The organism is Reichenbachiella agariperforans (assembly GCF_900142205.1).
Taxonomy (GTDB): Bacteria; Bacteroidota; Bacteroidia; order Cytophagales; family Cyclobacteriaceae; genus Reichenbachiella; species Reichenbachiella agariperforans.
The window spans coordinates 57,672-115,342 of record NZ_FRAA01000003.1 but is presented as its reverse complement, the minus strand read 5'-3'; the positions used below and the strand labels follow the sequence as shown (position 1 = coordinate 115,342).

General features: G+C 43.0%; 38 protein-coding genes (2 of these 38 cut by a window edge). 23 read left to right on the top strand and 15 right to left on the bottom strand.

What is annotated here, in order from left to right; translation table 11 throughout:
- The 6 genes in view from BUB99_RS09755 to BUB99_RS09730 are tightly spaced (at most 6 nt apart) and all read left to right on the top strand, a layout consistent with a single transcriptional unit that may run on beyond the window.
- Window positions 1–54, top strand: the final stretch of a protein-coding gene (locus BUB99_RS09755; RefSeq protein WP_073121998.1) for a beta-ketoacyl-[acyl-carrier-protein] synthase family protein. 1,125 nt of this gene lie to the left of the window's left edge; 54 of the gene's 1,179 nt are visible here — the last part of the coding sequence; the start codon falls outside the window, past its left edge; the stop codon is at window positions 52–54.
- Entirely contained in the window at window positions 51–989 is a 939-nt protein-coding gene (locus BUB99_RS09750; RefSeq protein ID WP_073121996.1) for a beta-ketoacyl synthase chain length factor, read from the top strand. The genes BUB99_RS09755 and BUB99_RS09750 overlap by 4 nt, the downstream gene beginning before the upstream one ends.
- The gene (locus BUB99_RS09745) at window positions 982–1,728 is read left to right on the top strand and encodes a polysaccharide deacetylase family protein (protein WP_084190481.1); all 747 of its coding nucleotides are present in this window, start codon (window positions 982–984) and stop codon (window positions 1,726–1,728) included. Before BUB99_RS09750 ends, BUB99_RS09745 begins: the two co-directional genes overlap by 8 nt.
- Before the next feature lie 6 nt (window positions 1,729–1,734).
- Window positions 1,735–2,349, top strand: a complete 615-nt coding sequence (locus tag BUB99_RS09740; protein ID WP_073121994.1) for a LolA family protein — start codon at window positions 1,735–1,737, stop codon at window positions 2,347–2,349.
- A gap of 3 nt (window positions 2,350–2,352) precedes the next feature.
- Complete coding sequence (locus tag BUB99_RS09735) at window positions 2,353–2,733, top strand: hypothetical protein (RefSeq protein ID WP_073121992.1); 381 nt, start codon at window positions 2,353–2,355, stop codon at window positions 2,731–2,733.
- Window positions 2,723–3,886: a DUF2062 domain-containing protein gene (locus BUB99_RS09730; RefSeq protein WP_073121990.1), complete on the top strand. Its 1,164-nt coding sequence runs from the start codon at window positions 2,723–2,725 to the stop codon at window positions 3,884–3,886. The genes BUB99_RS09735 and BUB99_RS09730 overlap by 11 nt, the downstream gene beginning before the upstream one ends.
- Before the next feature lie 71 nt (window positions 3,887–3,957).
- Here BUB99_RS09730 and BUB99_RS09725 read toward each other — a convergent pair whose 3' ends face one another.
- On the bottom strand, window positions 3,958–4,854 hold the full coding sequence (locus BUB99_RS09725; RefSeq protein WP_073121987.1) for a helix-turn-helix domain-containing protein: 897 nt from the start codon (window positions 4,852–4,854) through the stop codon (window positions 3,958–3,960).
- A gap of 502 nt (window positions 4,855–5,356) precedes the next feature.
- On the opposite strand from BUB99_RS09725, the gene BUB99_RS09720 reads away from it, so the two are divergent.
- From BUB99_RS09720 to BUB99_RS09690, 7 genes are all read left to right on the top strand, one after another.
- A complete protein-coding gene (locus BUB99_RS09720) occupies window positions 5,357–5,812 on the top strand; it encodes a (2Fe-2S)-binding protein (RefSeq protein WP_073121985.1) in 456 nt (151 codons plus the stop codon).
- An 11-nt stretch (window positions 5,813–5,823) separates the two neighbouring features.
- A complete protein-coding gene (locus tag BUB99_RS09715) occupies window positions 5,824–8,088 on the top strand; it encodes a xanthine dehydrogenase family protein molybdopterin-binding subunit (RefSeq protein WP_073121983.1) in 2,265 nt (754 codons plus the stop codon).
- Window positions 8,089–8,133: 45 nt separating this feature from the next.
- Complete coding sequence (locus tag BUB99_RS09710) at window positions 8,134–9,147, top strand: XdhC family protein (RefSeq protein WP_073121981.1); 1,014 nt, start codon at window positions 8,134–8,136, stop codon at window positions 9,145–9,147.
- A complete protein-coding gene (locus BUB99_RS09705) occupies window positions 9,148–9,732 on the top strand; it encodes a nucleotidyltransferase family protein (RefSeq protein WP_073121979.1) in 585 nt (194 codons plus the stop codon). It abuts the gene before it with no gap.
- 807 nt (window positions 9,733–10,539) lie between these two features.
- On the top strand, window positions 10,540–11,415 hold the full coding sequence (locus BUB99_RS09700; RefSeq protein ID WP_073121977.1) for a UDP-2,3-diacylglucosamine diphosphatase: 876 nt from the start codon (window positions 10,540–10,542) through the stop codon (window positions 11,413–11,415).
- An 18-nt stretch (window positions 11,416–11,433) separates the two neighbouring features.
- Complete coding sequence (locus BUB99_RS09695; RefSeq protein WP_073121975.1) at window positions 11,434–12,492, top strand: glycosyltransferase family protein; 1,059 nt, start codon at window positions 11,434–11,436, stop codon at window positions 12,490–12,492.
- A 1-nt stretch (window position 12,493) separates the two neighbouring features.
- Complete coding sequence (locus BUB99_RS09690; RefSeq protein WP_073121973.1) at window positions 12,494–13,873, top strand: GH1 family beta-glucosidase; 1,380 nt, start codon at window positions 12,494–12,496, stop codon at window positions 13,871–13,873.
- Between the two features lie 27 nt (window positions 13,874–13,900).
- On the opposite strand, the gene BUB99_RS09685 is transcribed toward BUB99_RS09690, so the two are convergent.
- Entirely contained in the window at window positions 13,901–14,701 is an 801-nt protein-coding gene (locus BUB99_RS09685) for a DnaJ domain-containing protein (RefSeq protein ID WP_073121971.1), read from the bottom strand.
- Window positions 14,702–15,058: 357 nt separating this feature from the next.
- Between BUB99_RS09685 and BUB99_RS09680 the strand changes: the two genes are divergently transcribed.
- A complete protein-coding gene (locus tag BUB99_RS09680; RefSeq protein ID WP_073121969.1) occupies window positions 15,059–20,512 on the top strand; it encodes an MBG domain-containing protein in 5,454 nt (1,817 codons plus the stop codon).
- Window positions 20,513–20,741: 229 nt separating this feature from the next.
- Window positions 20,742–24,890 carry a two-component regulator propeller domain-containing protein gene (locus BUB99_RS09675; protein ID WP_073121967.1) on the top strand — a complete coding sequence of 1,383 codons (4,149 nt, stop codon included), beginning with the start codon at window positions 20,742–20,744 and terminating at the stop codon, window positions 24,888–24,890.
- Between the two features lie 119 nt (window positions 24,891–25,009).
- Here the strand turns inward: BUB99_RS09675 and BUB99_RS09670 are convergent, their stop codons facing one another.
- The 3 genes from BUB99_RS09670 to BUB99_RS09660 all read right to left on the bottom strand — a co-directional run bounded on the left by BUB99_RS09670 (window position 25,010) and on the right by BUB99_RS09660 (window position 28,031).
- Entirely contained in the window at window positions 25,010–25,681 is a 672-nt protein-coding gene (locus tag BUB99_RS09670) for a bifunctional 4-hydroxy-2-oxoglutarate aldolase/2-dehydro-3-deoxy-phosphogluconate aldolase (protein WP_073121966.1), read from the bottom strand.
- Between the two features lie 4 nt (window positions 25,682–25,685).
- Window positions 25,686–26,906 carry a 6-phosphofructokinase gene (locus tag BUB99_RS09665; protein ID WP_073121964.1) on the bottom strand — a complete coding sequence of 407 codons (1,221 nt, stop codon included), beginning with the start codon at window positions 26,904–26,906 and terminating at the stop codon, window positions 25,686–25,688.
- Between the two features lie 84 nt (window positions 26,907–26,990).
- A complete protein-coding gene (locus tag BUB99_RS09660) occupies window positions 26,991–28,031 on the bottom strand; it encodes a sugar kinase (RefSeq protein WP_073121962.1) in 1,041 nt (346 codons plus the stop codon).
- Window positions 28,032–28,196: 165 nt separating this feature from the next.
- Between BUB99_RS09660 and BUB99_RS09655 the strand changes: the two genes are divergently transcribed.
- Complete coding sequence (locus BUB99_RS09655) at window positions 28,197–29,258, top strand: LacI family DNA-binding transcriptional regulator (RefSeq protein ID WP_170863771.1); 1,062 nt, start codon at window positions 28,197–28,199, stop codon at window positions 29,256–29,258.
- 326 nt (window positions 29,259–29,584) lie between these two features.
- Complete coding sequence (locus BUB99_RS09650) at window positions 29,585–31,528, top strand: YgiQ family radical SAM protein (protein WP_073122523.1); 1,944 nt, start codon at window positions 29,585–29,587, stop codon at window positions 31,526–31,528.
- A 39-nt stretch (window positions 31,529–31,567) separates the two neighbouring features.
- Here the strand turns inward: BUB99_RS09650 and BUB99_RS09645 are convergent, their stop codons facing one another.
- Window positions 31,568–32,209 carry a response regulator transcription factor gene (locus BUB99_RS09645; protein ID WP_073121958.1) on the bottom strand — a complete coding sequence of 214 codons (642 nt, stop codon included), beginning with the start codon at window positions 32,207–32,209 and terminating at the stop codon, window positions 31,568–31,570.
- A complete protein-coding gene (locus tag BUB99_RS09640; protein ID WP_158584248.1) occupies window positions 32,206–32,832 on the bottom strand; it encodes a sensor histidine kinase in 627 nt (208 codons plus the stop codon). Before BUB99_RS09640 ends, BUB99_RS09645 begins: the two co-directional genes overlap by 4 nt.
- Window positions 32,833–33,321: 489 nt before the next feature.
- Here BUB99_RS09640 and BUB99_RS09635 point away from each other — a divergent pair, with 489 nt between their 5' ends.
- The 6 genes from BUB99_RS09635 (at window position 33,322) to BUB99_RS09610 (ending at window position 38,807) form a co-directional block, all read left to right on the top strand.
- The gene (locus BUB99_RS09635) at window positions 33,322–34,422 is read left to right on the top strand and encodes an NAD(P) transhydrogenase subunit alpha (protein ID WP_073121954.1); all 1,101 of its coding nucleotides are present in this window, start codon (window positions 33,322–33,324) and stop codon (window positions 34,420–34,422) included.
- Between the two features lie 25 nt (window positions 34,423–34,447).
- A complete protein-coding gene (locus BUB99_RS09630) occupies window positions 34,448–34,756 on the top strand; it encodes an NAD(P) transhydrogenase subunit alpha (protein ID WP_073121952.1) in 309 nt (102 codons plus the stop codon).
- Window positions 34,756–36,132, top strand: a complete 1,377-nt coding sequence (locus BUB99_RS09625) for an NAD(P)(+) transhydrogenase (Re/Si-specific) subunit beta (RefSeq protein ID WP_317041714.1) — start codon at window positions 34,756–34,758, stop codon at window positions 36,130–36,132. Before BUB99_RS09630 ends, BUB99_RS09625 begins: the two co-directional genes overlap by 1 nt.
- A gap of 257 nt (window positions 36,133–36,389) precedes the next feature.
- Window positions 36,390–36,554: a DUF1328 domain-containing protein gene (locus tag BUB99_RS09620; protein WP_073121948.1), complete on the top strand. Its 165-nt coding sequence runs from the start codon at window positions 36,390–36,392 to the stop codon at window positions 36,552–36,554.
- Window positions 36,555–36,638: 84 nt separating this feature from the next.
- Window positions 36,639–37,259 carry a porin family protein gene (locus tag BUB99_RS09615; protein ID WP_073121946.1) on the top strand — a complete coding sequence of 207 codons (621 nt, stop codon included), beginning with the start codon at window positions 36,639–36,641 and terminating at the stop codon, window positions 37,257–37,259.
- 36 nt (window positions 37,260–37,295) lie between these two features.
- Window positions 37,296–38,807: a DUF748 domain-containing protein gene (locus BUB99_RS09610; RefSeq protein ID WP_073121944.1), complete on the top strand. Its 1,512-nt coding sequence runs from the start codon at window positions 37,296–37,298 to the stop codon at window positions 38,805–38,807.
- A 24-nt stretch (window positions 38,808–38,831) separates the two neighbouring features.
- On the opposite strand, the gene BUB99_RS09605 is transcribed toward BUB99_RS09610, so the two are convergent.
- The 8 genes from BUB99_RS09605 to BUB99_RS09565 all read right to left on the bottom strand — a co-directional run.
- Window positions 38,832–40,295: a potassium/proton antiporter gene (locus BUB99_RS09605; RefSeq protein WP_073121942.1), complete on the bottom strand. Its 1,464-nt coding sequence runs from the start codon at window positions 40,293–40,295 to the stop codon at window positions 38,832–38,834.
- Window positions 40,296–40,607: 312 nt separating this feature from the next.
- Entirely contained in the window at window positions 40,608–41,753 is a 1,146-nt protein-coding gene (locus BUB99_RS09600) for an aldose epimerase family protein (protein ID WP_073121940.1), read from the bottom strand.
- 20 nt (window positions 41,754–41,773) lie between these two features.
- Complete coding sequence (locus tag BUB99_RS09595) at window positions 41,774–43,642, bottom strand: sodium:solute symporter family transporter (protein ID WP_073121938.1); 1,869 nt, start codon at window positions 43,640–43,642, stop codon at window positions 41,774–41,776.
- 199 nt (window positions 43,643–43,841) lie between these two features.
- Window positions 43,842–44,723: an alpha/beta hydrolase gene (locus BUB99_RS09590; RefSeq protein ID WP_073121936.1), complete on the bottom strand. Its 882-nt coding sequence runs from the start codon at window positions 44,721–44,723 to the stop codon at window positions 43,842–43,844.
- Between the two features lies 1 nt (window position 44,724).
- Window positions 44,725–48,909 (bottom strand): hybrid sensor histidine kinase/response regulator transcription factor, encoded by a 4,185-nt coding sequence (locus tag BUB99_RS09585; RefSeq protein ID WP_073121934.1) that lies wholly within the window; start codon window positions 48,907–48,909, stop codon window positions 44,725–44,727.
- A 192-nt stretch (window positions 48,910–49,101) separates the two neighbouring features.
- The gene (locus BUB99_RS09580; protein ID WP_073121932.1) at window positions 49,102–49,641 is read right to left on the bottom strand and encodes a leucine-rich repeat domain-containing protein; all 540 of its coding nucleotides are present in this window, start codon (window positions 49,639–49,641) and stop codon (window positions 49,102–49,104) included.
- 149 nt (window positions 49,642–49,790) lie between these two features.
- Window positions 49,791–50,141 carry a T9SS type A sorting domain-containing protein gene (locus BUB99_RS09575; protein ID WP_073121930.1) on the bottom strand — a complete coding sequence of 117 codons (351 nt, stop codon included), beginning with the start codon at window positions 50,139–50,141 and terminating at the stop codon, window positions 49,791–49,793.
- Between the two features lie 219 nt (window positions 50,142–50,360).
- Window positions 50,361–57,671, bottom strand: partial view of an FG-GAP-like repeat-containing protein gene (locus tag BUB99_RS09565; RefSeq protein ID WP_073121926.1) — the 3' portion only. The gene runs 1,068 nt beyond the window's last position; the window shows 7,311 of its 8,379 coding nt (coding positions 1,069–8,379); the start codon falls outside the window, past its right edge; the stop codon is at window positions 50,361–50,363.

Here is a 57,671-nt window from a genome sequence, read left to right as displayed (position 1 = left end):
AATTCATTTGGGTTTGGCGGCAACAGTACCTCTTTGATATTTACTAAGGCATGAGGAGAGTATTCATAAAGTCGGCCGTTTCTATTTCCGTATTGGATAGTTTTCTGCAGGAGGACTTGTCTCAGTTGTCAGAATCTCCAAATGGAGCGTGGACACTCAAGGAACCAAACTACAGAGACTATGTCGCACCAGCGATGCTTCGCCGTGCCTCCAAAATGATGAAAATGTCATTGGCATCTAGCCAAACCGCATTAGAGCAGTCAGGAATCCAATCACCAGACTCTATTATCGTCGGGACTGGTTTAGGAGGGATGACTGATACAGTCAAATTCCTAGAAGGATCGATACGCGCCGAAGAAGGAAGCTTGATCGCACCTGGAGCTTTTATCCAATCGGGACACAATAGCGTCTCTGGCCAGATTGCGCTACTCTTGAAAAACCAGCAATACAACATGACGCATGTCCAAAAAGGACTTTCTTTTGAGTATGCGCTGTTGGATGCGATGCTTCGTGTCAAGGAAGGAGATGATGCAGTATTGCTGGGAGCTGTGGACGAAAAAATAGGTGTCCTCGATCAATTGGCGGAGCGGATGACATGGCCAGAGGATATGCGGAGGCAACTTTCTGAAGGTTGTTCATTCTTCGTAGTGGAGGGAGAAGCCGCGACGGGTGTAGAGATCGTAGAGGTTAAGATCAGCAAGACAGAAGACTTGCTGTCCAATCTAGATAGGTTACTAGAGTCGCATAGCTTAAATCTAACGGATAGTGTTCAGAACTTTGTGGGGTATTCGGAGTTGCCCAAGGCTGATTTGCCTTTTGCACATCAGGTCTATACGGATCGTGTAGGACGCTACTTTAGCAGTTCGGCTTTTGGGTTTCATTTGGCCAGTGATACGCTCAAACATCAAGGTAAGCCGGGCGATTTTGCGACGGTGATTCACTTTAGTGATTTGCAGTTTAGTAGCATTATGCTCCTCAGACGTGTCTAAGTTTTACCTCACGATAATCATTTACTTTCTGGTGCAGTTGCCCTTCATGTTTTGGGTGGATGCGGACGATGCATTTGCGTATAGCATGCTGTCTCTGGCAGTATTGTTCGTTTTGGTGATGAGCATGTCTCTGATGATTCGTGCCAATTTCTTTCTGACAGCTCGGCATAGACTGGACTCAGACCATGTGATGCTGACTTTCGATGATGGGCCGCATCCTGCGCTTACACCGAGAACGTTAGATATATTGGAAGAAAAAGGAGTCAAGGCGATGTTTTTCCTCATTGGCAAAAATATAGAACAATACCCTGAGCTTGTAGAGCGGATCGTTAGAGAAGGACATCTGGTGGGTGGACATAGTTACCATCACGAGTGGTCTATAGGATTCAAGACCGGGCGGCAATTGACGCAGGAGTTGATGCAACCCCAGCGTCAGTTGTCGGAGATTACAGGACAAGATGAGCGGTATTTTAGACCGCCTTTTGGAGTGACCAATGCGCACATCGCCTATGCCGTGCAGCAAAATAAGCTAAAAACGATAGGCTGGTCATTGCGGACTTATGATACTGCTGCGGATTTTTCTACGGAGAAAGTGGCGAGAATTGTAAAGCGAGCTAAACCTCGTGACATTGTGCTGTTGCACGAGCGCATGGAGTCTACGGTAGAGGCCTTGCCAGCATTGATCGATGGCATCCGCCAAAAGGGTATGGAGTTTGGTGTACTAACCGCTAAAAGTTAAAATCAGATGAAGATAAAAATAATGACATTGGGTCTCTGCCTCTTTGCGAGTCAGTTTTTGGCTGCACAAGATGCGGCAGTGGAGGATTTTTTAAAGCGTTTAGAGGCTTTCAATGAAAAGACGACCTCTATCGTGAGTGATTTTGAGCAGGTGCAGGAGTTTTCTTTTTTGGAAGAGAAGATGAATTCTAGCGGCAAGTTTTATTTCATGAAGCCCGGGATTATGAAATGGGATCAAATCAAACCAGAGCCTTACTTTTTTGTCATCAAAGAAGATGAAGCCTATAAGTCTGATGGGAATGGGATCAAAAAGATTCCCGTGAACAGTCCACAGATCATTGGCTTTAAGAAATTTCTCATGCAGACGATGGATGGTTCTATCCTCAAGAGTGATGATTTTACCCATGAGATTACACTCACGGACCTATCTGCCAAGATTACTTTAGTACCGCAGCAGCGTGCACTGAAACGTATGTTTTCGCAAGTGCGTCTGGTGTTCGATAAAAAAACGTTGCTTCTCACAGAATTGACCTTTTATGAGTCTGCCGAAGACTTTCGTTCTGTTTATTTTAGCCAGCACGAACTAAATACACTCACTGACGCAGCGCAGTTTACCCGATAATCTATGAACGAGAACGCTTTCCTATCCTTAGTTACATTCGGTACGCTAACCACTGACGAGTCAGGGTTCACGCTACCACTCACTATCAATCCAGCACATGAGATATTTGAAGGGCATTTTCCAGAGCATCCGATCGTGCCAGGTGTTGTCACCATGGAGATACTCAGGAGAGGGTTGGCGTTAGCGACGAGTCAGAACATTCGCTTGCGTAAGGCTGCCAATATTAAGTTTCTCGGGATGATAGATCCCAATGCTACACCAGAACTGGTTTTGCAGTTTAGCACGACAGAAACGGACGAGGGACTCAAAGTTAAAGCCAGTATATCTGCCAAGGACACCGGTGCGGTACTGTTCAAACAGCAAGCCACCTATTATGCAAGTTGAGGCAGCGCATATCCATTATTGCGTACTGATCCCGACTTACAACAACGGGACGAAGATAGCACCTGTGCTAGATGCGGTCTCTGACTATACGTCTAACGTGATCGTGATCAATGATGGGGCGACAGACGATACTGCCGAGATATTGGCGCGTTTCCCACAGTTCGAGGTGATCACACACCCTGTCAATCAAGGAAAGGGCGTGGCACTCCGACATGGGTTCGAAAGGGCGATCGAGCTAGGCTATGACTATGCGATTACGATCGATTCGGATGGACAACATGATCCAGATGATATTCCGCTGTTTTTGCAGGCGGTAGCTGCCAATCCTGGAGCAGTAGTGATGGGTGCGCGCAATATGGAGCAGGAGGGCGTGCCAGGCAAGAGTAGCTTTGGCAACAAGTTTTCTAACTTTTGGTTTTGGGCGGAGACGGGGATTTCACTGCCTGATACGCAGACAGGATTTAGAGCCTACCCATTAGCGCCTATCAGTAAGAAGCGATGGATCACCTCTAAATTTGAGTTCGAGATAGAAGTGATTGTGCGGTTGGCCTGGTCTAATGTTCCTTTTGAGTCAGTGCCCATTAGTGTGACTTACGAAGAGGATAGGATTACGCATTTTAGGATGTTTCGTGATTTTGCACGTATCAGCGTGCTCAATACCTTTTTGGTGACCTTGGCTTTGTTGTTTTTCTTGCCTCGGCTATTGATCATGCGTTTTTCGCTTCAAAATTCAAGGAAGAAACTTCATGATGAATTTAAGAAGAACAAGGACAATCCAGGGCGAATGGCTTTCTCTGTCGGTTTAGGACTCTTTTTTGGGATATTTCCGGTTTGGGGCTTTCAGATGCTTGTAGCCTTCGGGATCGGTAGCATATTCAAGCTGAACCGTATGGTGGTGCTTTTCTTTTCGAATATTAGTGTCCCACCTATGATACCGCTCATTATTTTCTTGAGCTTTGTATGCGGAGCACCTTTTGTCGATGATCCCGTGTCTATCGAAGACTTTAGAGTCCTGACGATGGATTCCATTTATGATCAGTTGAGACAGTATGTGATAGGTTCGATTTTATTTTCCTTTCTAGCGGGTGGACTAGGGACACTGATTTCCTTTCTGATTTTGACTTTTGCACAGCGCAAACCACTGGAGGACTAATATAAACTGGGGTGTTGGTTGTACTCGTAGTGAATATTACTAGTTTTTGAGATTTTTGTTGATGAATTTGTTTATTGTTTATCCCGAAATTCCTTTGGAGTGACTCCAACTTTCTGTTTGAATATTCGGTTGAAATGCTGTGGGTATTTAAAACCCAGTTCGAAGGCTATTTCCTTTACCGATTTTTCTGAGTCGAAAATTTTGTCTTTAGCAATTTCAATCAGTTTCTTTTGAATGAATTCTTGAGCAGATTTACCAGTTTCCTTTTTTATCAAATCTCCAAAGTAGTTGGCAGAAAGATGTAGTTGGTCTGCAAAATATCCTACCGAAGGAAGTCCCTCAGAATAAGGTTTTTCAGATTTGAAGTAGCCATTTATCAACTCTTCGAATTTAGCTAATACGCCTGTATTGATATGCTGACGGGAGACGAATTGTCGATCATAAAAGCGCTCACAGTAATCTAAAAATAGACTAATATTCGCAGTGATGAGCTTTTTACTATGCTTGTCAATAGGGCGTTTGAGTTCATTTTCTACTATTGACAATAGTTCCAATACTGTTTGTTGCTCGTCGGTAGAGAGATGCAATGCTTCGGATAGATTGTACGAGAAGAAACCACAGTCATCGATTTGTTTGGCAAGGGGTGTGCCCAACAGGATGTCTGGATGAAAGGTCAACCCTCTACCCACAGGTTGGTAGATGTCCGTTTTGTTACTTACATCGACTACCTGCCCTGGACCTATGAAAACGAGTGTGCCTTCCTGATAGTCGTAGGTGTTTTTCCCATAAGCTAAATCTCCACATTTCACTTCTTTCAAGATAATTGTAAAGATGCCAAAGGACATGTTGTAACCATGCCGTGGCTCTGCGTCGGAGAAATCCAATACACTCACCGATGGATGCAAGGTGGGGTGATTATTAAAATCATTGTAAGACTTGACCGTATCGAATATTTTCTGATCACTCATATTGTTTCCCTTTTATAAGTCTAAACTAGAACAATTTTCAAATAGCGCTGACAACATCAGTAATAATGGTATGCTCAACCGTAATATGTGTATTAACTCACATAAAATCAATGCGTAAAATTGTATAGTTAGTATGGAAACGAAAGCCTAATAGAGGAGATCAATCCATGACATGCCTAAAGTCTAAATACGACAAAGAGAGGGGCAATGATAGATAGCTTTGATTAGCCCCAGCGCATGATCAAATAGGTGATATTGGTAGCTCTTTCAGTAATCTATATACTCATTCTGTGCAGCTTTGTTTGTAAGATTGTATAGGTCACAAATCACTTAAAAGATGATTAACTGCATGGTAATTAGTATATTTAGATTTATTGGTTGGATCAGTGATGAGTAGAAAGAGGTGAGAAATTCACTCGAAAATGAGTATGATTCTACTGGTGCTTTTGCAGTCAAGAAGGTGAAGTTAAGTCAATAATAGTCCCGAATAAATAAACAAGAAATGGCAAAGTTTAGTCTCAAAATAAACGGTAGTTCACGTGAAGTGGATGTAGAGCCCAGCACTCCTATGCTTTGGGTTTTAAGAGATCACCTTGATCTGACAGGTACGAAATATGGGTGTGGTGTAGCTCAGTGTGGCGCTTGTACTATACATTTCAATGGTACGGCTACACGGTCGTGCCAACTACCTGTTTCTGTAGTTGGTGATAGCGAGATTATAACCATTGAAGGACTTTCAGAACATGGAGACCATCCTGTACAGCGAGCGTGGCTTGAGCATGATGTGCCTCAATGTGGTTATTGTCAATCTGGTCAAATCATGAGCGCAGTTTCTTTGCTCAAATCTAACCCTAGTCCGACGGATGAGCAGATAGAAGGAGCAATGAGTGGCAATATATGTCGATGCGGCACCTATGTCAGAATCAAGTCGGCTATCAAAACAGCATCCAAACTTTAGACAGTACACCCATGGCAATATTAAAGACGAAGGTCGGTAGACGCTCATTTATAAAAACTTCAGCACTAGCAGGAGGAGGATTGATGATTAGTTTTAGTTGGTTGGCTTCATGTACGCCAGGTCAATCTGTAGAAGAAGTGCTCGCCATGCCGGATGAGTGGTTCGAGCTTAATTCCTATTTGAAAATAGGTGACAATGGAAGAGTAACTATCCGTGTGCCCAATCCTGAATTTGGGCAAAACGTAAAAACATCTATGCCAATGATTGTAGCAGAGGAGTTGGATACAAACTGGAAGTATGTTGTTTCAGAACAGGCACCTTATGACAAGACCAAGTACGACAGGCAGTTTACGGGCGGTAGTCAGGGAATTCGACGCGCTTGGGCTAGCCTACGGATGGCTGGTGGTACTGCTCGGCAGATGCTTAAACAGGCAGCAGCTAATGAATGGCATGTGGCTATAGATGAAATCAGAACCGAGGATGGTCAGCTTATACATGAGGCAAGTGGAAAAAAAGCGAGCTATGGAGCCTTTGCGTCTGCGGCGGCACTACTCCCTCAACCAGAGCAGGTGGAACTCAAGGATGTCAAGAACTTTTCGATCATTGGGCAGTCTAAAAAAAATGTGGATGGAAAAGCGATTGTCACTGGTCAGCAAAAATATGGCATTGATATCAAATCTGAGGATATGCTGTACGCGGCGATTGTACACCCGCCAGCTTTTGGCCAAAAGCTAAAAGGGTTTGATGCGGATTCTGTTAGATCCATGTCTGGTATAGTGGATGTGTTTGCATTTGAGACATACAGTGAGGGCTATGAACAAAACTTTTTTGACACCCACACACACAACAAGCTAATAGCGATAGTTGGAAAGAGTACTTGGGAGGTTTTTCAAGCTAAAAAAGAAATTAGAGTAGAATGGGAACCTTTCAACGAGTTTTCATTTGACATGGATATGTTCGGTAACAAAACCACTGTCAATGTCCCAAGTGGTTTGGAAAGCACCAGTGATCATCTCGCCAAATTTAAGTCTCATTTGGGTAGACCTGGTACTTTGCTTAGGAAAGATGGCGATCCAGACAAGGCATTTGCTGAGGCTGACAAGGTGATTGAGAAAACGTATACAGCTCCTTTTTTAGCGCACAATATGATGGAACCGATCAATTGTTTTGCGCATGTCACTCCCGAAAAAGCGCTAGTACGTGGGCCTATTCAAGCACCTGAGTTTATTGAGGGTACCATCGCCGCGCGCTTGGGGTTGCCACTAGAAAAGGTTGAAATTGAAATGTCTAGAATGGGAGGGGGCTTTGGCAGAAGAGCCTATGGTCACTACATGGTAGAAGCAGCGGTGATATCTAAGAGAGTGGGGAAGCCGATAAAGATGACCTACTCCAGAGAAGATGACATGACTTATGGGATTTATCGCCCTGCATACTGTGCTACATACAGAGCTGCTTTGGATGCCGACAACAATCTAATCGCTTTTCATGTCAAAGCTGGCGGTATCCCTGAAAGTCCGCTTGGGCGTGGTGCCGCTAATAGATTTCCCGCGGGTGCTGTAGATCATTATTTAGCAGAGGAGTGGTCTGAGCCATCTAATATTACTGTAGGAGCATTTAGAGCCCCTCGATCAAATTTTCACGCCAGTGCGGAGCAGTCATTTTTGGACGAGTTAGCAGAACTGGCAGGTAAAGACCCTATTGATTTCCGATTAGAACTCCTTCAGCGTGCCAAAATTAATCCAGTAGGAGAAAATAACGATTATGATGCAGACAGGTACGCAGGTGTCCTTGAGTTGGTTCGTGAAAAATCAAACTGGGATACTGCAAAGCCTGGCCTCAGCAGAGGCGTTTCAGCCTATTTTTGTCACAACAGCTACGCCGCACATGTACTGGATTTGAAAATGGAAAATGGAAAGCCTCGAGTAGAAAACGTAACCTGCGTCATGGACTGTGGTGTGGTAGTGAACCCAGATGCTGCAGCAAATATGGCTGAGGGTGCTATTGTGGATGGTATCGGCAATGCTTTTTATGGGGTGATGACTTTTAGAGAAGGTCAAGCCGACAAGGAGAATTTTGGCCCTTATCGGATGATCAGACATAGCGAAGCACCTAAAAATATAGCGGTTCATTTCGTGCAAAATGAGATAGACCCAACAGGAATGGGAGAGCCTCCGTTTCCACCAATTTTTGGAGCAGTAGCCAATGCACTTTACCAAGCAACTAACCGAAGGTACTATAATCAGCCCTTCCTTGGTAAAGGATTTGAGTTGGGATAAAAAGGAGGAAAAGAAGAAAACGATCGAACACTTAGAGCAAAGAGTATGTTTTTTGAACTGAAACAAATCATTCAGCATGCGGTGACTTGCCAGTCAGCATCTGTAAAGTGCGTACTGGCGACTGTTGTGGGGCTGGATGGCTCATCATATCGCAAGCCTGGCGTTCGGATGTTAATTACGGAGCATTGTGAGACAGTTGGCGCTGTGAGTGGAGGCTGCGTCGAAAAGGAAGTGATGAGACAGGCACAGGCGGTCTTTAGGGATGATGTGGCTTGTGTGATGACCTATGATGGAAGGTATAGGCTAGGGTGTGAAGGCGTTTTATTTATCCTGATTGAACCTATTTTGCTTAGTCATAAATTTTTACGGATTTGGTCAGATATACTTGATAGTAGATTGCCTGTTTCATTAGTTTCACAATATCAAAAAGAGGTCAGTCAATCTCCCCAATATGGCACCTACCTAAGATACAACGACGAAAATGTTCCACTGAGCACAAGTTTTGACTTTAGCGAAAGCTACCAAATATTTCAAGAAACATTGACGCCACCTCTTAGGCTAGTGATTGTTGGTACTGAGCATGATGCGGTCCACATGGCTCGCTTGGCTAGTGATAGTGGGATGGAGGTAATTGTCGTTAGTTCGGTGAAAGATCCTCGTGTGCCAAACGATTTTTTGGGAGCATCAGCAGTTGTAGCGCTGGAGCCAGATGATATCCAATCTTTGGGTTTGGATGATCAAACCGCTATCATTCTGATGACGCACAGTTATTCGCGTGACTTTCAGTATGCGCTAAACCTACTCCAAACCGAATACTGTTATTTTGGCATCATAGGTTCTCATAAGCGCAAAAACATGCTATTAGATGAACTCCTTCAGTACAATGAAGAGTTGGATATAGATAAGCTAGAGCATGTACATTCTCCAGCAGGTTTGGATATTGGGGCGGTTACGCCGCAGGAGATTGCCCTTTCTGTGATAGCCGAAATCATTTCATTGGTGAGGCAGCGAGACGTTCTGCGTGAGAGCGTTCATGTCAACATGATCCAAAAGGGGTAGATGGGACTAGCAGCAATCGTATTGGCAGCAGGAGCATCTACGAGAATGGGACAAGCCAAGCAACTCATGATGATTCAGGATGAACCTATGATCAATAGAGTGTTTAATCTCATTGAACCACTTTCATTTCCGATCGTATTTTGTGTGACAGGAGCACACCATAAAAGGATATGCGAAGTGATTCCTGATGAAGTAGGTGTGATTCATAATAAACGTTGGTCGACAGGCTTGGGAGGAAGTATACAGATCGGGATCAATCACGTTATGGATCGAAAGGAGATCGACGGAGTTTTTCTTTTTCTAAGTGATCAGCCATTTATTTTGACCAGTGATCTTAAGAAAATGGTTGAATTGTATTCTGCGAACCCCGACTCCTGCATAGCGTCATCATATGGTGGAGTACCAGGCGTTCCTGCTATTATTCCCCGACGTTATTTTTCGTCTTTGTCAAAATTAGAAGGGAGTACTGGTGCGAAATCCATGATGACCCAAACTGAAACAAATCTTGTCTTGTTTCAGCACAGTCGCGAATTGGTGGATATTGATACCATTGAAGACTATCATAGCGCAATACATTTCTTCTGATATTTTATCATATTCTCTGCGTAGCATTATCCCAAGCTTGGTCTAATGTTATGAAATAGCTCATGTAGTTGTATATTCATTAACATGCCTTATTGGCTATTAATTCAAAAATATTGATGAGTAATTGACTCACTGCCAATAGGTATTATAAATGCCAAGAGTATGCTATTGGGGGCAGGTTAATAAGTGCTAGCGGTCCTAGGACGAACGAGCCATGGATTTGCAAGTCTCGCTTCGCTTTAAGACTTAAAAAAGCTGTGAAATCAATTTTTTGACCTTCCGAAGGCTTGCGGAGAGTAGAAAAATGCATTTTTGAGTCTTCAGCGGATTTGCGGAATGTAGAAAAACCAATTTTTCACCTTCCCACAGGCTTGCACAAAGTAGAAAAACCAATTTTTGGCTATTAAGTGGGCTTGCGGAAAGCAGTAAAATGTATTTTGTGGTTCATACAGTCAGACGAGGGAATGTTACATACTTCTGCTGATGGTATTCATGTCCTCTGTGTAGCATTATCCCAAACTTCGTCCAATGTTATCAAATAGCTCATGTAGCTGTACATTCATTAACATGCCTTTCTTGCTATTAATACAAAAATAATGATGAGTAAATGGCTCAGTAACATGTGTTTATCACTTTTGTAAATAAACGAGCATGAATATTCAACTAACCACTCCATCATTCAAAGGAATGCCCCACCACTCGAAGCGTGCCAGGGTTGTGTATCTTTTCAGAGCAGTACAACAGTTTTTCTTTTCTATGATTTCGCAGTTCACCGGATCGTTAAGATCGCCACTCAAGTCGAACTAGATGAAGAAGTCAGAAAAACGCAGTGTTGATATCCTTATATTGTCAGATATCCACCTAGGCACCTATGGTTGTCGAGCGAAGGAGCTGCTCGTCTATCTCAAGAGTATATCTCCCAAGGAAGTAATTCTCAATGGTGACATCATAGATATATGGCAGTTTAGTAAGCGTTACTGGCCCAAAAGCCACATGAAGATCGTGAGCTATATCTTTAAGTGGATCTCAAAAGGTGTCAAGGTAACGTATCTCACGGGCAATCATGACGAAATGCTGCGTAAGTTCGAAGGCTTCACGGTCGGGTCATTCGAGTTGCAAAACAAGATGGTGTTAGAGCTGAATGGAGAGAAGGCTTGGGTTTTTCATGGAGACGTATTTGATATCACGATGCAGCATTCGCGCTGGGTAGCTCAGTTGGGAGCGATAGGGTATGATTCGCTCATTATGATCAATCAGGTGGTCAATTTCGTCAGCGAATTTATGGGAAAGGGACGGATTTCGCTTTCTAAGAAAGTGAAAAATAGCGTGAAGAGCGCGGTGAAATACATCAACCAGTTTGAACAAACCGCAACAGAGATTGCCGCGGACAATGGGTTTCGCTATGTCATATGTGGACACATTCATCATCCCGAAATGCGAGAGTATGTCACAGAGAAGGAACCCGTCATGTACTTAAACTCGGGAGACTGGATAGAAAATTTGACCTCACTGGAGTACAATGATGGCAAGTGGTCGATTTTTCAATTCAAGGACGAGGACTTTCCTCAGTTGAAAACAGGAAAGGATAGAGAGCAAGAGTTAGAAGAAGAGATCATGGATTTGTCCGACAAAACGCCGAAAGAACTCTATGGGCGTATGCTCCAAGAGATGTTGAAGAATTAAGAGATTAAGCAGTAGTCAATGAAGATATTATACGCGATACAAGGAACGGGAAATGGTCATTTGAGCCGTGCCATGGATGTGATTCCCGCATTAGAAAAACGGGTCACAGTGGATGTGCTCATCAGTGGGATACAGGCAGATCTCAAAGTTCCTTTTCCAGTCAAGTATCGCTATGATGGGTTGAGCTTTATCTTTGGTAAAGGTGGCGGAGTGGATATACTCAAGACGTTTCGAAGAGCAAGTGTCCGAAGACTGATTCGTGATATCAAGAGCTGCCCTGTGCAGGACTATGATTTGGTGATCAATGATTTTGAACCCGTGTCAGCGTGGGCTTGTCGAATCAAAGGGATAAAGTGTATTGCGCTTAGCCATCAAAGTGCGTTGCGTTCTAGTTTGGTACCCAAACCAAAACATGCTGATTGGATGGGGTCTCAGATTCTCAAAAACTATGCACCTGCCAGTGACTATTATAGCTTTCATTTTAGAAAGTATGATAACAAGATTTTTACGCCCATCATTCGCAATGATATCCGCAATCAGGAGATCACAGATATGGGACACTTTACGGTGTATCTACCTGCCTATGGTGACAAGAAATTGATCAAAAATTTGGCGAAAATAAAGAATGCCAAGTGGGAGGTCTTCTCTAAACACACGACGAAAGATTATAGCCAAGGCAACGTCCATATTCAACCCATCGATGGGATGAAGTTCGTGCAGAGTATGGCTGCTAGTGCAGGCGTGTTGTGTGGGGCTGGATTTGAGACGCCTGCTGAGGCGATGTACCTGACTAAGAAACTGATGGTGATCCCTATGAAGCGTCAGTATGAGCAGCATTTTAACGCAGAGAGTCTGCGCGAGTTAGGAGTCCCAGTACTCCCTAAACTAGGCAAGAAGAGTAGAAAAGTACTGCAAGAATGGGTAGATGAGGGAAAAGAGATTCCTGTTTATTTTCCTGAGCAGACCCAGTTTATCATCGACAAGGTGCTGCAGGAGCATATCTCCGCACCAGAAATAGAAGAGGTGAAGAAAAAAGCCCCGCTTTTCTCCTTGCCAATCCTGAAAATATTATCCTAATATGATTTTTACGAAAGACGATTTTGGCCCTAATTTCCATTGGGGAGTGAGTACTGCGGCCTATCAAATAGAAGGTGCACATGATAGTGATGGCAAAGGGCCTTCTGTTTGGGATCAGTTTGTCTCTAAAAAAGGTAAAATTCAGGATGGGTCGAATGGCAACCATGCCTGCAATCACTACCATAACTATGCTGAAGATGTAGCACTTATCCAGTCGTTGAATATTCCCAATTATAGGTTTTCCATTGCTTGGTCTCGTATTTTTCCAGAAGGAGTGGGCTATATCAATCAAGCAGGAGTGGACTACTACAACCGATTGATAGACGCCTGCCTAGCCAGTGATGTGGTGCCGTGGATCACCCTGTATCATTGGGATCTTCCGCTTGCGCTTCAGCGTAAGGGGGGCTGGGTCAACCGTGAGGTGTTGCACTGGTTTGAGGAGTATGTCACGGCATGTGTCAAACTTTTCGGTGACCGAGTCAAAAACTGGATGGTGCTCAATGAACCAATGGTGTTCACGGGAGCAGGGTATTTTTTAGGGTATCATGCACCAGGCGTCAAAGGGATTAAAAATTTCGTACCAGCGATGCATCACGCTACGCTGTGTCAGAGTCTGGGTGGACGGATTATTCGTGACCTATGTCCAGATGCGCATATCGGGACTACATTTTCGTGCTCACATATCGATCCAGCGAGTCAAGAGACGAAGGATATCAAAGCGGCTAAGCGTTTTGATGCCTTGCTCAACCGCTTATTTATAGAACCAGCGATGGGGCTAGGCTATCCTGTGGAAGATCTACCAATCGCAAAGCGCGTAGAGGACTATTTGGAAGTAGATGATGAGAAGAATATGCCTTTTGACTTTGATTTTGTAGGCTTACAGAACTATACGCGTGAGGTAGTCAGGCACAACTGGTACATTCCCTATCTACAGGGACAGATTGTAAAAGCCGAAGACAGAGATGTGGAAAGGACGGAAATGGGATGGGAGGTCTATCCCAAAGGGATCTACAAGATGTTGAAGCGATTCAATAGCTATGAGAATGTCAAGTCAATCCTAGTGACTGAGAACGGCGTAGCGTTTGATGATCAGGTTGATAGCGGCTATGTCAAGGACCCACGCCGAGTCAAGTTTTTGCAGTCCTATATCTCCGAGGTGCTCAAAGCGAAACGCAACGGAGTGAAAGTGGACGGATACTTTATTTGGTCACTGATGGACAACTTTGAGTGGGCAGAGGGGTACGCGCCTCGTTTTGGGATAGTACACAATGATTTTGAGACACAAAAACGTGTCGTGAAGGACTCTGGGTATTGGTACTCGCGCTTTTTGAAGTCATCTAAGGTGATGCTTAGCGATGATCCCAAGAAGTCGATGGTTTAGCTTTTTTGATTGTAGAACGACAGGCTGTCAAGAGAAAAAGATGGACAGTTCGAAGAAGTAAAGGAATGTCAAGAAGATCGCCATGGACAGTTTCGTATCTAGGGTCATAAAGACAAAATGATAGAGCAATGCACCCAGTAGGATTATTTTGATCAAAAAATTAAAGAACCCCATCATGCTGCCTCTCTGCTTGAGGTGTATGATATCTCCCTGAGTCGAGCGGTAATCCATCGTCACGGGCAGAGAAAAGATAGTTGACCGGTGTACAGTAGCGACTTGATTCTTTCGCATGTATTTAACATCTCCTTTGTCGAACTTCATATGAAAGTCTGGAAAATGAACGACATCATAGTACCCGTAGGATTTACCTCTTTCAGGAGCTACTTGTCTGTTGACCACTTGATAGTCATCAGTTTGTAGGGGTAGGTAAGTGTCTACCTCCAGCAGTATATTGAACAGCAGCATGGCGACTGTACCCACATTGAAGAATTTAAGTAGGTATTTGATTAGCTCATTTTTTTCTCGGATCGCATCGCGTGTACGCTGCTGTGCATAGGCTCTGGCTTTGGCACGATACTGACGGTATGCCTCTGCCTCTGGATCATAGTCATAGTCAGACTGAGAGGGTTTGATCGTCTGAGGTCGAGGACCTACAGTGGTTAAAAATTTGTAAGCCTCATGGATTTGAATGAAACGCTCTTTGGCATCTTCATACTTGCTAATGTCTGGATGATATTGCTTAGATAGGGAACGGTAGGCGGCTTTTATTTCTGCTTTTGTAGCACCTTCATGGAGACCCAGTATGTCAAGATAGTAGTTATGCGTCACGTGGAGGAGTTTGTTTTTTGGATGTGGAAAGCTAAAAAGAATTGGGTGTTTGTTAGGGAAAAGTGTTTAAAAAATTAGAGTTGATTCAATAGCTCTTTTTGGGGATCAATTTTTTCAAAGGCTCAACTTATAATCTCTCGACAAATCTAAATATACGGAAATAGCTGTAATGACAACTTCGGGAAGTCAGTAGTGCAATTCAGTAGAATTCACCAGAGTTAGACTTTATTCATAATTCGAAAATCAAATATTAATTGGATACTGACAAATACACATAGGTAGCTAGCGAACAAACACTGTGCATATATAGAGTCTGTCTTTGTAGTTTATTCGAGGTGAAAATCAATTCGAATTAATATGAAAAAGTTAACCTTACTGATAATGATGGGTTTGTTGTCCTTGAAGTATTCTTCAGGGCAAGCCCAATGTACAGCTCCATTTCAAAATGTGATGGAGAATTTTGATGTCGTACCAGATCCTAATGATCGGTCGGTTCTTCCTGATTGTTGGAGCTCTTATTATACTGCACCATACAACGGGCGTGAGAATGGGTCGATTCAGGTTTATAATGGGGAGTTAGCCATGAACTCTACCTATGGAGGGATAGCCTTTACACCAAATCTCAACAATGTAGATGGTGTGATTAGTTTTAAAGCGTATAAAGGATACTCAGGCACAATGACCTTGGATATGGGCTTTTATGTAGGTTCGACATTTCATATTGCTCAGAGCTATACCTTGTCTTCTACAGAGCAAACATATACCTATGACTTTTCCACTTATACAGGTACATCAAATTCTAATATTGCATTTAGACATGGTAATGGAAATGGCTCTGCAGTGAATTTGTATATCGACGATATAGATTATAGAGGGCAGTGTCTAAACCCAGGGAACCCTACAGCAATTGCAAAGGACATAACTGTATCACTAGGGTATAATGCGCCTGAAGTAGTCGTGAGCGCGGCTCAAATCAATAACGGGTCTAAAGACGACTGTGACATTACGATCACTAATTTTAGCCTTGACAAAACTACATTTACTTGTGATGATCTGGGAGAAAACACCGTGACACTGACAGTAGTGGATGAAGGTGGACGAACTGACACGGATATAGCGATCATTACTGTAGAGCCCTATGTGGATATAGCAGTTTATACTAGTACAGGGATCGTTTTGGATGAAAATGGAGAAGCGAGCTATACAGTCGAGGAACTCAATCATGAAAACAGTTCAGCCTGTAGTGCTATTACGTATAGTTTTAACCAGCTAGAGTTTAGTTGTGCAGATATGCCATATACAGATGTGACGGTTACGGCTACTTACGACGGAGAAACAAAGTCCTATACACGTACTTTGAGCATCAAAGATGTAACTGCCCCAGTAGTGACGGTTCAAGACATTAGTGTGACCTTAGATGAGACGACCAATGAGGTAGCCATTACGGCAGACATGGTAGATGATGGTTCTACAGATGTCTGTTCGTCAACGTTGACTTACTCACTATCCAAGACGCAGTTTGACTGTTCAGATGTAGGAGAAAACGTGGTGATACTGACGGTGACAGATGAGTCAGGCAATAGCAATACTGCCGAAGCAACGGTGACCGTTCTTTCGACTATCACAGATGAGACCTTGACTAGCTCGGTGACCGAGTTTTGCCCAGATGGTACATCATCTGATGTGACCATCTCTACAGGAGGGTCTGAAGTAGGCGTGAGTTATTACCTAAGAAATAGTGCAACGGGTAGTGTCGTAGATGGTCCGATTGCTGGTACAGGCAATGCGTTAGACTTTGATGCAGGTACACTCAGTGAGACGACTACATTCAACGTCTACGCCGAACCTGATGAGGTAGAAGACTATGCGTTGGAGTTTGCTCAGGGAAATCAATATGTTGCTGCTGGAGAAGATGTAGATTTTAACTATGATCAGGGATATACCATGGAGGTTTGGGTTAAATCCTCTTTTAATACAAGCTATTCACATGCGTTGGTAGAATACGGTACGAGTGGAGCTAGTGATATTCAAATCTATGTTCAGGGTACAACAGGTTATTTGACAATTGTTCATGATAGAAACGGATCACCCAATACTTATTTTCAGTTTCCTCAACCACCAACTAACCAATGGACGCACATAGCAGTGACTTATGATGGGGGTACAGCGGGTGTTAAAGCTTACTATGATGGAGTGGAACAAACTAGAACCAACGAAGTGAACCCGACAGGTTTGTTGCCCAAGCGAGCTGGGGCTACTTTAAATATCGGCCGAGCGTTGACATTTAATAATGCTACTGATAGTTATTCGGGGCTGATGGATGAGCTCAGGTTATGGAGTGTCGAGAGAACCTCTACAGAGATATCTGATAATATGAACGCTGCCCTAACTGGGGCAGAAACGGGACTCGTATCCTATTTTGATTTTAACCAAGAAGGATCTTCTGTTTTGACAGATCTTGCTGGTGACAATGATGGTACGTTGACAAGCATGGATCCAGCAACAGACTGGGTGAATGGAGTATTTTATCATGAGGTATGTGGGGTGTCGATGATGTCTGAGGTAACCGTCGGAGACGGTACTGCTCCTACGGCGATCGCACAAGATATCACTGTACAACTGGATGCGAATGGCAATGCAGCGATCACTGCTGAGGACATAGACAATGGTTCGACTGATAACTGTACAGCAGTTGGTGACTTGGTCATGACGCTAGATCAGAGTGAATTTGATTGCACCATGTCTGGAGAAAATACGGTGACGTTAACCGTGACGGATGCCTCAGGCAATGAAGCAACAGCTACGGCAGTTGTCACGATTCCGTCATTGATAGAAGATGCGGTGGTGAGTACAGAGACTACATCTGTTTGTCCAGGATCAACTGCTACGATTAGTCTGGCGAGTTCTATGGAAGGGATCAGCTATTATCTGCGCAATGCTGCGGATGAGAATATAGCAGGACCTATAGCGGGAGATGGAGAAGCATTGGATTTCGAAACGACAGCCATCAATGCCGAGACTACTTATCATGTGAGTGGTCAGTTAGAGGCATCTGAAGATAACAAGGCCGTGCAGTTTGGTGGAACCAGTACAGCTGCATATGCTGAAATCGCATCTTCTACTACGATGCAATTGTCGGGCAGTTTTACACTAGAAGCATGGATCAACCCTAGTACTTACAACAATTACGTGCCAATTATAGAGACCTATGATGCATCAGGAGGGTATATATTAAGGTTGCAATCGAATGGAATTCCTGAAGCTTATGCGATGTACAGTTCTTCAAGTTTCTCAAAACTGGTGGGTAATACGGCGGTACCAGCAAATCAATGGAGTCACTTGGCTTTTGTTTTTGACGAAGAGAATGACAACATGACGCTATACATCAATGGTACTAGCGTGGGGTATTTGGCTTCCACGATTGATCAGAGAGGTAGCGGGACGACTATCAAGCTAGGAGCCATAGGAGCTAATGCTCAGAGGTATGGTCAAGTGACGGAGGATGAAGTGAGGATTTGGAATGGTGTTCGTACGCATCAGGAGTTGCTCGATAACATGAATACCTCGCTATCAGGGGATGAAGCCAATTTGGTAGCCTATTACACTTTTAATGACATGACTTTTGCGGCTAGTGACATGGTGATCACTGACCAAAGTGGTAATGGCAATGACGCAGTGATCAAAGGGGTCTATGATGCTGAAAATATTATAGAAGGGGCTGACATTAACCCAAGTGTAGTGTGTAGCGGTGATATGTCTACTACGGTGACGATTACACCAGAGGATGTCACAGACCCAGAGGTCGTGACGCAGGATATCACCGTGGGACTAGATGGTAATACGTCTGTGACGATTACGACAGAGGATATTGACAATGGGTCTTCGGACAACTGTAGTGCATTGACTTTTGCCTTGGATGTGACCACATTCACGGATGCAGAAATAGGTGAACATACGGTAACCCTGACAGCTACGGATGCTAGTGGTAACTCGGCGACTGCCACTGCCACAGTGACTGTAATAGATAAGTTGACTCAAACCATCACTTTTGCTGCGATTGCAGACCAAGTATACGGAGCAGAACCAGTTGATTTGGATGCTTCGGTGGACTCTGGTTTAGAGTTGACCTATAGAGTCGTTGATGGGCCAGCGACGATTTCGGATGCAGGAGTCAATTTGACCGGTGTAGGTACAGTGACTATAGAGGTTTCACAAGCTGGAGATGAAGATTATGCAGAGGCTATTTCTCAGCAACAAAGCTTTGAAGTCAGTCCTGCGACATTGACAGCTACTGCTGATGACTTGGAGGTTATTTATAATGGGTCAGTTCCTGAGCTAATGGTGACTTATACTGGTTTTGTTAATGGAGATGATGTGTCAGACCTGACAACAGAGCCTACCTTGACGACAGATGCAACTGGTGATGCAGGAACTTATGTGATTAATGTCACTGGAGGAGAAGCTTCCAATTATACATTTACACTAGTAGCGGGTTCATTAGAGATTACACCGGCAGCCTTGACGGTGACGGCTGATGACCAGCAGATCAACTATGGAGATGCTATTCCTGCCCTTACCATGACCTATAGCGGTTTCGTGAATGGAGAAGATGAATCAGCTCTTGATACAGAGTATGTTTTAAGTGTGGATGGAGATGGTGTCAATGCAGGAACTTATACTATCCTTGTTTCTTCCAGTGCTAATACTTTAGCGCGCCAATCAGCCAATGCCAAAATAGACAAAGAGGCTTCTGAGGGTAACTACAGTATTACCACAGTCAATGGTACATTAACAGTGAATAAAATACCATTGACCATCACTGCTAATGATCATGCTTTAGTCTATGGAGAGACCATTCCAGAATTTGGTATGACATATAGTGGCTTCATTAATGGGGAGAGCCATGAGAATTTGCTCTCCCTCCCGACAGCTTCTGTAGATGGAGGAGTCAATGCGGGTACCTATGATATAGTCTTAGCCTTTAATACTATGGAAGAGCTTGCTAGACAAAGTAGTGCTTCTAAATCAGTAGTCGCAAAGGCAGATAACTATGAGATCACCTTGGTGAATGGAACCTTGACGATAGCACAAAAGGAACTGACGGTAACTCCAGATGATCAGACGATGGTCTTTGGGGAGGAACTGCCTGAGTTGACGATGGCTTATTCAGGATTTGTAAATGCGGACGATGCATCAATGCTAGATACTGCTCCTGTAGCGAGTACCACAGCTACGAGTAGTAGTGATATAGGCCAGTACGATATCACTGCAGCAGGTGCTTCGGATGTGAACTATAGCTTTGTGTATGTCACAGGTCAGTTGACCATAGGAGTTGCCACTGCTACGATTTCTATTACTGATTTAGACAGACATGCTAATGGTTCAGCAATCATACCGACAGTGACGACTAGTCCAGCTGGCTTGAATGTGATATTGACCTATGACGGATCATCTACCGCACCTACAGCAGAAGGAACTTATCAGGTAGTGGCTACCATAGATGAGCCTAACTATACAGGCGATGCGAGTGCGACATTGGTAATAAATCAAGTGTTGTCAGCGGATGACTTGGAGCAAGAGATAAGTTTCTATCCTGTACCAGTGATGGATCAAGTAACGATAGTGGCTAAACAAATAGATAAAGGCCAAGTATTAGTCTACGATATCCAAGGACATCAAGTCATGAATATGAGGCTATCCCAAGGTCAAGGGCAGTATAATGTGAGTGCGTTGCAAGCAGGGTTGTACATTTTTGCAATCATAGATGAAGAATCGAACTTCATCAAGCGACAGAAGATAATAGTTCGATAACAGTGATTTTCACAACAACCGAAAGCGGCCTGATATCAGGCCGCTTTTTGTGTTTATAGCGTAATGTAGATTTCTAGGATACGTTACAGGATTACTGGACTTACCCAATTGCTGACCTAAGAGTCAGATGCAACATCTGTCGCATCGATTGTTGAATATGTGATATAGATATAATTGGCTTTTTCGTCAATTGCGGGTAATATTAGGTTGGTTAAGAAGACAAGGATTCATGGTTAGAAGATTACTAAAGAGCTGCTATAGCCTAGTAGTGGTACTGATGGGTGTGGTGATGGCCGTTCATGGGACGGAGAGACTAAACCAATACGTCTTTACTGCGATAGACGAAGGAATGAGTAAACGTGCCGTGACGTCATTTGCTCAAGATAAAGAAGGGTTCATTTGGATTAGTACTTTTGGGGGAGGTCTATATCGTTATGATGGGTTGGATTACAAGCAGTATAATTTTGAGCCAAATGATTCAACATCTCTGAATAGCAATGTGGTTTTTGGTATTTACAATGACAGTCAGGGAGTCATGTGGGTCATAACAGACAATGGTGTTTGTCGGTTCAATAAGGATAATGACTCTTTCGACCGGTTGAAAGTTATAGTAAATGGGGTCGATGTAAGTGATCGTTCATACTTAGCAATGGCGGAGGACGATCAAAGCAATCTGCTTTTTTCTGCAGGAGGTTATGGGCTGCTGCGTTATGATCGCCAGACAGAGACCACTGACCAGATTTCTGTCCAACGTACTTCAATTGGGCAGCTACAGATTGAGCAGATATTGACGACTACTTCTGGTGAAGTGTATCTCGCGAGTAGCGAAGGCCTGATGATTTTTGACTCAAAAAACAAACAAGTAAAGAAAGCAACTTTTGACGATGCTAGCGGAGGGTTTGAATTGGGAGGGTCGATTATTTCTCTTTACGAATCCAAAAATGGAGATCTCTGGGTAGGGACTCAGCTGGAGGGGGTTTTTAGGCTCTCGCACCGTGATGATCGGGGCAATGGCATTTGGTCGAAACAAAATATACCCGTATCGAACAAGCGCATTTTATCCATGATGGAGGATAAGGGTGGTTTGATGCTCGTCGGGACAGAAAATGATGGGCTGTGGTTAATTAACGAAGAGGGGGAGGTAGTGGATAGCTATTACTATGACAAGTTCGCTGGAGATCATATTAAAGCGAACTCAATTTGGTCACTCTATCGAGATCATAACGACCGTATTTGGCTCGGCTACTATGACAAAGGGGTAGGGTTATATGATCCGAATTATGACAAGTTCAATCATCTCATTAGTCAGGCGAATGACCTGAATTCGCTACATGTGGGTTCTGTTAGTGGTATTGTAGAAGATCGTCAAGGGAAGTACTGGATTAGTATGGATGGGGGTGGTATTGATATTTATGATCCCGAAACTGGCATATTCGAACATACATTAGGACATGATCCGCGAATCAAAGGAATGAAAAATAAAGCCGTGCAGGCACTGTTAATGGATCAGGATTTTGGGTTGTGGGCAGGCAGCTGGGAGGGAGGATTGTTCTATCTGCCCGAGGGAAGCGAACGCTTTCAGCATTTTAATCTCGTGAATAATGAAGGAGAAACTGAGTCGATTCGTATCATATCGCTGGCACAAGGGACAAGCGGTATCCTGTGGTTGGGGACGTTTGGACACGGTCTTTTGTCTTTTGATCCCAAGACGAAACAGTTTACTACCTATCTTGGAGAGGATTTTTTGCAAAATGAATTGGTTAACGTAGATGTTCGTACAGTACTAGTCGATACTAAAAATGATGTCTGGGTAGGGAGTACACGAGGGTTGTATAGACTCTCGCATGCGGGTGGGGATATCACCTCTTGGGAGGAAATCAAGTTGCCTCAAGGGGATGCAAAGCATCATGCTAGTATTACCCATGTCGTTTCCTTGTTTGAGGACTCAAGGCACAATATGTGGATAGGTACGGACGGAGGGGGGCTGTGTCGTTATGATCCATCCACTGTTCGTTTCGAATGGTACAATTCTGAAAACGGCCTACTGCAAGAAACCATAAGTGGTATCATAGAAGACGATCAAGGTAAGATTTGGCTAAGTGGTCAGTCTGGGATTACCTCTTTGGACATTGATACTGGATTCACTCAGCAATATTCGGTGCATGATGGATTGCTGTCTAATGCATACAATTTCAACGCGACGCACAAAAATAACAAGGGCGAGTTGTTTTTTGGCAACTATGCGGGGATTGACTATTTCAATCCTAAGGATTTGATCACCAATAGGGTTAAACCAAAGGTCTATCTCACAGAGTTTCGTTTGTTCAACGAACCAGTATTGCCGAGTCAGAATAATGCAATTCTACAGCAAGTTATTTCAGAGACCGAGGCGATCACTTTGAGGCATGATCAGTCTGTATTTACCATTCAGTTTGTAGGATTGAACTATACCAGACCAGAAGAAAACGAATATGCATTCTATCTGGAGGGGTTAGAGTCTGACTGGAACTATGTAGGTAACAAGCGAAGCGCTACCTATACCAGTTTGACGAGTGGAGAGTATGTCTTTCGGGTCAAAGCAGCCAATAACGATGGTGTTTGGGGAGATGAAGTTCGAGAACTGACGATTACAGTTTTACCTCCGTGGTGGAAGACCAAAACAGCTTTTATGCTATATCTCTCCATGTTTATGTTTCTACTGTATCTGTTTTTTAGGGTGATTAAGATACGAGTCCACGATAAGCAAGCGGTGCTCACAGCTGTGGAAAATAGAAAAAGAGAGGAAGAACTGAATGATAAAAAAATTCAATTCTTTACCAATATCTCACATGAATTTAGGACGCCTTTGACTTTGATCATGAATCCGCTGAGAGATATACTGCATGATCCTAATGTAGCGCTGCCAGAGCGTATGTTGGATAAGCTGCAAGTGATGTACAAAAACTCTGACTTGCTGAAACGATTGATTGATGAGTTGATGGACTTTAGAAAATTGAAGTTTCAAAAGTTAAGACTGAAAGCGGAACTTTTGGATGTAGAAAATGCCGTTAGAGCCGTTTGTGATTACTTTCAAGAGGAAGCTCTTTTTAAAGAAATAGATTTGGACGTGATACCAAATCCAACCGAGCAGCTGCTATGGATGGATCGCGGGATGTTGGAAAAAATAATGTTTAATCTACTTTCCAATGCTTTTAAAGTTACGCCTCAGCAGGGGAGTATTCAGGTGCATACAGAGCTTGCTAGCCATACCTATTCAGATCAAAACACGGTTTATAGTTTGAAAATTAGGATTCGAGATACAGGTCCAGGTTTGGATGAAGATCAGTTGGATAAGATTTTTGAGCGCTTTTATCAAGTGGACAAAAAGAACAAGGATTATTTTGGAGGCACAGGGATTGGACTTGAAGTCGTCAAGGATTTCATCACTTTGAATAAAGGAGACATTATAGTGGAAAGTGAAGTGGGCGTGGGGACGTCATTTGTACTTTGTTTCCGATTAGGGGATGATCATTTGGAAGAAGGTGATAAAGTAGATGCAATTCTACCTGATGAAACCCTGATGACGCCAAATTATAGCGAGAGGCTAGTGGCTAGCGAGGAGAGAGAGGTCGTGCCTGAGCAAAAGCGAAAAACCATTTTGGTCGTGGAGGATAATCTTGAACTACGAAAGTATTTGAAGAATGAGCTAAGTCTAGTCTATAAGGTGTTGATGGCTAAAGATGGACAAGAAGGATTAGAAATGGCAGTCAAAGAGATCCCTGATCTGATTTTGACGGATGTAGTGATGCCGCGTATGACAGGACTAGAACTATGTGCAGCGGTAAAGGGCAATTTGAATACGAGTCATATTCCTATCCTCATGCTGACAGCTAAGAGTAGTGCAGATGAGCATCTCGAAGGAATAGATACTGGTGCAGATGCGTATATCACCAAGCCTTTCGATATGCGATTGGTACTGAGTCAACTGTCTCAGTTGGTTCAGAGTCGTGAGGTGCTCTTTGCCAAGTATTTTAAAGGAACCGCTACGAAGGAGGATGTAGGAAGTACAACGACACTTGACAAGGGATTTATCCAAAAACTATTAGACTATGTCCATGCCAATATCTCCAAAACAGACCTGAGGGTAGAATCTCTAGCAGATGAATTGAACCTGAGTAGGAGTCAGTTGTATCGGAAAGTGAAGGCTATTACAGGTAGTTCCGTCAACGAATTTACACGAAATGTGAGACTGAATCGTGCCCATAAATTGATCGAACAAGGCAATACGAACATATCAGAAGTCAGCTATAGTGTTGGGTTTTCGTCTCCCTCGTATTTCACGAAGTGCTTTAAGGAGTATTTTGGGTATTTGCCTACAGACACTCCTTCGGTTTCTTGATTTGGTGTGTTTTTAGAGCCTATAATACAAAAGAAAAGCCACTCTTCGGAGTGGCTTTTCAAATTGGATAGTCTGTAAGGGCGGCAGACTATCGCCTCTAATTAAAAAACAATTACTAATTACTTTCTTAGTTTCTTAGCGATCGCTAGTGTGTCTTTCACTTTTGCAGTGACTGCTGCATAGTCAAAGTTTCCACTTGCGTCTTTTGAGAATAGTTTCGATCCCATACCTACACAGTGCACGCCTGCATCGAACCATCCTTTCATGTTTTCTTCTGTAGGCTCCACACCACCTGTCGGCATGATGCTAGACCATGAGAATGGGCCTTTGACAGCTGCTACGAACGATGGACCGCCTACTTGAGAGCCAGGGAAGATTTTGACTACTTCGGCACCCAGTTCTTCTGCATAAGAAATCTCTGTCAATGAGCCACATCCTGGTGACCAAGAGATCTTTCTTCTATTACACGTTTTTGCCATCTCTGGATTCAAAATAGGAGATACGACAAAGTTGGCGCCTAACTGGATGTAAAGTGAAGTAGTACCAGCATCTACTACAGATCCGATCCCGAGGATCATTTCTGGGGTTTCTTTAGCAGCGAATTTGTTCAGTTCGCCGAAAACTTCGTGGGCATAATCCCCTCTATTGGTGAATTCGAATACTCTCGCACCACCGTCATAGCATGCTTTCAATATCTGTTTGCACACTTCGAGATCTTTGTGATAGAATACAGGTACTACACCTGTTTCTTTCATTTTCAACGCAACGTCTATTCTTGTAAATCGTGCCATTTTCTTAATTCCAGTTTAATATTTTATTAAAATCATATTGTTCGGGATTGTCTACATACGTTCCCAGTTTTTCATAATCCTTCTCTTTGATGAAGTGAAGGTTTTTGAAGCTCAATTTAGAGATTTCTGCATCTATGTCTACGAGACGTGGAGGGATTACGCCATCTCCATTTTCGAATTCAGACAGATACATAGGTGTGATGTCTCCTCTTGAGTTGGTGGTGACGATACATCCGCTGATGCCTTCGTCGTATAATTTTTTGACCCCAATCGCTAATAAGGTACACAGTGTAAGATCATAGCCAATCGGACGACAACATCTCAGTTCATAACCTAATTCGATCGGTCGACTTTTCATTTCCAACCCCAATTCTTTGAGTTTCTCTTGTACGAGAACGTTGAATATGTTGGACTTGCTGACATTGCCTAGCTCTGGGTGACCGTGAGCATCATAGGTGAAAAGAATGCCTGAATCTTTGAGCTCCTGCTCATCGATGATATGAAATACGCCTTCACTGACCAATGCCACACCATAATCGATCCCCATGATCATACGTTTGAGCATGGACGAAATAATGAGTGTGACCACTTTTTCTAGTGTTGCTTTCGTTTTGTTAAACATCTCAGGGATGATCAACATAGGAAAGTGACATGCCGATGCGATACCAAAAGCCAAATGTCCGGCAGATCTCCCCATGGCAGACATGATGAACCAGTTGTTGCTCGTGATCGCGTCCTCATAGATCGTATTACCGATTTTAACGCCCTCGTCCTTTGCAGAGTGAAACCCGAACGTTGGATTCCTGTCTGGAAGAGGGAGGTCATTGTCAATGGTTTTTGGGACATGGATATTGGCAACATCCACGTTATTTTCTTTTAGATACTTGGAGAGTCTATTGGCTGTACTGGCTGTGTCATCACCACCGATAGTTACCAATAAGCTCACGTTTTCTTCCACAAAAAGACGTGTATTAAAATCCTCCTGTTTAGGTTTGAATCTACTCATGAGTAGGGTAGATCCACCTCTGCTAAATATCCTGTCTGCGTAGTAGAAGTCAAACTCTACTGTTCGAGGATTAGGAGAAAGTAGCCCTTTGTAGCCTTCATGGATGCCCAATACGCGATATCCATCTGCCATGAATATCTTGGCAACTGTGCTGATGACGGTATTGATTCCTGGTGCGGGACCTCCTCCGCAGATGATGGCTACTGTTTTCTGTGTCATATTAGGTGTGGGGTGAAAAAATGGGGGGCTGGATTCTGTACCGAAGTACTATGCAATCAAACACCAGCCCCCATCTAGGAGATATTATCTAGCGACTCTGCCTGAGGCATCGCCACCCATTAGTTTTTCTACTTCGTCTACAGTGACTAAGTTAGCGTCACCTTTGATCGTGTGTTTCAAGCATGATGCAGCTACCGCAAAATCAAGTGCGTTTTGATCATCTTCTGGGTATTTCAACAATCCGTAGATCAATCCACCCATGAATGAGTCACCACCACCTACTCTATCCACGATATCTGTGATTTGATACTGACGTGTCTCTAGCATGGTTTTGCCATCATACAATACGCCCGCCCATGTGTTGTGTGATGCAGAGATCGAACCTCTGAGCGTAGTGATTACTTTCTTTGCTTTCGGGAATTTCTCCATCATTTGTTGACATACAGATAGGAAAGCTTCCGCCTTGACGTTGTGTCCTTCTGTCTGTACAGATACGCCTTCTGGCTTGATGCCAAAGTGCATTTCTGCATCTTCTTCGTTTCCGAGGATGACATCACAGTATGAAGTCAACTCTGTCATGATAGACTCACGGTCTCCACCGTACTTCCATAATTTTGCTCTGTAGTTAAGGTCAGTAGAGATGGTGATCCCCATTTCGCTTGCTACTTTGACGGCTTCTAGACATGCATCTGCTGCTCCTTGAGAAATAGCAGGAGTGATTCCTGTCCAGTGGAACCACTCTGCTCCATCAAACACTTCCTTCCAATCGATCATGCCTGCAGTGATTTCAGACATAGATGAATGCGCTCTATCATAGACTACCTTGCTTCCTCTACTGACTGCACCAGTCTCTAGGAAGTAGATGCCTAATCGGTCGCCACCGAATACAATTTTGTCGGTGTTTACACCTCTTTTACGCATTTCCATCAATGCGCACTCGCCGATATCATTCTTTGGTAATCTTGTTACGAAATCAACAGGTACTCCGTAGTTGGCCAATGAGACAGCCACGTTAGATTCACCACCACCATAGACTACATCGAAAGAATTGGCTTGAGAAAATCTCAAAAATCCTTGTGGTGCTAGTCTTAGCATTATCTCTCCGAATGTTACAACTTTTTTCATAATATTAAATGTTTTCAAATTACCGTGTTCGAACACGGTGGCCCTCCTAAAAAAGCCCTTCGATTGAAGGGTGATTGCATCGTGTACGAACACGAATGTTCACAAATGTAATATTATTTGAGGATGCTCCAAATTATTTCAATCTTTTTTTTCATCTTTGGCTCAATGAAAAGAATTACCATCAAGGAAATCGCCAGACAAGCTGGCGTGTCTGTGGGGACGGTCGATCGCGTGTTGCACAAAAGAGGAGAGGTGGCAGAGGCTACTAAAGATTTAGTACTCAAAATTGCCAAAGAAGGGAACTACACTACTAATGTATTTGCGCGTAATCTGAAGCTCAATAAGGTGTATCAAATCGCTGTAATACTACCCTTGGACAATGATTATTGGAAGACTCAACGCCAAGGGATCGAACAGTCTGCTGAAGAGTATGAGTCGCTAGGGATGGTGCTTAAGTTTTACCCCTTTGATAGAAGTAACCAAGGGTCTTTTTTGACTAAAGCGGCCATGGCTATTGATGGTGAGCCTGATGCAGTGATTTTAGCTCCCTTGATGGAAGAGGAAGCTACCGATATCTGTGGGCGATTGAAGTCTAAGGCTATTCCGTTCGTTTTTGTGGATTCTAACTTGGAAGAGGTTGCACCATTGGCCTTCATAGGTCAGGATTCTGTGCAGAGTGGCTATCTAGCTGCTCGATTGCTCAATTATGGTTATGGTGAAGGACATGATGCATGGATTTTGAAATATACGGATTTTGATAGCCTCAACAAGACGATTGATGAACGTATCGATGGGTTTCGTCAGTACTATGTGGATCAAGGTTGGAATGCTGGACGGATCCATGAGATCAATGTAGAGAATCAAGTAAAGCTGACAGAGGTTTTGAATTCCATCAAAGGAGAGGGGATGCACTTGTTTGTGCCTAATTCTCGATCCTATCAGATCGTATCGATGATAGATGAATCCAATCTTGCGCGTAAAAAACGTATTGTAGGGTATGATTTAGTCAAAGAGAATATTGCGCCACTGGAAAACGGTCATGTGGATTTTATTATAGATCAAAATCCGAATCTACAGGGCAATCTAAGTGTTCAGGTGCTGTATAAACAACTCATCGCAAATGCTCCCATCAAGCAGTATCAATACATGCCGCTGGAGGTGGTTTCTAAGGAAAACTTGCGCTTTGCTAATTCCTACAGGGAGGAACCAGAAGAGGTGGTGGGTTGAAAAAAGTTGACATCTCCCACTAGGGAGAGTCAATAGCTGATTATACTAAGATCAAGTAGAGCATTACTGGCAATACTTTCAACAAAATGGTATAGAATAGAATAGATTTCTTTAACATTTTCATAGCTGTGTTATTTGATTATTTCTATACGAAATTGTTTAATTCTAAGATTAAAATAAATACGGGATTCACGTATTTATAGGAATAGGTATTTTTCTTAGGTATTGATTTACGATGCTCTTAGATGTCAGGAGTCTACTATATCTACTTTGGGATAGACTCAATAGCCTTACTTTCTTGATTACTTCACTACCTTTGCATTATGATCGCACAAAGACCCATAACGGATTGGTTGCCCATCACCAGAAAGGAAGTTCTCGAACGGGGCTGGGATGAGCTAGATGTAGTAATCGTCTCAGGAGATGCCTATGTGGATCACCCGTCATTCGGTGGTGCGGTAATTGGACGGATTATCGAGAGTGAGGGCTACAAAGTTGGGATCATTCCTCAGCCTAATTGGCAGGATGATTTGCGCGATTTTAAGAAATTTGGGAAGCCTAAGATGTTTTTTGGCGTGACCTCTGGCTGTATGGACTCTATGGTGAATCACTATACAGCCAACAAACGCAAGCGATCCAATGACGCCTATACCCCAGGTGGGGAAGCAGGCTTTCGTCCAGACTATGCGACGATTACTTATTCTAACATCCTGAAGAAGCTATATCCTGACGTACCGATCGTCATCGGTGGAGTGGAAGCGAGTTTGCGTCGTGTGACACATTATGATTATTGGTCGGACAAGCTCATGCCGTCTGTTCTTGTGGATAGTAAAGCCGATATGCTGGTTTATGGCATGGGCGAGCAGCCTTTGCGTGATCTTCTTAGATTGCTGGGCAAGGGAGTACCTTTTGATCAACTGAAGACCATACCACAAACCAGTGTTTTGACAGATCGGAAAGAGGATTTGCCAGAGGTGGATTGGAAAACGATCATGCTCAATAGTCACGAAAAGTGTCTGCGAGACAAAAAGTCTTACGCTTCGAATTTTAAACATGTAGAGCAGGAGTCCAACAAGCTTAACGCCAATAGAATCGTGCAGGATGCTGATGACTACCATGTCATTATCAACCCACCTTATTATACGATGACAGAGACTGAAATTGATCAGTCGTTTGATTTACCCTATACACGTCTGCCGCATCCAAAATATAAGAAGCGTGGGCCGATACCAGCATATGAGATGATCAAGTTCTCGATCAATATGCATAGAGGATGTTTTGGAGGATGTAGCTTTTGTACGATATCAGCCCATCAGGGCAAATTCATAGCCAGTAGGTCGAAGGAGTCGGTGATGAAGGAAGTAGATCAGGTGACTTCTATGCCTGATTTCAAGGGGTATATTTCAGATTTAGGTGGACCATCTGCCAATATGTATGGGCTAAAGGGTAAAGTGCAAGAGATCTGTGACCGATGCGTGAGTCCGTCCTGTATACATCCTGTGATCTGTAGCAACTTGGATACGGACCATAGTTCTATGACAGAGTTGTACAAAAAAGTAGATGCGCACCCGAAGGTTAAAAAGGCATTTGTGGGCAGTGGGATTCGCTACGATCTGTTGGTGGAGAGTTATAATAAAAATGCCAACAACAGCATCGATGAGTACATGGAGCAACTGGTGACGCGTCACGTATCCGGCCGATTGAAAGTCGCCCCAGAGCATACAGCAGATGATACGCTTCGTGTGATGCGAAAACCGTCTTTTAAGCATTTCCATGACTTCAAAAAGAAATATGATTTCTACAACAAGAAGAATGGACTGAATCAACCTTTGATTCCCTATTTTATTTCCAGCCACCCAGGATGCAAGGAAGAGGATATGGCTAACCTAGCGGCAGAGACCAAAGACATGGGCTTTATGCTAGAGCAGGTGCAGGATTTCACGCCTACGCCGATGACTGTCGCTACAGTGATCTATTATTCGGGTTTTCACCCGTATACGATGGAGCGGATGTACGTACCTAAGACAGAGAAAGAAAAGCGTGCACAGCACATGTTCTTTTTCTGGCATAAAAAAGAGTATCAGCAGCGGATCAAGGACAAACTAATCAACAAGAACAGACGCGATTTGGTAGAAAAGTTACTTGGAGGCAGGATTGTTCGTGATGTACTAGAAAAACAACCTTTCGTAGAGAAGGCTCACCAGAATAGCAACGGGAAAAAAGCTTTCAGTGCAAAGAGTAAGGCTTTTAGAAAGAAAAGGAGGCGCTAGTCTCTTTCTATCATGTAAATACGAGGTGATGGGCGAACTCTAATTAAATTGCTCTCCAGCATAACCTTTCTCCACTGCATATTTGATCAGTGAGGCGATATTCTTTTGATTCAGCTTGGTCATGAGGTTTTTTCGATGGGTGTCGACAGTGTGTGTACTGATAAATAGTTTTTCAGCGATCTCGTTGGTCGTCAATCCATCCGCTAACAGTCTCACCACGTCACGTTCTCTGTCCGTAAGGTAGGCTGGGCCTACGTGCCCTTTGGTTTTGAGGCTTTCCATGATGGTATCTTTAACCTCCGCGCTAAAGTGCTGTTCGCCTGCATGAACTGCTTTGATAGCAGTGATCAATTCGTCTTTTGGCGTATTCTTGAGTACATAGCCGTGCGCACCTATTTCTATTAGATTACGGATGAATTCTGGCTTGTTGTACATGGATAGGATAAGAACTTTAGTCAAAGGGTAGTTTTTTCTGATCAGTTTGGTCGTTTCCAATCCGTCAAGTTCAGGCATATTGATGTCGAGTAGCACTACATTGACCGCTTGCGTCTGTAGTTGGTCAATTACTTCATTTCCGTTATGAGCATGACCTACGATATGGATACTGTTTTCATTGGATAAGAGGGCTTTTAGACCCTCTACTATGACTTGATGGTCGTCTGCGATCAATATATTTATCATGCTGCTAGCGGTATTTGAATAGTGATAGTAGTGCCGTGACCTGGAGTAGAATCAATAAATACCGAACCAGCGATTTGGTTCAGGTTTCGCTCTATTTCTTTCAGTCCGATACCGTTTCCTCTGATAAAGTTAACCTGTCTTGGGTCAAATCCAATACCATTATCTTCCACGGTCAGGATTAATTCTTGATCGTTACGATTGAGTTGAACAGTGATTTGACTTGCATAAGCATGGGTGAGCGTGTTGGTAATGAGTTCTTGGATCATGCGGAATAGTCGTAGGTTCAGTTCATGGCTTAGCGTTTTGTCCAAACCATGAAAGTAGATGCCCAGTTTGATTTTTCCTTCCTGTTCTAAAGTATGCTTGATATGTTTTAAAGACTTCATGATGTTGAATTCTGACAATTCTTTGTCAGACATGCCATAGGCTAGTTGGCGGGTGTCATTGACCACCTGATCCAGTAGAAGATGCCCTTGTACGTAGGGGTTGGAATTCAGAATTTCAGGATGGGGGAGCGAACCAAATTGCATTTTGGCTGCTACGATTTTGTTTCCAATGTTTTCGTGGAGTTCATGTATGATCTTTTTTCTCTCCGAGTCATTGTCCAACAGTAAATCATTCATGGTTTCTGTTTCTATTTTTTGAAACTGTTTGCTCACATAATATTTGTAGATATCTTGTTTGAGAGATAAGATGATTGTGTTGTGTTTCTTGTTTTGAATGTAGTAGATGCATAAAATCACAATTATGCCAAAAACTATTATGAGTATTGGGACCGCCATGGTTTTCCTGTCAATTTTTCTACCAAAAAATTAGCACTTATTGCCAGTGATTGTAATCCCTTTATTCAGGTATATTGAGGCTTTTGTGACTTGCTTTTAGTAGTATCGATAGAGATAGTGCGCTTTTGTTATGCGTGCAGCTTATTTTTAGTGGGTTGAAGAGGTTTTTTCTGGGGTAGTGATTTTATCAAATTGTTTATTATTTAACACATTATCTACGTAGTTTTTTTTTCAAACTCATATCTTCGCATTCCAAATGATAGAAAATAACACGAACCCAATGTGATTTTAGCTGTATGCTGAATTTTTTAAAAACATAAATAATCAGTGATGATAATAGGGGTATTAAAATGTACTGAAGAAAATCTGGTAGGATTAGTACCAAAAGTGGTGTCTAAATATACCAAAGGAGACTATGAGGTACTCGTGGAAAGTGGAGCAGGTGCAGCATCTAACTACTCTGACGATATGTACGAGGAGGTAGGGGCTAAAATAGCACCTAGAGCGGAAGTGTTGGCACAGGCTGATATTTTGCTTACATCTACCGGTATAGAGGTAGATGAACTATCAAAGACCAAGCAGTCTGCCATAATAGTGGGTAAGTTTAACGGTCGTGTGGAATCGGAACTATTGACTGCTTTGAAACAGGCGGAAGCCAAAGCGTTTAGTTTGGATCTATTGCCACGTTCGTCTATTGCTCAGTCTATGGATGTGCTGTCTTCTTTGGCGTCTTTGTCGGGATACAAAGCGGTCGTCTTGGCTGCAGATCATTTTGGTGGGTATTTGCCTATGATGACGACTTCTGCGGGGACAATTCCTCCAGCGAAGGTAATGGTATTGGGGGCTGGTGTTGCTGGACTACAGGCGATTGCTACTGCAAAACGACTGGGTGCAATGGTAGAAGCCTTTGACGTGAGGTCAGCGGTAAAAGAAGAGGTGGAAAGCCTCGGTGCTAAGTTTATCGAGGTAGAAGGAGCAGCAGAAAGTGCCTCTGCAGGAGGTTATGCCATAGAGCAGTCCGAAGAGTACATTGCGAAACAAAAGGAGTTGATCCATCAGACAGCCATGAAGGCTGATATTGTGATCACCACGGCGAACATACCTGGTAGAAAGGCTCCGTTACTGATCGAAGAGAAAACTGTTAGAGCGATGAAAGCTGGTAGTGTTATCGTAGATATGGCAACAGCCAGTGGAGGTAATGTAGCCCTCGCGCAGGATAACCAAACGGTGGAGGTAGAAGGGGTCAAAATTATCGGTGACACCAAACTATATAACCAGATGGGGCCTCAGTCTAGTTTAGTCTATAGTAACAATATTTTCAATTTCCTGACCTTTATGTTCAAAGAGGGAGCGGAAAACATCCCATTCGAAAACGAGATCATAGCGAATACGCTGCTCAAGGTTGAGCAAGACGAGGCGGTTTCAGCTTAAGTTTATCACGTAACACCTAATTATTATGCTAGAAATTTTAGATTATCTAAGTGATAATGTATTGACCATTAATTTATGGATCATTACGATATACCTCGGTTTTGAGGTCATCTCCAAGGTTCCAACTGTACTCCATACACCACTCATGTCTGGCTCCAATGCCATCTCTGGTATCGTCATCATCGGTGCGATCATTCTGGTCAGGCAATCAGCCAACGACGATTATGTTTCGCTGGTGATCGGTAGTGTAGGTATTGTGCTTGCGACCATTAATGTAGTAGGGGGGCACGCAGTGACCAACCGTATGTTGGACATGTTTAAGAAAAAATCATAATGCAGTATATCAATTTATTATACATCCTCTCGACGGTTCTATTGATCATCGGGTTGAGAAGAATGAGCAGTCCAGCATCAGCTGCTAAAGGTAACCTGATTGCAGCAGCAGGTATGGGATTGGCGACTATTGTAGCGATGTTTGATCCGATAGCTGGAGATCAAGGCAACTATGCATGGATCATCGTTGCGTTAGCGATTGGTACAGTTGTAGGCTTGGTCTTCTCTAAGAAAGTCGCCATGACAGCTATACCAGAGTTGGTTTCGTTATTCAACGGATTTGGTGGAGCCTGTGCCGTAGCAATCTCTATCATAGAAGTGTACAAGTTCGGTGAAACCAGTAGTATAGGTGCACGTGCGACTACTTATATGGCTTTGTTCATAGGTGGCGTGGCTTTTACAGGTTCGTTGATTGCTTATGGCAAATTGAGTGGAAAGGTTAAGGACTGGAAAAGTGGGATTTCGTCATATTTTAACCTCATCTGGTTGGCACTATGTCTAGGACTAATCATCTATGAAGTAGTAGCGATGGGTCAGATTGAATATCTACCTATGGCTATTTTAGTGGTGTCGTTGATCTATGGATTTACTTTTGTGTTGCCTATCGGAGGAGCAGATATGCCTGTGGTGATTTCCTTGCTCAATGCCTTCACCGGTATTGCAGCAGCTTTGGCGGGTATCGTCTACAGCAATATGGTGATGCTTTTAGGTGGGATACTCGTCGGGTCATCAGGTACGATCCTTACTGTACTGATGTGTAATGCCATGAATCGTTCGTTAATCAATGTGATCATCGGAGGGTTTGGTAGCTCAGCTGCTACCGCTGGAGCTGGCCCAGAAGGGGATGTTAAAGAAGCTACTGCCAATGATACTGCCATCATGATGCGCTATGCTACCAATGTGATGATCATTCCTGGGTACGGGATGGCCGTAGCACAAGCACAGAAAGCTTGTAAAGAACTCGATAAGAGTCTTACCGAACGAGGCGTGAATGTTAATTACGCGATCCATCCTGTGGCGGGTCGTATGCCAGGTCATATGAATGTACTACTAGCCGAGGCGGATGTGCCATACAACAAACTTATCGATATGGATGATGCTAACAATATGTTCGGAGATACAGATGTATGTTTGGTGGTAGGGGCTAATGATGTGGTCAACCCATCAGCTCTCGATGATCCAAGTAGTCCGATCTACGGTATGCCTGTTTTGGAAATCCTAAAGAGTAAAAATGTAGTCGTGCTAAAAAGAAGTATGAACAAGGGATATTCGGGGATTGAAAACCCATTGTTCTTTCATGAGAGAACTAAAATGCTCTTTGGAGATGCAAAAGCTACAATTGAGACATTGAATAACGAAGTAAAATCTATGGATTAATCATCCAAACGAGAATGAATTTATTAAAAGCACCATGCGTTAGCATGGTGCTTTTTTTGTTTTATAGAATAGGTCAGGGTATTTGACAAGTCTCAAACCATCTAATGTCTGTGGGAATTGTTCTACACATTGGGTAGTTGGACATACGGATTCAACAACTAAGTAGCCCTAAAATGCCTTTTTGATCTATTTGAGAGCGATTGGTAGGATTGGTATGTTCTTTTCAATAGATATGGTATAACTAAAAAAACAAAACCATGTTTAGACTAGCAATTGTATTTTTTATCGTAGCTATCATCGCAGCAGTATTTGGTTTCGGTGGGATAGCAGTAGCAGCAGCAGGTGCTGCTAAAATAGTATTTTTTATAGCCCTAGTATTTCTCGCGATTTCATTATTGGCAGGGATACTTCGAGGACGTTAGATAGATATAGATAAAGACAGTCATTCAACAATGGCTGTCTTTATCGTATGTATCATTTACCTAGATTTTAATCAAACACCAAGCATGAAACTGAATAAACTACTTACTACGCTAACATTTCTCACACTTTTCACCACATTGTATACTCAGGCACAGCCACAGACAGGAATCAAGGCAGGTTTGAATTTTAGTAATCTGATGGAAGGTGATGTCAATGATGAAAATGTTAGACTGGGATTTCACGCTGGAATTTATTCTCAAGTCAAACTAAGAGGGCCGGTGTTTTTGATGCCAGAGCTGACTTTTAGTACTAAGGGGAATTCAGTCATATATGATGTACTTGGCGCAGAGGGTAAAACCGATTTTAATCTCTATTACATAGACATGCCTTTATTAGCCGGCGTACGTTTGGGAGAAGTTCTGGAACTACATCTAGGGCCATACATGAGTTATATGTTAGGAGCTAATATAAAGACGGAGGGTGACCTAGGTGAGGATGAAGACGAACTTAATCGAAAAGATTTACAAACTTTTGATTATGGGATTTCTGGTGGTTTAGCGTTCAATTTCGATGATTTTGGTGTAGGAGCGCGTTACAATTGGGGACGCGCACGTGTTGCCAAGCGTGATGCGGCAGAGTTTTTGTTAGGTGATGCTAAAAATTCGGTAGGACAAATATACTTGAGGTATAGATTGTCGAAATAATTACCGAAATTGATCACACCAACTTGATATACTCCTATGAATAAGAAACGCTCTCGCATTGTATTTTCCATTTATTTTTTCGTTGTTATTCCTGGCTTGTTCATACTCGCAGAGAATAATATAGGGTATTTCATCGACCGGCAGTTGAGCAAGCAGAATGTAGTGGCTGAGTCAACTGGAGCTGACTTTGACCTGTGGTCTCGGTCTGTGTCTATCGACAAAGTGAAGCTTACCAACCCTATGTTGGGTCAGGTCACCTGTACTAACCTTCGCATTTCTAAAATAGGTTTGGTAAGTCTACTCGTCTCGGGTGGATTTCATGCTCAATCTATTGCCGTTGATTCTTTGTTTATAGATATAGATGTGCTGGCAGATACTCTCCCGATTGATACCATGTCCGCGAGCAAGCGTAAGGTGACGTTCGGTGTAGGGCGATTGGATATAGGGTATGGTATGTTGGATTTTATAGATCAAGACTCTAGTCGATTGACATTTGGCTTTCATGTAGATTCGTTGCAGTATGATTCTAAGGTAGGTGCTAGTCAAGGGTCCGTTGTGATTCGTAAGGCGGTCTTCGATTTGGCGAAAGATTTCTCGACTATTCGAGCTGATTCTATTGCGATGAACCTAGATCAAGGCGTATTTAGTGGTAATACTATCGCCTGGGAGTCAAATCTTACTCGTAGAGAGTTTTCCAAGAAGTTTCCTTATCAAAAAGGGCAATTTCATTTAGTAATCCCCTCTTTTACGATGAATGGATTTAGTCTACAGGCCTTGCACGATGATGCCAAAGGCATCAAGTGTCAGCGAATGGTTGTGGATACTTTTAATTTGAAATCCTACAAAGACAAGCGCCAGCCTTTTCCTGACCGAGCTAATATTCCTTTGTTAGCAGATATGATTAAATCTGTTCCAGTCAAGTTCGGCGTAGATACGCTGCAGTTGGTCAATGCTTATATTCAGCATCAGGAGAGTTTTCCCGGAGCGAGTCTACCAGGTTCTGTTTCGTTTGCAAGGCTCTATGCCACATTCTACAATGTGTCTTCGGCTAATGATGACACGATGATCCTAGATGCACAGGCTACTGTGTTGGGGGAGGGGAAACTCAAAGCGCATTTTGAACTTAACCCATCACCAAAATCCAGCCATGTTTCGGGTACCTTGTCGCCTATGAGCCTTACCCGTGCCAATCAGATGACTATCGCTGCAGCTGGTCTTGATGTGGAGAAGGGAATGCTTAAGCACATGGATTTTAATTTTGACTATGATAATGACCGTTCTACGGGTAAGATGAATATGCACTATGATGATTTATCATTTCAAATTATCGACCCAGACACAGGAGAACAGAATGCAAAACAAGGGATAACGACTCTAATCGCCAATACCTTCATCGTGAAGGATAGCAATCTGCCAGACAAGAATAACTATCGTGTAGGGTCGATTTCTTTCGCTAGAGATAAGAAAAAGGCAGTATTTGGCTACTGGTGGCGGTCAGTACTCTCTGGAATCAAAACATCTGTAGGTGTTGATAAGGAGTTGAGTTAAGTAGTCTCTTTCCTTGAACAGTACTCATTTCTTTATGTGAAGGATTTCATATACCTGATCTAGTCCCTCATGACTATCTGACAAAATCATCAAAATATCTTTAGCCTCTAGGAGCGTCGTGCCACTAGGTGTGATGAATTGGTTGTTACGACTGATCATAGCGATAATCGTAGATTTCGGAAATTGAATGTCAACTATTTTTTTACCCACTACATAGCCATTATGTGGGATTTCTATTTCTGCCATGGCTGTTTTGGCATCCTCTGATAGGAGCAGGTCTACTGGAGATTTACTCTTTTCTTTTTGTGGAAGTGCTACACTGAGCCATTTAGCGACTATAGGCAGAGAGGTTCCTTGGATGATGACAGAAGTCAATGAGATGAAAAAGACCGTATTGAATATCATGTCTGCTTTGTCGATCCCAGCGAGCAATGGATAAGTCGCAAATACAATGGGAACCGCTCCCCTTAATCCTACCCAAGAGATGTAAAACCTTCTCCGGGGCTTCATTTTGAAAGGAATTAAACTCAGGAATACACTAATAGGGCGCGCAATCAATATCAAAAAAAGCGAGATGAGTATCCCCACGCCGACAAAGGGTAGCACGTGACTAGGGTATACCAGTAGTCCCAGTGTCAAGAATAGAATGATCTGCATGAGCCATGCCAGCCCGTCGAATAGTTTGAGAATCGTTTTTTTGTGGATGATGTTTTGGTTACCGAGGTAGACTGCTGCGAGATAGACCGCTAAAAAACCATTGCCACCGATCGCATCAGTGGCAGAGAAGGTGATGAACATGAGCGCGATGACTAGTACAGGGTATAGCCCTTCGAACCCCAGTTCGATTTTGTTGATGATGAATTTGTTGACTTTGCCGAACAAAAAACCACAAAGCCCCCCGAGGATCATTTGTTGTAGAAACAGTGGAATGATGGACAGTATGCCTAGGTCTTGGTTGATCACTAAACCTAAAAAAGCAATGGTGAGTACATAGGCCATCGGATCATTACTACCGCTCTCTAGTTCGAGGGTAGGTCGCAAGTTGTTTTTGAGCGCAAGATTTTTGGATCTCAGGATGGAAAATACAGCTGCCGCATCTGTCGACGATACGATAGCACCTAGCAAAAGCCCTTCGTAGATTGTCAAGTCAGTGATGAGCCAGATGAAGGAGCCCATGAGCGTGGCAGTGAACAGCACACCGACAGTGGATAAGCTGATGCCCTGCCAGAGGATGGGCTTGATCGACTGCCAGTTGGTTTCCAATCCCCCTGAGAAGAGAATGAAGTTCAACGAGACGATTCCTATAAACTGTGCGATCTGTGGATCATCAAATTCGATACCCAAACCATCTGTCCCAGCGAGCATCCCTACGACCAAAAATAGTATCAAAGTTGGAATCCCGTACTTGTAAGAAGTCTTTCCAGCTAAAACACTGGCTAGTAGCAGTAAAGAACCTGTCAGTAGGATGTTTTCGATGGTGATATCCATTTGGGCTGTGCTCGTGATTTAAAAGTAAATTTAGACACCTTTTTCTAATGGCGCTTAGATGTGCGATTTTATTGGTCAGTGCTGGAGTTAAAACTATGGGCTTTAGTGCATCTCGCTTTAGCTTCTACCAACCCCAATAGGATACTAGTATTTAGATAAAAATTCGATACTTTTTTGTCTAGAATCTAGTGTCGAGCGATCTAAGGTTTTGATTCGGAATGTAGAGAATTTCATTCTTTCCTAAACCACTATGGTGCTTTCAGCCCATAGTGGTTTAGGAAAATGGACAACTTGGAATTAACTTAAAGTCTTTTACTTCACACCAAACTCATAGATCGTTTTGGTCTGGTAGGTCTGACCTGGTTCCAAAACTGTAGTCGGGAAGGCTACTTGGTTAGGAGAATCAGGGTAGTGCTGGGTCTCCAAACAAAGACCTGTTCTGTACTGATACGCTACGGCTGATTTTCCTGTTAGTGAGCCATCGAGGAAGTTGCCGCTGTAGAATTGTATGGCAGGCTCCATGGTGTAGATTTTCATCAATCTACCAGACTGTGGGTGGTAGAGGCTACCACCATACTTCATCTGATCTGTCGTGTCTTTGTATACCCAACAGTGATCATAACCCTGCCCATATAATAGCTGTTGGTTTTCGTGATCTATGCGGTCACCGATCACCGCAGGGGTTTGAAAATCAAACGGAGTAGCAGCTACAGGTCTTAACTCTCCCGTCGGGATCAGGGTGCTATCTACTGGTAGAAATGAATCAGCAGGTAGCTCTAGTACATGATCTAGGATCGTATTGCTAGCCTCTCCAGACAAGTTAAAGTATGAATGATTGGTCAGGTTCACAACGGTTGTCTTGTCTGTTGTCGCTTTATACTCCATCACGATCTGATTTTCATTGTTGAGCGTATAGGTGACTTCAGTGGTTAGATTACCAGGGTAGCCTTCTTCCATATCTGGGCTAGTTCTAGTCAGTACTATACCTACCGCATTTTCATTTTCAAAACTTTTCGCTTCCCAGAGTACCTTATCAAACCCTTTAATACCTCCGTGTAGATGGTTGTTCCCATCATTTGTGGCAAGTTGATAGCTGTCTGTACCAAGCGTGAATTGACCATTAGCGATACGATTGCCGTACCGGCCAATCACTGCTCCGAAATATGGAGCCTCAGCGATATAATGCTCTACTTCATTGAATCCCAAGACAATATCTGCCATGTCACCTTCTTTATCTGCAACAATGAGTGAAGTGATGACTCCACCAAAGTCGGTGATGGAGACAGCTGTGCCTTGTCTATTTTTGAGTGTGTATAACGTTGTTTCCTGTCCGTCTGGAAGTGTTCCAAATTTGGACTCGTTGATAGAAACGCTGTTGGTCGCTTCCTCTTGGGGTTGGCTAGCGGTGCATCCCCATATAGATAGGGATGCGACCAATATGATTATATTTATTTTCATTTTAATGTTTTGTTTGTGGTTTACCAGAATACCCCATAAAGGAATACTACTATGACGATAATCCCTATCGCGCCGACATTGAATCCAACGTTGGTGGTGAACAGCGTCTTAGCATTCTCTACTTTTAGCGCCTTAGGGTCCTCTATGTCGATCTTGAAATTCGTGTAGAAGATGATTCCTAGCATCAGCAGGAGTACGCCCATCATCAAGATAGATTCTACACCCAAATGGCTCAGTGATATGCTAAAGATAGCTCCTGCGATTAGACATAGGATACCTAGCGCCATGAGGATATAGGAGCTTTTGATGGATAATTTTTGTACATCACTATCAGCAGCGGGTGATTTGACTTTGATCCCTTTGTCTAAGAAACTAATGACAGAAGCCACTGTACATAGAATCATAAATACATAGCCCATTCTCATGATGAATGGAATCTCAGGCATAGACAGTTTGATGATGATCCCGATAGGTATGGTGATGATGGTCGTCCATAGTGCAGCTTTAGAAGTCATTTGCTTCCAGAACAGTCCCATGGCAAATACCACTACAACACCTGGGTAAATGAACCCTGTGTACTCCTGAATGTATTGGAATACCTGATCTAGATTGCTCAGCATCGGTGCGACTGAGATAGCGATCACGAGTGCCACTACAGCAGCCATTCTACCTACCAATACGAGTTTCTTGTTAGAAGCCTCTTTGTTGAAGAATTCCTTGTAGATATCCATCGTGAAGATGGTCGACGTACTATTGATCATAGATGCGAGTGAGGAAACAATCGCTGCGGCCAGTGCAGCAAATGCTAGTCCTCTAATCCCAGTAGGGACGAAGTTCTTGAGCAACCAAGGATAAGCTTCATCGGACTTGCCGATGATACCGATGGCTTCTACGGGTTTGCCGATGATGACTGACAACTCTTCGGGCGTGAAATGGTTGACGAGTACATAAGCTGTAATACCTGGGATAACCACCAATAGCGGTACGATGATTTTGAGATACCCTGCGAATATCAATCCTTTCTTAGCCTCATTGATTGATTTGGCAGCTAGTCCTTTTTGGATGATATACTGGTTGAAACCCCAGTAGCCAAGATTGGTGAGCCACATAGCTCCAAAGATGACTGCTACACCAGGTAGATCGTTGAACGTGTCCTTGAATCCTCCAGATCCATCAGGAACCATGGAAGAACCGCGCGCTATGACCATATGAAAATGGTGAGAGGTCTTATCGAAGATCACACCAAAACCATCGATCACACTACCTGCACCGACTGCATCGAGCGCCAAGAATGTAGTGAATAATCCACCGATGACGAGGAAGACAACCTGAATCACATCGGTCCAAGCCACGGAAGACATACCGCCGTAGATGGAGTAAATACCTGAGAATACGAGCAGTCCTACGATTCCGTAGATCAGCGGTACGCCGATGATATTTTCTAGTGCCAATGCACCGAGGTAACTGACAGAGGTCAAGTTGACGAATACATAGACGAGCAGCCAAAATATGGCGAAGAAGGAGCTTACCGATCGGTTGAATCGCTGGTTGATGAACTGTGGCATGGTGTAGATTTTCTTCTCGAGGAAAATCGGGAGGAAATACTTGGCTACTACGATGAGTGTTACAGCAGCGAGCCATTCATAAGCCGCAATCGCTAATCCTATCGCATAGCCTGACCCAGACATGGCGATGAAGTGCTCGGCGGAAATGTTAGCCGCGATCAGCGAAGCACCGACAGCCCACCATGTAAGCGAGTTACCTGCTAGGAAGTATTCGTTGGCAGTTTTTTCCTGCCCTTTTTTTGGTTTAGAAACCCAAAGCCCTAGGCCAATGATGACCAGACAGTAGATCCCAAAGACGATATAGTCTAATGTAGAAAATCCCATTTTGAATTGATTTAGTCTTTTATATTTTAATCCTGCTCAGATGCAATAAAGAGCTTTCACTACATCTGCTGTTAGATGCCAGTGACGTGTGTAGACATCTTTCGATCCAAATATAGATAAAAAACATTAAGTGTAATATATACACTTAATAAAAAACACATACTTATAAAATGATAGGGGTGTGATGATGAATGAGGGGCTAGCGAAGCATTAACCAATCAGCAAGTCGCTGACTCCAACTGGAGAGGTGTGGTTGATTCAAGGCGAAACCATAGCCATGACCGCCAGATGGGTAGAGGTGCATTTCCGTGGGAACCTGATGAGTACGGAGGGCTTTGTACATCTGTAGGCTATTTTCGATAGGTACAGCTTCATCATTCTGACTGTGAACGATGAATGTCGGAGGCGTGTCAGCAGTGACTTGGAGTTCGCTGGAGTACTCTGCAATGAGTGCTGGAGTGGGGTTCTCTCCTAGGAGGTTGGTGCGTGAGCCCATGTGGGTGTAGTCTGTTTTCATCGTGATGACGGGGTATATCAGTGCCATGAAGTCTGGTCGAGTCTCTTCGTCATAGTGAGTGCCTAACGTGGCGGCCAAGTGGCCTCCTGCTGAAAAGCCCATCACGCCGACTTGATCGGTATCGATATTCCATTTAGTGGCATTTTGACGAATTAATTTCATACCCTGTTTGGCATCCATGATAGGGGACAGGTGAGGCGTGATGTTGGAGTCATCTTCTGGTAGTCGATACTTTAGAACGATCCCAGCTATTCCGTAACCATTGAGCCATTTGGCAAAATCAGTACCTTCTTTGTCGTAGGCTAAAATGCCATACCCACCTCCTGGACAGATCAGTACGGCTTTGCCTGTAGCACTACTTTTGGTAGGGAGGTATACTTCGATGCTGGGGTTTCGGACTTGTCTGATCCGTTTGGTGTCGGTGATTTCAGATTCTTCTGTCAGTTTTGACTTTCGTTCGTTTGGCACTTGGTCAGGCCAAAGAGGTAGAATTTGGTTTTGTCCATGCATAGGTAGTGCAAACATAAGTAATAGGATGGCGGAGGATAATGGTTTTAGGGTCATACTAGGTTTTTTTGGTGTGTTCGGTGTTTGGATTTTGGACGAACTGAGTCGGTGACATCCCGAACTCATTTTTGAAGGCTCGTGTAAACGAATTGGGTAGATCATAGCCTACCATGTAGCCTACTTGGGAGACGTTGATTTTGTCTTGGGCTAGTAGCTGTTTGGCACGAGTGAGTCTAAAGGTCTTGAGTAACTCGACTGGCTTTTTGCCTGTAAGTTGCTTGACTTTTCGGATGAAATGCATGTGGCTCATGTTGACCATTTCGCACAGTTTTCCTACATCGAACTGGGTATCAGATACGTTTTCTTCGAGGAGCTGTGAGAGTTTGTCGAGGAACTCCTCGTCTACGGAAGTGACTTTGATATCCTTGGGTTTGAACTTGAGGTTATCGGCGTATTTTTCTTTGAGCTTTTCTCGGGATATGATTAGGTTTTGGACACGGGCGAGCAGTAGATCTGGCTCGAAAGGTTTGACGATATAAGAGTCTGCACCTGATTCATAACCTTTGATGCGTTTGCTATCCATAGCCAGGGCAGTGAGTAAAATCACGGGCAGGTGACTGGTCGTGCTATCCGATTTGATAGATTCGCAGAGTGTGATGCCGTCGATTTTGGGCATCATGATGTCGCTAATAATGAGATCGACGTATTCCCTACTTAGCACCTCTTGTCCTTGCGCTCCGTTGCTGGCAGAGAGTATATTGTACTGCGGAGTTAGCAGTGATTTGATGAAGGATAGCATATCAACATTATCCTCTACCACCAGTATAGTTTGTTTCGTACTGTCTTTTGTTTGCGTGTTTTCGAGGTTGAGACTGAGTTCATTTTCTACACTGTATGTCTCAGTAGGGTGTGTGTAGTTGGATACAAAATTCTTGTCAACTGGAGTGGTTAGGTCGGAGGTTTGTGCTTCTAGGTTCTCAGGAATGTACACGGTGAATTTGGTGCCTTGATTAGGCTCACTTTCTACTTTGATATTTCCTTTGTGTGCATCGATTAGGTCTTTGATATAGGATAGTCCTATGCCGCTATTTTCTTCTTTTTGGAATTGCTCTACATTGTTGTGTCCGACTGAGAATCGTTCGAAAATCGTATTCATGACTTCTTGATCCAGCCCTGTTCCGTTGTCTTCGACTACTAGTCTGATAAACTCCAAATCGGTGTCCTTCATCAGGTACTTTTCGGCTTGTAGGATGCTTACTTTAATTTGTCCTTTTCGAGGGGTGTGCTTGAAGGCATTGGAGATCAGGTTAAATAGTACTTTTTCTACTTTGTCTTGATCGTATTGGATACTGAGTTTTGAGAAGTCGGAGTGAAATTGAAGATTGATCTCTCTGTCCAAAGCTTGATTGGTAAACAGGTTTTTGATCCCCTCGGCAAAAGATACGATATCATTTTCGGTAAGTACCAAGTCAAGGTTTCCGGCCTCTATTCTTCGGATTTCGAGGAGCTGGTTGATGAGTTTTTGTAGTCTGAGTGCATTTTTTTTGATCAGGTCGTAGTAGTTGCGCTCAGTGGCATTAGCAGGAGCATCCTTACTGAGTTTGTCTATTGGTCCTAGGATCAAGCTAAGTGGCGTTCTAAATTCATGAGTGATATTGGTAAAGAACTTGACCTTGGCATTTGAGAGCTCTTCGATTTTTTGTACTGCTGTTTCGAGTGAGTCTTTTTGCTTTTGCACTTCGATGTTTCGAGATTCTAGTTCCGTATTAGCGGATTGGAGTGAGCCATTTAGCTTTTCTAGAATCTCTTGCTTTTTCATGATCACATAAATGAAATAACCAATGACCAATAATAGTGACCCAATCAAGATGATAAACCAGGGTTGTTTCCAAACGGGTGGGAGTACTGTAAACTGGACGGTCGCAGGTGTAGCATCTATGTTACCTTCAGTATCCATAGCCCGTACTTTGAAGGTGTAGTCTCCATTGGTGAGTCCTAAAAATGTGTGGTTGCTCTGGCTACTGAACTTGGACCAAGGTTCGTCATTGATCTGGTAGGAGTAGCTTAGATTATCCGCACTGACTTTATTGAAAAAATGACGTCCAGTCCAAAAAATGGAAGTATTACCAGTGTTGTCTACTGTCTCCGCAAAGACTGTTATCTCTGTTTGTGGAGCGATGGTGTCTTTGATAAAGCGGTAGGTATTGAATTTACTTTTGATTGCGATATCGGGTTTTTTACCCGTGTAGACGCGTCGTTTCCATTCTCGTAGTGATCTACTGATCCATACTTCGTCAAACTGGTTGGTCTTGATCGTACCTCCCTCGTAGGATAGTGTGAGTTTTTCGGGAAAGATGTGGTTGGTCCAGACTCGCCCATTGAAGTAACTGATGTCTTTGTCAGTGGCTAGCCATACTTCATCCCCGTTTTGGCTGGTGCAGACACTGATGATGTTGTTGCTCATCAGTCCGTTGTTCATGGAGTAGTTTGTCCATTGCTCATTTTCATAGATATATAGACCGTGCTGTCTGGATCCGACGTATAGTGTGCCCTTGTCGTCATGCTGTACATCGTTGACGAAATCATTGAGATCAGGTATGTCGAGGTATTTCCATGAAATCTTGTCAAAATAGCAGAGTCCTGTGCCTCCGATCCAAATTCTATTGTCAGCAGACTGTGTTATACCATAGGCATTGAGTTGGTTAAGCCCGTTGGTTCGACCTTTGTGATAGATGATCTTTCTGTATTGGCTGTGTGGGTTGACGATTTGGACTAGGCCACCAGACTGCCCACGGTCTAGATAGACATCAGAACTACCCCCTAGCCACATAGATCCGTCTTTGGACTCGAAGACCGCTCGGTAGTCGACTCCCCATGACAAGGAGTCAAACTGCATTTTGATCCACTGCTTATCTTCTAATAGACTCGCGGCGGCTATACCCTCGTCACTCCCTATTGCCCAGATATAATTTTCCGAATCTGCATAGAGACTAACTGGATTGTCAATTAGTCCATGACGCATCGTGAACTTGCTCCATTGTCCACCTTGATTGGTGATTACATTTCCTTCGAAATCTAAGAACCAAGTGTCCCCATTGTCTGTCGTACATTGGTAGTTGAGTCCAAGGTAGGTGAGCCATCGATCCTGTGATAAATCCACTCGTGTGACGGAGGCTTTGTTTTCGTAGATCCAGAGTTTGGAATTGCCTGGAGAATGAATTTTGATGTGACCATGTGGGATTTTGTAAGTCTCTGAGTTGTATTTGTGCCAGGTGCCGTCAGTATCTAGGCTATAGAGATTACCGATACCACTGATCCATATTTTACCATCTTCGGTTTCTAGGATGTTTTCTGAGTATTCGTCATCTCCGAATTGTTTGCCATAAGGGACGGGCCTCCACTGGTTGTTAGAAAACTTGAGTGCTGGCACTTTGTTGGACTTGTTGATGATCCATATATCACCCTTAGAGCTTTCCATGATGTGGTGCTCATAACCCAAATCGATATTGTAATAATTACTGAGTAGGCCGTAGCTGGTGAGTTGCTGATTGGCGATTTCTTTTTCAGAAAACATCATGATGTCTCCCTTTTCATCTTCTAGATGGTGTGTGATGGATATCCAGAGTTCTCCTTTGGTAACTTCAAAAATGTCTGATATGTTGTCGAATTTTTGATCTAAGAGTAGAGGGCTTGGGATTTGCAGATAAGCGAGTGCTGCGTCCTGTTGTTTTAGAGCCGTGATGTTAAGGGTGTTGCTGAGGAAGATCGGTTTCTGCTCGGTGATTAAGATTACTCCTAGGTTGGTAGCACAGATGATGCGGCCACTTTGGAGTTGTTTGATAACTTTGAATTGAAGGTTGACTGCTGCTGGGAGGCGAAACACGGAGGCCCATTGCTCATTTACCAGCTTGTAGAGACCTTCTTTGGTGGCGGCATAGACTTGATCATTCTTGTCCAAAAACATTTTTTGCACAGCTGTTCCTTTGATGCCATCAGAGGCGGTAAAGTACTTCCAGTTATAGCCATCGTAGCGTGCTACCCCCGAGTCCAGTCCGAACCATATCACTTCACTTTTCATGTCAGAGGTAATACTACGGACTCCCTTGTTATCTAACTCTGGAAAAAATGCATAACGCCAAGCCTCCTGCATAGGATCAGCAACCTGAGGCTGAAAGGTGTCTACGGCATATACACCACCACATATACTGAGAAGAAGGGTAATTAGCGTTAGCTTAATTTTCATACAATGCATGCTTTTAGTTCATACGGATAGTTAGGTAGGTGTGGCGACCCGTAAGGATTACTTGCAAAATAATAATTAATAAGAGTAAGCAAGTCAATATGAATAGGGAATGGTAAAAAATGGATGAATCTATAAGGGGGAGGTGAGTAGCTCAGGTTGTGATTTAGTAAAGTGGGCGTGTGATTTATGGTTTCAATAGATCACACTGACTTGAGGATTGCTGAGTATCCATAGCTTCATGGAGAGCGTGTCGATCTTATTACCAGTAACGACTAGCTCTGTCAACATGGGAAGTTGATCGAGTTTAGAAAGTTCTTGTTTGAGATCTAATTTATTCATGGATAGGTTTAATTTTTCAAGGCGAGTGAGTTGATCCAAGTTGGAGGGTAGGGTTGTGAGGTTGAGGTCTACAAGCGTTAATGATTTTAGTTGAGTAAGTTCACAAAGTTCGGAAGGGATTTTATGAAATGGTGGGGTTGAAATATATAAATCGATATAACTGGACCACTGTGATAGGGGAGGGTAGACTTGCCAATTCGTGTCCATCATGATCTTGAGTTTTTGGCAGTCTTTTAGAGCGTTGATCTCTGGAGGGATGGAGTCTAGATCGTATTCACTCAAATATATGGTGACTTCAGGTTCGTTGAGTTGATCGAACAGTCCCTCCTTACTAGGAGCGCAACTGGAGAGGAAAAGGGGCAGTAGTACTGCTAGTAAAATAGCGACTTTCATCTTGGTTGGTCTGAGATATACTCGAAGATAATGTTTTGAATTTAGAATCAAACATTATTTTGAACGAAACCGCTATATGAAATAAAAGGACATAAAAAAGCCTCGGCAAATACTGCCAAGGCTCAAATTCATCAAGTAGGGCAGTACCCTTACTTCAATGCGATAGTTTTCTTCACGCTATACACGTCGTTGGATACTGTGTAAGCGTAGTTTCCTGCAGGGTAAGCAGATAGGTCGAATGCTTTGGCATATTTAGCACCATCTACTTTCTTGTCAGAATAGATCAAAGCACCGTAATTGTCATAGATTCTTACTTTTACTTCTTCACCTTCTAGTTTGTCAAAGATCACGATTACTTTAGAATCAGCAGTCGCTTTGATCTGTACTTTAAGCTCAGGGCTCACTACTTTTTCAGATTTCTCAGCTTTTTCTCCAGCGAAAGCTAGTGAAGAGCATGCTACCATTAGGGTCAGGGCGATTGTTTTGATTGTCGTTTTCATCGTAGTAATATTTTGTTTGTTTGAATTTGATTACGATGCAATGATAGCACAGCCCTACAGCCTACTAAAGCGGAAATCGGTGAGCTTCAAGATTTTTCAGGTGAGATTAATAATTATATCTATTGAAGGGTTAGAGCAGTGGGGAAGGTTTTACAAGTTATTGGATAAAAAAAGGGCAGTAGATTATACTGCCCTTTTAGTTGTTGTGTAGTTGAGTATTTAGTGTTTTACGATTAATCTTTTAATCACACGTGTTTCTTCATTGAGGAGTTGAACAAAATAAATTCCTGAATCAAGATCTGCAATGTTTAAGATTTCTGTTCCTCCTCTATGTTGAATCGTTTTGATTAACTCTCCATTTAGGTTAAACAGTTTCATCTCTGCTTGGTCTAACTCTGTCTCTATTGTTATAACCTTGTCAGATGGGTTAGGGTAGATGCTTACAGTCACGTTTTCATTACTCACACTTAACACCAGTTTGATGGTCAAAATACCATTAACAAGGTTGTAGTCATAATGAGTGTCTGTTCCACCCGTCAACAATAGATCAAATTGACCTGTAATATCTGAAGTTTCGGCATTTGTTTCTAGGGTAGGTAGTTCATCTAAATCATCGATGGTATCTCCTAGTTTAAAGCCAGAGATATTGTAAGTGAATTCAGGAAATGAACTTCCTTGATCCAGAATAATATCTTCTGCTTCAAAATTCAACGTTGCTTTCGAGACGTTGAAACTATGCTCTACAGCTATAGCTGATTGGAATTCGTTGTCTCCATCTTGAATTGCTCTTACGATGTATTGACCAACACCTGAAATTTGAAGAGAACTTTCTGTAATAGATCCTTGCCCAGCAATTAGTTCGAATACAACAGGTAAGTTGCTCGTAGCGGTAGCTGACAGATTAACCTCATTACCATAGGTTTGGTCTTTGATGGATTGAAAGCTGATAGTCTGTGACGTTTTAGTAGCGTCTGTTACTTTAAAAGTCCGTGATACCGACTCAGCTGCCAGATAGTTGTTATTGCCTACTTGTGAAGCTTCTATAGTAAATGTGCCTGTCGCATTGACAGTCAACGTACCGTCATCTATAGATCCGTCACCTGCAGTGAGTTCATAAGTCACCGCGAGTCCAGAGTTAGCCGTTGCATCCAACGCTACGCTACCTACGGCAATGTCTATGTCAGCTATTTCTGTAAAGGAAATGGTTTGTTCTGCTTTGTTGACTGTTAAAACTTGTTCGACAGCTGTAGCAGGGTTGTAGGTTTCGTCACCTGTCTGCGTGGCAGTGATTGTTGTAGTCCCAGCGCCAACAATGGTTATGGTGCTACCAGATATAGTTGCGACGTTTTCATCGGAACTGGTATAGGTTACATCAAGTTCTGAATCCGCAGTAGCAGTCAAATCAAAAGCCTCATCACCAAAGGTTTTCTCCTCCAAAGCTGTGAACGTGATGATTTGATCGGATTTCGAAGCGTCTGTCACTTCAAATGATTGTGAAACCGACTCAGCAGCCAGATAGTTGTCATTACCTGCTTGTGATGCGGTGATGGTAAATGTGCCTGTCGCATTGACTGTCAACGTACCGTCATCTATAGATCCGTCACCTGCAGTGAGTTCATAAGTCACCGCGAGTCCAGAGTTAGCCGTTGCATTCAACGCTACGCTACCTATGGTAATGTCTATGTCTGCTATTTCCGCAAATGTGATTGTTTGTTCTGCTTTGTTGACTGTTAAAACTTGTTCGACTGCTGTTGCAGGATTGTAAATTTCGTCACCTGTCTGTATAGCAGTGATTGTTGTCGTGCCAGCGCCAACAATGGTAACTGTGCTACCAGATACAGTCGCGACGTTTTCGTCCGAACTGGTATAGGTCACCTCGAGTTCTGAATCCGCAGTAGCAGTCAAGTCAAAAGCCTCATCACCAAAGGTTTTCTCCTCCAATGTGGTAAAAGTGATGGTTTGATCAGATTTAGAGGGACTTGTCACTTCAAATGATTGTGAAACCGACTCAGCAGCCAGATAGTTATCATTACCTGCTTGTGACGCGATGATGGTAAATGTGCCTGTAGTATTGACAGTCAACGTACCGTCTTCTATGGAGCCGTCACCTGCAGTGAGTTCATAAGTCACCGTGAGTCCAGAGTTAGCCGTTGCATCCAACGCTACGCTACCTATGGCAATGTCTATATTTGCTATTTCCGCAAATGTGATAGTTTGTTCTGTTTTGTTGACAGTTAAAACTTGCTCGACTGCTGTTGCAGGATTGTAAATTTCGTCACCTGTTTGAGAGGCAGTGATTGTTGTCGTGCCAGCGGCAATAATAGTAACCGTGCTACCTGAGACAGTTGCCACCGAAGAGTTGGAGCTCGAGTATGATATTGCCAATTCAGAATTAGCGACTGCTGTTAAGTCAAACTCTTCATCCCCGTAAGTCTTAGTTGTCAAATCACTAAAGGTAATCAACTGACTTTGTTTGGCTATTTCAATATCCACATAAGAATAAACACTTGCTCCATGAGAATCCGTAGCTTCGAAACGAATGCTGTAGTCCCCAACTGATCCAGTTGGCGGGTTGATGGTGAAAACATCACCTTCAATGGACATCCATTCTGGCACTGTAGAGCCTGTATTGTATGTCACTGTATAAACTAATACTTCATCATCAGCATCTTCAAAAACAGTTGATATATCGATTGTCGATACTATATCAATGAATACAGTCTGATCACTTAATGGGTTAGCATTCACTGGTGACTGATTGGTTGAGATCACACTAATTTCAAAAATATCAGAAACTGTTAGTTCTCCTACATCAGTACCAGTCACTTTAATATCCCAATCTCCAACTACAGATTCACTACTGATACCAGATAGGGTTTTGGTCTCTTCATCATAAGTCAACCAATCCGGCAAGTCTTCTCCATCAGCCAATGTCACAGAATAGCTTAATTCTTCATCCTCTTCATCACTGAAATGGCCTGTGAGTACTTTTGACACAGTTGCTCCTGCGTCTACTTCTATGTCACTGAGTCCAGAAGCCAAATAAGGTGCGTCATTGACCTCATTGATAGTCAGGCTAAAAGTAGTGCTGACAGATGCAAACTCATCCTGTGCGGTCAGTTTAATCATCAATACGCCTGTGTTGTCTTGTCGTGGTGTACCGGAGAAGTTCAACGTTTCCTCATCGAAAATCAGCCATTCGGGTAAGTCAGAATCATCTGACAATGAAATTGAATAAGTCAATTCGTCTTCATCCGCATCGCTGAACGTATTCTCATCAATAGAAAACTCAAACAAGTCATCCTCATCGGTTTCTAAATCCTCAATTTCATTAGCAACTATTGGTGCATCATTTTGGATAGAAACTTCTATGGTGAACTCAGTGGTAACACTAGCATCATTAGGATCAGTGGCTATTAGTTTTACGTCAAATTCAGCGACATCATCTACTACTGGCGTTCCTTCAAAGGTGTTTGTTTCAGTGTCGAATGTTAGCCACTCTGGTAACTCCGAATCGTCATCCAAAGATGCGGTCATTGTCAATTCATCACCATCTTCATCAGTAAATGTAGCTTCAGCTACTTCATAACTGAACAATGCATTTACTATGGCTGTTTTTTTGGTTATTGAACTAGATACAGTTGGTGCGTCGTTGACATTGAGTATAGTCAAATCAAATTCGTCAGAGACATTACCTCCTGCACCATCGTCAGCAGATACTTTTATCGCAATCGTCCCTACGTTGGCTTGCAAAGGTGTACCGCTCAAAGAATTGTCCGAATCGTCAAAACTTAACCAATCAGGAATGTCCGAATCGTCTGTTAGTGTCACACTGAGGGTCAATTCATCTGAATCAGCATCTTCAAACGTCTCACTTGGAATGCTAAAACTGAATTCTGCATCTTCGTTGGTCTCCAAATTGGACAATGCATTGGCGATTGTCGGTACAGTGTTGTTGCGGTTTTTGAAGTAACCAATTTCGTCAGCATTGTAGTTGGAGGTTAGGATGTCCAATCGACCATCTCCATTGATATCAGAGACCTGAAGACGCTGAATACCCAATTCTTGACCGGACAATAGCTGTGTATCAAAGGTATCATCTCCATTGTTTTCTAAATAAAATAGTGAGTTTGTAGTTTGAGAGGCTACAACAAGGTCCAAATCACCATCGGCATCTATATCGGCAACTTTAAAGTCCTCAAAATTATCGTCAAAAATAGTTTCAGTAGTGAATGTCAATGTGCCATCATTGTATAAAATTTCTAAATCACTGCTGTAGTGTAACCTGACGATATCCATGTCACCATCCTGATCGATATCTACCACTGCTGCTTCTTTAAATTCAAAACCTTCGTGAGATTCGAATGATTGAAAACCATCATTTTCGTACCATTCTCCGCCAGATCCTAACACATCATAATCACCATCCAAATCCAGGTCTGCTACCGTCACATTTGTATGGTCGTCATTGGATAGATGATGTTTGGTGAAATTCAACGTACCATCATTTTCATAATAATCCAATGAGTTGTCTGACGGTACGATTACATCAATATCTCCATCAAAATCCATATCCAAGAGACTGAAATCATTTGCACCAGAAACACCTGTAATCAAGTTGCTGCTCGTAAATGAACCTGTTCCGTCATTGCTGTCAATTTTTATGGCGTTGCTAAGTGACCAAACACTCACAATATCTAAGTCGCCATCTTGATCCATGTCGTATACGATAGAATGAGTTGCTTGTGTATTGAGATTGGTGGCAGTAGTTGTTGCTCGACTCTCAACATCTAACCAATTCACAGAAATGCCTATTCCAGAAGACACACTAGAGGCTATAATGTCATTCACTCCATTTCCATTCATATCACCTAGATCAATACTAGTTGGATCTATAGGTTGTGCGATGGTAGGTTGTTTTTGAAAAAAGGCACCTGAAATATCGGCGTTCGTGTAAAAGAAAAATGAATACGCAGAAACGCTAATCCCACCATCCTCGGACTCTATATCAGATGAAACCAATACGCGATATTCTTCATTGTTTAATAGAGCGTCATCAGGCGTAAAGCTAATCGTGGCAGTACCTCCACCAGAGATAACGCCTGATACCCGCAACCCTTTAGAATTCCTAACAATGATCGCATCGTCCAAAGTAGTGGTTTCTACCGTTTTATCAAACACAATGGAGACTATGACATCCGTATCATTGTATGTAGCGAGTGATGGCGAAAAAGAGTTTATTGAAATCAGTGCGGGTAGTGTCACCGAAAGCTCAAATACGTCTTCCGCATATTCTCCCGCATGATCGGTTCCTCGCACTTTTAGGCTGTACTCACTTTCTGCAGATAGAGGAGCAGTGCCCGTCAGCAAACGCGTCTCGTTGCTAAAGGCCATCCATCCTGGCAAAGGATCTCCATTGTCCAAAGTCATTGAATAGACAAAAACATCACTACCATCAGGGTCTACAAAGATATCATCCACTGAGATAGAAAACGCTACATCACCTATTACCTCCTCATCTTCTTTGGGCGTATCTACCACTGGCGTTTGGTTGACTACATTTTCATAAATCGTGATATCTGAATCTACTGTAGAAATAGCTGCAAAATCCAAATCACCATCACTATCTACATCCCCAAAAACCATAGAGTAGCCTTCTTTATCTGCTATATGCCAATAGGTAAAATCTAATGAGCCTTTGTTTTCTAGCCAACCCACTTCTTTGATGTCAGCTGCACTGGTGATAATATCTAGGTCTCCATCTGCATCTATGTCTACAAACCTTGCGAAACTGGGACCGTCCGTACCCTCAAAAATATTCGTATCGGTGAATACCTGATTGCCATCGTTTTGATAGATCACCACATGATCTTCCCTATTCTCAGCGGTAAGCAAATCCAAATCTCCATCGCCATCCACATCTGCTACATCCAAATCAGATACACCATCAGCGTCTGTCGTTATTTGATGCTGAGTGAAATTTTGGAACCCATCGTTTTCAAACCAGACTAGTGTATTGGAAGCGTACACATGCCCACCTGCCACAAGGTCCATATCTCCATCTTGATCCAAGTCGACAGGAAGTACCGTCTCAGTCATTTGAGTCAAAACACCTAATTCTATTTGAGTAAAATTGCCTGCACCATCGTTTTTTAGCCACCATATTCCTTCAGAGTTGATTTCCCATACAATAACGTCAAGGTACCCGTCTCCATTGATGTCAGATAAAATGACACTTCCGATAAAGTCAAGATCGGTGGTAATTGAGTGACTTGAGAATGTCTCATTGCCATCGTTTTCGACCCATTGAATTGTAGGCCTTCGAGCAGTAACCAAATCTAAATCTCCGTCCAAGTCAATATCGCCTATATCGAACCCTAGGGATGATCCTGAATTATCTATGGTAGTAGCAGTAAAATTGCCATCTCCATCGTTTTCATACCATTCAATATTGCCCGTATCAATACCATTAAGTATATCTAAATCTCCATCTCCATCCAAATCAATCATTTTAAGTTTTTCGGCATTTGCCCCTGCTGATAATTCGGTAGATCCTACGATTAATGCTGGACTACTAGGGGAGACAGCCGCACCTACGACAAAACTGAAAGTATTATTTTCTACCACGATACTTCCCCCTTGACTCGTCAGAGTAGTCAATATTTTTACATTCACGGCCTCTCCCGGAAAGAAATCATTAGTCGGGTCAAAAATAATATTGGGCGTGCCACCACCAGAAAAAGCACCCGAAACCAAACCAGACATAGAGCCAATGACTTGGAAATGTTGGATGTTGAGTGTAGTGGCATCTATGCTTTCAGAAAAAGTAATACTAATATTAGATGATGCAACAATCCCGCGACTCTGATGTGTAGGCGAATGGTCGTCTATGGTCATCAGCGAAGTAGGTGAGATCACAATATCAATTACATCGTCTGTAGATAACCCTCCTGGATCAGTAGCGATTATTTTAACTGATATAGTACCTACATCAGTAGCAGTAGGAATCCCTGATAAATTCCTCGACTCTGGATCAAAAGTCAACCAATCGGGCAAAGGGTCATCATTGGATAGAGCAGCACTATAGCTGAGTGTTGATAGCTCAGGGTCTGAAAAGGCATCTGAAGGTACGAGATAACTGAAGGTTAGATATGACTGAGCAACTTGGTCTGCTAAGGGGTTGTCTAAGACAGGAGATTCATTGGTTTTGTTTTCAAACCAAATAATTTTTTCATTACCCGTACCTACTAAGTCCAATCGCCCATCTAAATTTAAGTCGACTAAATCACTAATATATGGTCTGATTATGTCCGCACATAGTGTTCTTTCTGTGAAGTTTTCAAGTCCATCATTTTCAAACCAAAGTATAGCTTTACCTACATTATCTGCTGCAAAAACATCCATATCTCCATCACCATCTACATCGCCCACCGATGGGTTATGCATCACTTCTGCTGAGTTGATTATTGTATGTTTTGTAAAGGATTGGCTACCATCATTTTCATACCATAACAACCAGTCGTTATTATG

Coding starts and splice junctions, on each gene's coding strand:
- BUB99_RS09750 (WP_073121996.1), top strand. CDS start 51: ATGAGGAGAGTATTCATAAAGTCGGCCGTTTCTATTTCCGTATTGGAT.
- BUB99_RS09740 (WP_073121994.1), top strand. CDS start 1,735: ATGAAGATAAAAATAATGACATTGGGTCTCTGCCTCTTTGCGAGTCAG.
- BUB99_RS09735 (WP_073121992.1), top strand. CDS start 2,353: ATGAACGAGAACGCTTTCCTATCCTTAGTTACATTCGGTACGCTAACC.
- BUB99_RS09730 (WP_073121990.1), top strand. CDS start 2,723: ATGCAAGTTGAGGCAGCGCATATCCATTATTGCGTACTGATCCCGACT.
- BUB99_RS09725 (WP_073121987.1), bottom strand. CDS start 4,854: ATGAGTGATCAGAAAATATTCGATACGGTCAAGTCTTACAATGATTTT.
- BUB99_RS09720 (WP_073121985.1), top strand. CDS start 5,357: ATGGCAAAGTTTAGTCTCAAAATAAACGGTAGTTCACGTGAAGTGGAT.
- BUB99_RS09715 (WP_073121983.1), top strand. CDS start 5,824: ATGGCAATATTAAAGACGAAGGTCGGTAGACGCTCATTTATAAAAACT.
- BUB99_RS09710 (WP_073121981.1), top strand. CDS start 8,134: ATGTTTTTTGAACTGAAACAAATCATTCAGCATGCGGTGACTTGCCAG.
- BUB99_RS09705 (WP_073121979.1), top strand. CDS start 9,148: ATGGGACTAGCAGCAATCGTATTGGCAGCAGGAGCATCTACGAGAATG.
- BUB99_RS09700 (WP_073121977.1), top strand. CDS start 10,540: ATGAAGAAGTCAGAAAAACGCAGTGTTGATATCCTTATATTGTCAGAT.
- BUB99_RS09695 (WP_073121975.1), top strand. CDS start 11,434: ATGAAGATATTATACGCGATACAAGGAACGGGAAATGGTCATTTGAGC.
- BUB99_RS09690 (WP_073121973.1), top strand. CDS start 12,494: ATGATTTTTACGAAAGACGATTTTGGCCCTAATTTCCATTGGGGAGTG.
- BUB99_RS09680 (WP_073121969.1), top strand. CDS start 15,059: ATGAAAAAGTTAACCTTACTGATAATGATGGGTTTGTTGTCCTTGAAG.
- BUB99_RS09675 (WP_073121967.1), top strand. CDS start 20,742: ATGGTTAGAAGATTACTAAAGAGCTGCTATAGCCTAGTAGTGGTACTG.
- BUB99_RS09670 (WP_073121966.1), bottom strand. CDS start 25,681: ATGGCACGATTTACAAGAATAGACGTTGCGTTGAAAATGAAAGAAACA.
- BUB99_RS09665 (WP_073121964.1), bottom strand. CDS start 26,906: ATGACACAGAAAACAGTAGCCATCATCTGCGGAGGAGGTCCCGCACCA.
- BUB99_RS09660 (WP_073121962.1), bottom strand. CDS start 28,031: ATGAAAAAAGTTGTAACATTCGGAGAGATAATGCTAAGACTAGCACCA.
- BUB99_RS09655 (WP_170863771.1), top strand. CDS start 28,197: ATGAAAAGAATTACCATCAAGGAAATCGCCAGACAAGCTGGCGTGTCT.
- BUB99_RS09645 (WP_073121958.1), bottom strand. CDS start 32,209: ATGATAAATATATTGATCGCAGACGACCATCAAGTCATAGTAGAGGGT.
- BUB99_RS09640 (WP_158584248.1), bottom strand. CDS start 32,832: ATGAATGATTTACTGTTGGACAATGACTCGGAGAGAAAAAAGATCATA.
- BUB99_RS09635 (WP_073121954.1), top strand. CDS start 33,322: ATGATAATAGGGGTATTAAAATGTACTGAAGAAAATCTGGTAGGATTA.
- BUB99_RS09630 (WP_073121952.1), top strand. CDS start 34,448: ATGCTAGAAATTTTAGATTATCTAAGTGATAATGTATTGACCATTAAT.
- BUB99_RS09625 (WP_317041714.1), top strand. CDS start 34,756: ATGCAGTATATCAATTTATTATACATCCTCTCGACGGTTCTATTGATC.
- BUB99_RS09620 (WP_073121948.1), top strand. CDS start 36,390: ATGTTTAGACTAGCAATTGTATTTTTTATCGTAGCTATCATCGCAGCA.
- BUB99_RS09615 (WP_073121946.1), top strand. CDS start 36,639: ATGAAACTGAATAAACTACTTACTACGCTAACATTTCTCACACTTTTC.
- BUB99_RS09610 (WP_073121944.1), top strand. CDS start 37,296: ATGAATAAGAAACGCTCTCGCATTGTATTTTCCATTTATTTTTTCGTT.
- BUB99_RS09605 (WP_073121942.1), bottom strand. CDS start 40,295: ATGGATATCACCATCGAAAACATCCTACTGACAGGTTCTTTACTGCTA.
- BUB99_RS09600 (WP_073121940.1), bottom strand. CDS start 41,753: ATGAAAATAAATATAATCATATTGGTCGCATCCCTATCTATATGGGGA.
- BUB99_RS09595 (WP_073121938.1), bottom strand. CDS start 43,642: ATGGGATTTTCTACATTAGACTATATCGTCTTTGGGATCTACTGTCTG.
- BUB99_RS09590 (WP_073121936.1), bottom strand. CDS start 44,723: ATGACCCTAAAACCATTATCCTCCGCCATCCTATTACTTATGTTTGCA.
- BUB99_RS09585 (WP_073121934.1), bottom strand. CDS start 48,909: ATGAAAATTAAGCTAACGCTAATTACCCTTCTTCTCAGTATATGTGGT.
- BUB99_RS09580 (WP_073121932.1), bottom strand. CDS start 49,641: ATGAAAGTCGCTATTTTACTAGCAGTACTACTGCCCCTTTTCCTCTCC.
- BUB99_RS09575 (WP_073121930.1), bottom strand. CDS start 50,141: ATGAAAACGACAATCAAAACAATCGCCCTGACCCTAATGGTAGCATGC.